The sequence below is a fragment of the Streptomyces sp. NPDC006450 genome (assembly GCF_040612195.1).
Lineage (GTDB): Bacteria > Actinomycetota > Actinomycetes > Streptomycetales > Streptomycetaceae > Streptomyces.
This window is the reverse complement of record NZ_JBEXPT010000010.1, coordinates 1-55,702: the sequence shown is the minus strand read 5'-3', so window position 1 is coordinate 55,702 and position 55,702 is coordinate 1. Positions and strand designations below refer to the sequence as shown.

Below are 55,702 nucleotides of genomic sequence, written 5' to 3'. Positions count from 1 at the left end.
GGTCGGTCTCGTGGACCGGGTCGCTGTACGCACCCGGGTACGGCAGATGGACCGGGCGGCCCGATGTCATCGCCCAGGCCCAGCCGAGGGCGTTGCTCGCGAAGGATCCGGGGCGCAGCAGGGTCGTGCGCAGCGGGGAGGCGAGGAGGGCACGTTCCACCGCGAGGTGGGAGGCGGCGAGGGGGCTGTCGGCGGCGTCGGGGGCGAGGACCGAGGAGGAGGACAGGAGGACGACGTGTTCGACTCCGGCGCTGGCGGCCTCCTTCACGAATGCATCGATGGCGGCAGCCTCGGCATAGAGGAATACCGAGCGGACGCCGGCAAGGGCTTCGGGGAAGGTCGCGGGGTCGGTGAGGTCGCAGTGGATGGTGCCTGGTGTGTCCGGCTCACGGGATGCGAGGCGGTGCGGGACGCCGCGGGCAGTGAGGAGGGACGAGAGACCCCGGGCGACGGCGCCTCGGCCACCGGTGACGAGGATCCTCGAGGTGCTCGAGGTGCTCGATGTGTTCGACGCGTGCGAGGTGTTCGACATGGCGGATTCCTGCTCTCCCTGTGTTCTAGACTGGATACGTGACACAGATTCTGCGTGCCGCAACCTCTGCGCCACACAGGTAAATTTGGAGCATGGAGAAGCCGATGTCAACCGATTACGCTCGTTCGAGTGGTGAGTGGTCCCGCGCCGAGCTGCTTGCGCGCATCGTCACCGAGAGCCAGCGGCACTACGCCGACTACTCGCTCTTCAACCAGGCCATGGCCGACCACGTCGGCCTGCACCCCACCGACATGCAGTGCGTCGCCCTCCTCGACATGGAGCCCGAACCGGTCAGCACGGGTGACATCGCCCGCCTCACCGGCCTGACCTCCGGCTCCGCCACCCGCCTCGTGGACCGCATGGTCAAGGCCGGCGTCGTCGAGCGGCACGCCGATCCCAACGACCGCCGCCGTTCCCTCGTCGCTCTCGCCCCCGCCGCCCGCGAACGGATCGGCGCCGCCTGGGAAACCCCGGGCCGTGCCTTCGGCGCCGTCCTGGCGAGCTACTCCGACGCCGAACTGGCCGTCATCGCCGACTACCTGCACCGCGCCGCCGAGGTCGGCCGCGCCCAGGCCAAGCGGCTGACCTCGGGCGACACCGGCGGACACCGCGAGACCGGCTGATACCGAGCGACGCCGCCCGAGATCGGCTGAGACCGGCTGCCACCTTCCGAACCGGCCGCTCCGGCGCTAGCGTCCGCCTCAACGGGCAAAGGCGCGCGCCGGAGAAACGGGAGGGTCGGCGTGCGGCTGGAGGTTGTCCATGCCCACGCCGTCCCCCCAGTCCACGCCCGCGCCCGCACCCGCGCCCGGGCCCACACCCCCACCCACCCCCGCCGGCTTCCGCGGCGTGTTCGCCCTCGGCGGCCGCGCCCTGCCCGTCCACGGTTTCCTCGCCCGGCTCCCCGCCGCACTGTGCCCCATCGGGACGCTGCTGCTCATCAACGAACGCGACGGCATCGGCGACGCCGGGACCATCGCCGCGGCCCTCTGGCTCGGCCAGGCCCTCGGCGGCCCGGTCATCGGCCGGCTCGCCGACCGGCGCGGCCACCGGCCCGTCCTGCTGGCCGCCTGCGCCGCGAACTCCGCCGTGCTCCTGGCCCTCGTCGCCGCCGTCCTCGGCGGGCTGCCGCTCGCCGCCCGCATCGCGCTCGCCGTCGCCGCCGGCCTCACGGCGGCGCAGATCGGGCCGCTGTCCCGGGCCCGGTGGGCGCGGCTGGCCGGAGAGGACGAGGCCCTGGTCGGGGCCGCGCTCTCCTTCGACACCACCCTCGACGAGGTCGGCTTCATGGTGGGGCCCGCGCTGGCCGGGATCCTCGCGGTGACCGTCCACCCCGCGTCGGCGCTGATCCTCGCGGCCGCCCTGGGCCTGGTGTTCGGGACGCTCTTCGCCCTGCATCCGACGGCGCCGGGCCCGACGGGACCGGGCCCGACGGGACCGGGCGCCGCCGCGCGGGGCGACGTACGACTGTGGTCTCCGGGGCTCGCGCTGCTGTTCGTCGTGGCCGTCCTGCAGGGCGCCGCGTGGAGCGGGGCCAATACCGGGGTCAACGCGCTCGCCGTGGCGGTCGGCTCCCCCGGGGCCGCCGGGCTCGTGTGGGCCGCCATGGCCGTGACCAGCTCGGTGGCCGGCTTCGTGACCGTGGCCCGGCCCGGGTCGGCCGGCCTGACCGTCCGGCTGCGCCGGACCATCGCCGCCCAGGCCCTGCTGACGCTTCCGCTGCTCGCCGTCTCCGGCCTGTGGGGGGCGGCCCTCGCCGTCTCCGGCATCGGCCTGGCCGTCGCCCCGCACCTGATCGCGCTGTTCGGCCTCGTGGAACGGGCCGGTCCCGCGCGGCGGATGGGCGAGGCCATGACCCTGGCCGGCAGCGGTCTGATCATCGGCCAGGCACTGGCCGCGGCGGCCTCCGGTCCGCTCGCCGCGGCCTACGGCCACCGGGCGGCCTTCGCCGTCTCGTGCACGGCCGCGGCCGCCTCCGCGGTGCTGGCGTGGGCGGCTGCCGACCGGGTGCTGGGGCCGGGGATCAGCTCGGCGAGGACTTCATCGCCGCCAGACCCTTCGCCAGGTCCTCGGCGTTCATCACCGGGCCGACCTCCAGCTCGGCGTTGAACTGCAGGAACATGTCCTCCACCAGGGAAGGCATCTGGGAGCTGTCCTGCAGGTCGAAGACCATCCAGCAGGACCGGACACCCTCGTGGAGGCCGAAGTAGGCGGCCTCCGGCTCCACCGTTTCCATGAGCTTCTTGATGGCCGCGGGAAGGGCGCCGCTCTTGATGCCCTCGTTCGTCGCCGCCGTGTCAAAGTGGGCCCTGAGCATGACTCTCATGCGCGGCTCCTTTCCTCACGGCCACCCTGGGCGCGGGCGCGGGGGGCGGCAACATCTCCGCCTCCGTCCGGGCGCGGGCTACTCCGTCCGGTTCGCGCCCTGGATGTGGAAGTTGAAGTCCGTGTGCCCGAGGGACCCCATCAGCCGGAGCCAGATGGGCAGCAGCATCTCCGTGCCGCGCGCCGTCTCGATGCCGCCCAGGTCGATGACGGTGTGCTCGCGCCAGTCGAAGGAGTACAGGAGCTCCCGTACGGCCTTCTTGGCCTCGGCGTCCTCACCCGACAGGAACACGGTGTGGTCGCCGGGGACCCTGGCCGGGTCGACCATGACCTGGCAGTTCATCGTGTTCAGCGTCTTGACCACGCGCAGCCCCGGGAAGGTCCGCTGGATCAGCTCGCCCAGACTGTCGCTGTCCACCGGTTCGAGGCCGGGCGGGAACCCGCGGGAGAAGTCCAGCGGGTTCGCGATGTCGATCAGGATCTTGCCGTCCAGGTCCGCGGCGTCGGCCTCCCTCAGGGCGGCCACGCTGACCTGCCCGCCCGTGGCGTTGACGAGCGTCTCGCCGACCCGCGCCGCCTCCGCGAAGGGGGCGAGGCCCGCCTCCGGATGGGCCTGCTGCCACCCGGCGTACTCGGTGCGTTCGAGGGTGGCCCCGGGGTTCCGGGTGCCGATGACGACCTCGTGGCCGAGGGAGAGCAACCGGGCGGCCACCGTACGGCCGACGATCCCGGTGCCGAGGACTGCGTAGCGCATGACGGCTTCCCATCGCATCGGAAGGAATCAGGGAACAGCGAACGAGCAGGGAACAAGGAACGGGGAACGGGGAGCAACGAACGGGGAATCCAAGAAATCGACGAGAGGAGAAGGGCGCACCCACTCAAGCAGGTCGTCCGGATTCCCGCGCGCGAGGCGTCGACTCCGCGCCAACCTCAACTAGTCCAGGATCCCCACGTCGTAGAAGAACTGATAGCGCGTCGGGTCGTCCGGCAGGAACCAGTGGAAGCCCTCCTCCAGGAACACGGCCACGACGTTCACGGCGATCACCAGCCCCAGGAACCACAGTGCGACCATCCCCGCGGTGCGGTACGGTCCCGGCTCCTGCGCCGGGACGGACCGGTCCGCGGTGGCGTGGGCGAAGGCCAGGACGATGCCGACGGCGACGACCGAGGCCTGGAAGAGGATCCACGCCCAGACGTAGAGGTGCAGGCCGAACACCTCGCTCCCGTACCCCTTGTCGCCCGGCAGGATGTGCAGCATCGTCTGCCGCCACGAGGCGAACGAGCCGGCGATCACGGCGACCAGGGACAGGCCCCAGCCCATCATGTAGTCGCGGCCGGTCACCGCCCCGCGCGACAGTGCCGTCCGGATGATGTGGGCCGCTCCCATCGCCGCCATCAGCATGAACATCCGCTGCACGATGCAGAGCGGGCAGGGGTACTCCCACATCCCGAACTGGTAGAAGAGCCCGCCGCACACCACCCCCGTCCAGCCGATCGCGAAGGCGCACGCGAACCAGAACTGGAACCGGCCCAGCAGGCCGCCCTCCAGCTGTGGCTCCGGGAGGAGGCTGGACATCGCGGCCACGGTCAGTAGCTCAAGGTGAGGGCGAGGCCGCTGGTGATGTGGTGCGCCATCAGCAGGATCACGGCGAGGAGCAAGAGCCACCAGGCGCCGAGCACGACGTACCGCGGGGAGTCCCGGTACATCGCGATCAGCGTGGCGAGGAGGCCGCCGAAGATGAGGGTGTCCATGGCGCGGACCGTACCGACAGGGGGACATACCGGACGCGCGGCGCGCCCCCGCCGGCCGCAGGGTTACCTCAGTTGCGTCGCCGCTTGCGGCGACCGCGTCCGGCGGCGCGGGCGGACCCTCCCCGCGCCCGCCCGTCCAGCGCGATCCACACCCGCACCTCGGTGCCGCCGAGCACGGAACGCCCCAGCCGCACGTCCCCGCCCGTCGACTCCGCGACCCGCCGGACGATGTCCAGTCCCAGGCCCGTGGACCCGTCGCGGCCGCCGTCGTTGCCGCGCCGCAGGGCCGCGTCCGGATCGGCGATGCCGCCTCCCGCGTCCGAGACGAGCACGATGACCGCGTCCCCGGCGTCGTGGACGTCCACCGCGAAGGGGGTGCCCTCGGGGGTGTGCCGGAACACGTTGCCCAGCATGGCGTCCAGCGCCGCGGCGAGCTCCGGCCGGGCCACGGGGATGCGTACCGGACGGTCGACCCCCGCGAGCCGTACCTCGCGGCCCTCGTCCTCCGCCAGCGCCGACCAGAACCCCATCCGGTCGCGGATCACCTCGGAGGCGTCGCAGCCGGCGCCCGGGCCCTGAGCGGCGGCCGGGCGCTGCTCGCGGGCCGTACGGATGATCGTGTCGACCTCCCGCTCCAGCTGCTCCACGGCCGCCCGGGTCTGCTCCGCGGCCGGGCCGTCGCCGAGCGAGGCCGCGTTGAGCCGCAGGACCGTCAGCGGGGTCCGCAGCCGGTGCGACAGGTCGGCGGCCAGCTCCCGCTCGTTGGCCAGGAGTTCCACCACCTGGTCGGCCATCGAGTTGAACGCCACGGCGGCCGACCGGAGTTCCTTGGGCCCCTCCTCCGGGACCCGCGCCCCGAGCCGCCCCTCGCCCAGCCGGTGCGCGGCGTCCGCGAGCCGCTCGGCCGGCCGCACCAGGCGGGCGCCGAGCCGGTCCGCGACCGCCACCGAGCCCACGACCAGGGCGAGGCCGACGCCCGCGAGGACCACCCAGGCGGTGGCGACACCGTTGCTGACCTCGCTCTCCGGAACGAGGATCTCCACGACGGCGATGTCCCCGGAGCCGAGCGCCACGGGCTGGAGCAGCGCGAAGCCGCCGCCCGCGGCCGGGACCGTCGCGGCCCGCCCGATCCGCCGGGTCTCGGAGACGGCCCGCTCCCCGGCCCAGCCCTCGCCGACGTCCACGCGCGGGTCGTCCCCGACGGCCGGCACGTGCACGGCCATCCGCCGGTCGGCGCCCATCTGCGTGGACTCCACGGCCTTCTGCAGCTGCACCGGGTCGGTGGTGATGGACAGCGTCGGCCCGATGGTGGCGGCCTGCCGCTCGGCGTTGGAGAACGCCCGGTCGCTGGCCATCTCCTGGACGACCAGCCCGAGCGGTACCGCGAAGGCCACGACCACCATCACGGTGACCGCGAGGCACACCTTGACGAGGGCCCACCTCATCGGCGCATCACTGCGGCGGCTCCAGCTTGACTCCGACACCCCGCAGCGTGTGCAGGTAGCGCGGGCTGGCGGCGGTCTCGCCGAGCTTGCGGCGCAGCCACGACAGGTGGACGTCGATGGTCTGGTCGTCGCCGTACGACTGCTGCCAGACCTCGGCGAGCAGCTCCCGGCGGGCCACGACCACGCCCGGCCGTCCCGCGAGGAAGGCCAGCAGGTCGAACTCCCGCCGCGTGAGGTCCAGGACGGCCCCGTCGAGCTCCGCCTGCCGGCGCAGCGGGTCGATGGCGAGGCCGCCGACGCGCAGCACGCGGGAGGGCGGTTCGGCCCCGGCGGAGGAGCGGGCACGGCGCAGGACCGCGGCCATCCGGGCGGACAGGTGTTCCACGGAGAACGGTTTCGTCAGGTAGTCGTCGGCGCCGTCGTTGAGCAGCCGGACGATCTCCGCCTCGTCGTCGCGGGCGGTCGCGATGATGACGGGCACGTCCGTGATCCCGCGCAGCATCTTGAGCGCCTCGGCCCCGTCCAGGTCGGGCAGTCCGAGGTCGAGGATCACCACGTCGAACCGGTTGTGGGCGACCTCGCGCAGCGCCTCCAGGGCAGTGCCGACGCTGCGCACGGTGTGCGAGGCCTCGGTCAGGTGCCGGATGAGGGCGGAACGTACGAACTGGTCGTCCTCGACCACGAGCACACTTGCCATGGCCCGCACCGTAGCCCATTCGGGGGACGCCGAGGGGTGCCGGGCCAGGTCTGGGACGGGTGGTGCAGTATGTCCCCCGATGCGACGAGGACATGTCGGTAGAGCAGTCGGCCATGCGGGCGCCTGGACCCTGGCGACCGGGGCGGCGGTGACGCTGTCGTGGTGGGGCGTGCACTCGGTCATGTCCGGTACCGCCTACGATCCGCCGCTCGCGGTGCCGCTGGCCACGCAGCCCCTCTCCTCGTCCACGCACCGGGCGCAGCCGCCGGAGCCGACGCCCTCCCCGACGCCCTCCCCGACTCCCTCTCCCTCTCCGTCCGCGTCCGCGTCCGCGGGGCCGACCTCCCCTGCCCCTTCCGCCAAGCCCTCCGCGTCGCGGCGGCAGGGGGCCCCGAGCGCGAACGTGAAGGCCTACAGCGTCTCGGGCGGCCGGGTCGTCTTCGATCTCGGCACCACCTCCGCCGAACTGGTCTCGGCGACCCCGCTGGCCGGCTGGCGGATGCAGGTCTGGAAGCAGCCGTTCTGGATCCGCGTCACCTTCACCCGTGACGGCCGCGAGGTGTCGGTGTTCTGCACCTGGCACGACCACCCGCCGCTGGTGGAGATCGTCGACCCCTAGGGCGCGGCGGTCCGACGCGGGCCGCCGGATACCGTGGGGCCATGAGCACCGGCGCGCGGTACGTCACCGATCTGATCGACGCCTGCGAGCGGTACGGCGACCGGCCCGCCTTCGGGTCCGGGTCCTGGGTCCTGCCCCACTCCGAGGTGCTCGCCTGGACGTACCGGCTGGCGGGCGCCCTGGCCGACCTGGGGATCCGGCGCGGCTCCGGGCTGGCGTGCGTATCGGCGGGCAATCCGCCCGAGACCCTGCTCGTACGGCTGGCCGCGCACGTGCTGGGGGCCCGGCTGACCCACGTGTGCGTCGCTCCCACGACCCACGGGCTCGACCACCTCCTACGGGACTGCGAGCCCGCGCTCGTGGTCCACGACACCCCGGTGCCGCCGGGCCCCGCGGCCCGCATCGGCCTGGCCGGACTCCTGGAGCTGGCCTCCGCCCGGGAGGCCCTGCCCGTCGCGGTGGCGGCGCGCGACGAGGACGTGGCCCGGGTGACCTACACGGGCGGTACGACGGGCCGGCCGAAGGGCGTGGCCTCGACCTTCGCGGCGATGGCGGCCCGTACGGCCACCCGCACCGACCCCCCGGGCTCCGACGGGTCCGACGGCTCCGCCCCGCTGGTGTTCGTATCGACCGACTCGCTCTCCCAGCGCTCCGGCGGCCGGTGCCTGGAGCAGTTGCGGACCGGCGGCCGCTCCGAGATCCTGCACCCCTTCGGCACCCGGGAGTTCGCCGAGGCGTGCCGGCGGCTCGGGCCCGCGGCCACCTACCTGACGCCTTCGATGCTGTACCGGCTGCTCGACGACCCGGAGACCGCCGACGGCGTGCCCGGGCTGGTACGGGTCTCCTACGGCGACTCCCCCGTCCACCCGGAGCGGCTGCGGCGGGCCCTGACCCGCTGGGGTCCGGGGGTGCGCTGGACCCAGGGCTACGGGATGAACGAGGCCGGGGTGCTCAGCCGGCTCTCCCCCGCCGACCACGACGCGGCGGCCACCGACCGCCCCCACCTGCTCGGCTCCGTCGGCCGCCCGGCGCCCGGCGTGGAGATCGAGGTGCGGGGCCCCGCGCCGGGGGCCACCGGGGAGGTGTGGGTGCGCTCCCCGATGGTGATGGCCGGCTACCGCAATCGGCCCGCGCTGACGGCCGAGGTCCTGCGCGACGGCTGGCTGCGCACGGGGGACGTCGGGCACGTCGACGCCGACGGGTACCTGTACCTCGACGACCGGGTCAAGGACGTGGTCATGGTGCACGGGGCGAACATCTACTGCGGTCCGATCGAGACGGCCCTGACCCGGCACCCCGCCGTGGCCCGGGCGGCCGTCGTGGGGCGGACGGACCCGCTCACCGGGGAAGCGGTGTGCGCCTTCCTCGTCGCGGCCCCCGGGCACGCGCCGACGGAGGGGGCCGCGGCCGAGGCGTGCGCGCTGGTCGCGGCGGAACTGGCGCCGGGGCAGCGGCCGGCGGCGGTGTTCTGGCTGTCGGCGCTCCCGCTGACGGACCGCGGCAAGCCGGACAAGCGCCGCCTGCGGGAGATCGCGGCGGCCTCGGCCGGGGAGTAGGCCGGGCAGCAGCCGGGCCTCAGCGGAAGACGGACGGCGGGGGCTCAGGCGAGGCCACCGCCGAGGCGTCCGAGACCGGGACGGCGCCGCCCGCGAAGTCGATGAGGGCGCGGCCGTGCTCGACCCGGCCGGGGTGCGGATCGCTCGCCACCCGGCGGGTGAACTCCGCGACCGGGAGCTCCCGGTCGGCGGCCACCAGCACGGCGTTGCCGAAGCGCTTGCCCCGCCACACCACGGGGTCGGCGGCCAGCGCCAGCTCCGCGAACCGGGACGCGGCCGTGGCGATCTGGCCCCGCAGATGGGACAGCGGCGGACCGTCGGCGAGGTTCGCCACGTACCAGCCGCCCGGCGCCAGGGCCCGGCGTACGTCGTCCAGGAACTCGGCGCTCGTCAGGTGCGCCGGGGTGCGGGCCCCGCTGAACACGTCGGCGATCACCAGGTCCGCCCAGCCGTCCGGGATCTTCGCCAGCCCGGCCCGGGCGTCGACCGCGCGGACCCGGACCCGGGCCTGCGGGTCCAGCGGCAGGTGTTCCCGTACGAAGGCCACGAGCCCGGCGTCGATCTCGACGACCTGCTGCGTCGAGCGGGGGCGGGCGGCGGCCGTGTAGCGCGCGAGGGTGAAGGCGCCGCCGCCGAGGTGGAGCACGTTCAGGGCCTGGCGGGCGGGGGCGAACAGGTCGATCAGGTGGCCGATCCTGCGCTGGTAGGCGAAGTCCAGGTGCCCGGGGTCGTCCAGGTCCACGTGCGACTGCGGGGCTCCGTCGATCAGCAGGGTCCAGGCGCGGGACCGCTCACGGTCGGGCTCCAGCGCGGCGTGGCCGCCGTCCACCGGTCCGGCCGGCGCCTCGGAGGCATCCCGGCCGCCGCGCCGCCTGTCGTTGCCGCTGCCCTTGTCACTGCGATTGCCCTTGCCTGCCACGCCTTCATTATGGCTGGTCAGGGCACGGATCGGCGCCCGGCGGCCTAGCGGCAGTTGTCGGCGGCCTCGATCAGCCGGGCCGCCTCGCCGAGTGCCGCCCGCAGCACCTCCGGGTCGGTGACCGGCCCGACGGCCTCCGGCGGCAGCAGCCAGCCGGTGTCGCCCGCGGTGGGCGAGGTGTCGCCGAAGCGCATGCCGCGCCCGTTGGTGTGCGTACAGGCACTGCCCGGGAGGTCCCAGGCGTCGGCGGTGCCGGGCGGGACGAGGAAGCCGAGGGTGCTGCCCGAACCGTCGTGCAGGACCGGGCCGACGCCGCCCGCGCGGCTGGCCTGGCCGGCGGCCCGCTGGATGATGTCGACGGCCTCGAGCCCCTGCCGGGTGGGCACGGTGACCAGGTCCGGGGCGCCCGTGACGAGGACCGCACCGGGCTCGGGTGCGGTGTTCGTATCCGTGCTCTCCATGCCGCCCTCCACCAAGGGAACCCCTCCTCGATCCGCGTACGAGCATCGCGGGAGCGGTCACCGGAAGCCGGCGGGCTTCCTCCCACTCCGCATGAGTTCAACGCACGGGAACGTCAACAGGTGCGGTGGCAAGACGCTGCAAAGGATGGCAGTTCATGGCGGATCGCGGGTGAGATATCCGTTTTGTAGCCAAACCCGGGGTGAACACCCCAGCCCCGGCGGTACTTTCATGCCGCCGGGGCTCACCCGTCATCGGGATGGTTCACAGCCAGAGAGGCCACGTCCGCGACTCCGCTCCCCCACCTGTGCGGTGGGGGGCTTTCAGCCCGAGGGCTGCGGTCCAGCCCGAACCGACCCCTTAGCGGGGCAGAGGGAAACTACCAGAGAGCAAGGGAACTGATGGCGGCGTCCCCCCACTCACCCAACACCCCCTTCCGGCGACTGCGCGGTCAGCACTCCCCGGCCGAGTTCGCCGCGTTGGTGCGCAGGGCCGCCAGGGAAATCGGAGAAACGGTTTCCTGCGACGCCCGTTACATCGGCCGGGTCGAGTCCGGCGAGATCCGCTGCCCCAACTACGCCTACGAGCGGGTCTTCCTCCACATGTTCCCCGGCCGGACCCTGGCCGACCTGGGATTCTCCCCGCGCGAGACGGTACGGGGCCGGCTCGCGCAGCGTGAACAGGCCACGCCCTTCTGCGACTTCGCGCATCACCCCCACCCCACCGGCCTCCCCGCCCCTTCGCGTTCCAAGGAGAGCGACGTGCTGCGTCGCGCGTTCATGGCAGGGGGCTCCGCGACCGTGGCGGCCGCGACCCTCGGCCTCACCCTGCTCGGCGACACCCGCCGGCTCCCCTCCCGCGCCGGAGAGTCCGAGGCGGCCGCCGTCGAGGACGCCGTACGCCAGATCCGGCTGCTGGACGACCGGCACGGGGCCGACGCCCTGTACCGGCGGGCCGCGGAACCCCTGCGCACCGCCTACGCGTTGCTCGACGCGGGGGCGACCCGGCAGTCCACCGAGGACCGGCTGCACGCGGGCGCGGGCGAACTGGCCATCTCGGTGGGCTGGCTCGCGCACGACTCGGGCCGGTTCGACGACGCCCGCTCGCACTACGCGGAGGCGCTCGCCACCGCCCGGGTCTCCGGGGACGCCGGCCTGGAGGCCCATGCCTTCAGCAACATGGCCTTCCTCGCCCGGGACTGCGGGCGACCCCGCGAATCGGTACGGGCGGCCCAGGCGGGCCGCCGCGCCGCCCGTTCGCTCGGTTCCCCGCGGCTCCTGTCGCTGCTCGCCCTGCGCGAGGCCGGCGGCTGGGCGGGACTGTCGGATCGCAAGGCCTGCGAGGAGGCGCTGACCCGGGCGCACACGGAGTTCGCGCGCGGTGAGGCGGGGGCGGACCCCGAGTGGATGTCCTTCTTCGGCGAGGCCGAGCTGGAGTCCCTGGAGTCCCGCTGCTGGGCCGCGCTCGGTGAGCACGCCCGGGCGGCCCGGCACGCCCGCCGGGCGGCGGACCTCCAGGATCCGCACTTCGCCCGCAACGTCGCGCTCTACACCGCGGAGCTGGCCGACAACCTGGCCCACGCGGGCGCCCCCGACGAGGCCGCCTGGGCGGGCGGCCGGGTGCTCGAGCTGCTGGAGGAGGTCCAGTCGACCCGGATCCAGTCCATGCTGGCGGCGACGGCCCGCACGCTGGTCCCGCACCAGCGCTCACCACGCGTGGGCGCGTTCCTGACGCGCCACACGCGCACCGAGGCGTAATTCAGCGATAAATGCAAACATGAAAAGCTCCCGCAGATCATCTGAATAACCCGCCGGAGAATGATTAATGCGGTCGAATCGCCGCTCGGAATAAACATCCGAAAGAATCCCTTCCGTGTGATATTTCTCATGCACAGCAACCGCCGCACGGCATTGTCGTGCGGTCGGTTCGCGCATTCAGAAGCGGCTGGCACCCTCGGGAGGACCCGCAGTGATGGAATCCGTGCACACACTCAGGCACACGGGTAGGCGACGCTCCAGCAGAGCGTCCGTAGGCATTCGAGTGGCGGCGGCAGCCGCAATGATCTCGGTGGGCCTGATTCCGGCCATCGCTTCGGCCCAGGCCCCGCCGCCCAGTCTGACGGGCAGCAACTTCGAGATCGACACTGACGCCAACCTGAGGGTGGACCGCCCCGATATCGCCGGGGAGCTCGACTGGGCGAACGTCACGCAGGTGAACAAGGCCGACACCCCGTCCGGAAACGCAACGGACAACTCGTTCAGCGGGGGCAGCAAGGAAGACGACGTCAATACCACCGTCGGCCTCGGCGGCGTCCCCGACAAGAGCGACCTGAAGAACTTCGGCGTGTTCCAGGAGGGCGGCGCCAACGGCGGCTTCCTCCACATGTACTGGACACGGGGCCAGGACAACGACACGGGCACCACGAATTACGACTTCGAGTTCAACAAGAGCCAGACGCCCGGCACCAACGGCGTCACCCCCCTGCGCACGGCCGGCGACCTGCTGATCAGCTACGACCTGTCCAGGGGCGGAACCCGTCCGGTCCTCCGCCTGCGGAGGTGGGTCGGCAACGCGACCTCCGGCTCCTGGGGCACACCCACCAACCTGACCGACGCGGGCCTGGCCACGGGTTCGATCAACACCACCGCCATCCCCGCCGCCCAGTCCGACGGCTTGGGCCTGCTCAACGCCCGCACCTTCGGCGAAGCCTCGATCGACCTGAGGGCGATCTTCGGCACGAACGGCTGCACCTCGCTCGGCTCGGCCTTCGTCAAGAGCCGCGCCTCGGACTCGTTCACGTCGACGATGAAGGACTTCATCGCGCCGGCGAACATCTCCATCAGCAACTGCGGCAGCGTCAAGATCATCAAGACCGATGACGCCGACCGGCCGCTCGCCGGTGCCGAGTTCACGCTCTACAGGGACGGCACTCCGGTCGGCGGAGTGCGCGGCCCCGCCTCCGAAGACCCCATCACCACGCTCAAGTGCACGACCGTCGCCGACGGAACCTGCACCATCACCGGCGTTCCCAAGGGCTTCTACTGGGTCGTCGAGACCGTCACCCCGCCGGGCCACAGCCCGGCGCCGGAGACGGCCATCGAGGTCGCGGCCAGCGAGACGGTCGAGGTCCCGCTCGTCAATCCCCGCCTGACGGGCGCGATCCTGGTCACCAAGAACAAGCTGCGCCACCCGGCTACGGGTGACCCGAAGACTTCCGAGCCCCACGCGGACGTCGAGTTCACGGTCAACGGCGTGACGAAGACGACCGACTCTCACGGCCAGGCCTGCTTCGACGGCCTGCTGTTCGGTGACTACCTGGTGACCGAGACGGTTCCCGCCAACTACAAGTCCGTGAGCAACGACGCCGACAACACGCTCACGGTGAACAACGCTGCGTCGTGCCCGGCGCCCAACGGCCCGATCAACGGCTTCGCGGGCGAGCGGATCACCTTCACGAACACGCCCCTGTCGCGGATCACGGTCAGCTTCGAATCCCAGGTGACCAACCCGGACGCCACCGCGGCCAAGATCAGCTGCACCGGACAGACGGCGGACGACGAGGACGGCACGCCGGACGCGTTCGACGACACCTCCGAGACGTTCTCGGACCTGGAGCCCGGTACGTACACGTGCACGGTGGTGGTCGACCCGTGAGCCGGACAACTCCGGTGAGCTGACCCACAGCCCGCAGCGCCCGACGCGAACCACGCGTCGGGCGCTGCCGTGTCGTCGCCCCGCCCGTCGGGTCAGCCGTCCAGGTGCCCCGTGTCGTTCCAGCGCTCCAGTGCGGGGGCCCCGTAGGCCCAGCCCAGGACCGACAGCGAGGTCGGCTCCAGCCGGATGCGGGCGCCGAAGGAGGCGTCGAAGCCGAGCCAGCGCGCGGCCAGGGTACGCAGGATGTGGCCGTGGGCGAAGACGAGGACGTCGCGTTCGGCCGAGCGGGCCCAGGTGACGACCTCGTCCGCGCGGGCCGAGACGTCCGCGACGGACTCGCCGCCCGGGACCCCGTCGCGCCAGATCAGCCAGCCGGGCCGGATCGCCTGGATCTCGGCCGGGGTCATGCCCTCGTAGTCGCCGTAGTCCCACTCCATCAGCGCGTCCCACGGCTCCGCCTGGACGCCGAAGCCGGCCAGGTCGCAGCTCTCGCTCGCCCGCACCAGGGGGCTGGTGCGGACCTCCAGCCCGCGCAGGCTCGCCCACGGGTCGCGGCCGAGGCGCTCGCCGAGCAGCTTCGCGCCCCGCTTCCCCTCCTCCAGCAAGGGCACGTCCGTGCGTCCGGTGTGCTTGCCGAGCTGGGACCACGCCGTCTGGCCGTGGCGGGCCAGGAGGATGCGGGGGGCCATGTGAGTTCTCCCGGTCGAGAGGGCTGGATGCTGGAGGGGCGGAGCACCGACGGCCCGACCATTCGCACTGCTTTGCGGGGGTTCCGTCGCTGCTCCATCATCCATGAGATGAACGCCGAGCAACCCTTGCGTCTTCACACACGTCATACGCCGTATGACTAATAGGCGGCAGCCTCCGAGATGGTGGGCCGAACTGCTGCTCCTGGGACTCGTCTACGCGGCGTACTCGGGTGGCAGACTCCTCGCCCGGGGTGACGTCGGGCTGGCCGTGGAGCACGGGCTCGCGATCCTGCGCCTGGAGGAGCTCCTGGCCATCGACATGGAGCGGCCGCTCAACCGGCTCTTCACCGGCCAGGCGGTGCTCGGCATACCCGCCGACTTCCTCTACGCGTCCCTGCACTACCTCGTCACCCCCGCGGTGCTGGTCTGGCTCTACCGGCGCCGCCCCCAGCAGTATCGATTCGCCCGCACCTGGCTGATGCTCTCCACCCTCCTCGGACTGGTCGGCTTCGCCCTCGTGCCCACCTGCCCGCCCCGGCTGCTCGACGCCTCGTACGGGTTCACCGACACGATGGCCCAGTACAGCGCCTACGGCTGGTGGGGCGGGGAGGCCAGCGCGCCGCGCGGGCTCGGCTCCTTCACCAACCAGTTCGCGGCCATGCCCAGCCTGCACGTGGGCTGGGCCCTGTGGTGCGGGGTGATGCTCTGGTGCTGTGCGCGCCGGCCACTGGTCCGGGCGCTCGGCGCCGCGTACCCCGCCGTCACCACCCTCGTGGTCATGGGCACGGCCAACCACTACTTCCTCGACGCCGTCGCCGGGGCCGCCGTGATGGGGGCCGGATACCTGGCGGCCCGCGCCCTGCCCGCCTGGACCTCCCCGCGTGGCACCCGAACAGCCGGTTTCCGCCGTAAGTCCACGATTGTCAGTGGCGGATGGGAGACTTCCGCGGGTGAGCTCCTACCCGTCCAGCGCCTCGCCGCCGCCGACCCCGCCGCGGTCCCCCGCGCCGACGGCGCAGCCGGCGGCATGGCAGGCCACGCAGCCGACGACGCCCCCGAAGACTCTGCGGCAAAGGCTCGCTGATCTGCGCGGCCCCGATGTCGCACCGCGCCCGCTCGACGCCCGCGCCCTGGCGGCCCTCGCCGCCAACCCCGGCTGCGGCAGACGCGCCCTGCTGGACGGCGCAGGCGTGGACAAGACCGTCCTCGCGGCGGCGCTCGGCTCCCCGGCGGCCTTCGGCCAGTCGCAGTTCGCCATCGTGCGCGGCAACTCCTTCGAGGCCAAGGTCAAGGGCGACGGCGGGGCCGAGCTCCTGCGGCTGGTGTACGAACACCTCGGCGCAGGGTCCGGCGGCGCGGCCGGACCGCCCGGACCGGACGCCCTCACGCCCGACCTCACCGCCGCCGGTCCCCAGGGCCGCGCCGCCCGGACCGCGCTCGCGCTGCGCGAGGCGACGGCCGCCGGGGCCTGGACCCTGCTCGACCACCCCATGCTCGCGCTGGAGGTGGCCGGCTCCCCCGCCTACCTGGAGCCGGACGCCGTCGTCGTGCACCCCGACGGGCGCTGGACCGTGGTGGAGATCAAGTCGTTCCCGATGATCGACGGGTCCGCCGACGCCGCGAAGGTGGGCGCCGCCGCCCGCCAGGCCGCCGTCTACGTCCTGGCCCTGGAGACGACCGCCGCGAAGGTGGCCGGCGCCGAGGTCGGGCACACCGTGCTGCTCGTCTGCCCCAAGGACTTCTCCAACCTCCCCACCGCGGCCCCCGTCGACATCCGCCGCGAGCGCTCCGTGACCCGGCGCCAGCTGGAGCGGCTCACCCGGGTCGAGGAGCTGGCCGGGGCCCTGCCCGACGGCCTCAGCTTCGATCCGGCGCGCTCCGCCGAGGAGCTGACCGAGGCCGTGTCGGCCGTGTCGGCCGCTTACGCCCCGGAGTGCCTGGCCGCCTGCGAGCTGGCCTTCCACTGCCGGGACCGGGCGCGCGCGGCCGACGAGGTGACCGCGCTCGGCCGCTCCGTACGGGGTGAGCTGGGCGGGCTGACCACGGTCGGGGCCGCCCTCGCGGCGGCCGCCGGCGGCACGCCGCTGGACGGCAGGGCCCTGGACGGCAGAGCCCTGGATGACACGGCCCGCGAGGGCACGGACCCCGAGGACCCCGCGGGCGCCGCGCTGCGCCGGGCCGCCCGGCTGCGCGCCGAGGCGCTGGAGCAGGCCCCCGCCCGCGTCCGCACGGAGGCCGCCGCATGTCCCTGCTGAACACCCTGGCCCGGCTGGAGGCCGTCCGCGCCGGGCGGGCCCAGCCGCTGGCGACCGTACGGCACCGGCACCTGAGCGATCGCCCGCTGGTCTTCGTACCGCTGACGACGGCGGGCGAGGCCGGGGCACCGCTCGGCGCGATGGTCGGCACCGATCCGGACCGGCCGCACGTCCTGGCCATAGCGCAGCCGCGCGACCGGGACCTGCGGTGGGAGTTCCTGGCGGAGCTGGCCGGGCACGTGGTCCCGTACGTCGAGGGCTACGCGGACGCCGTCGAGCCGGTGGAGCGCACCGAGACCGACCCGGAGACGGGCAAGCGGGTCAAGGTGGAGGCCGAGCTCTGCCTGGACGCGCCGCAGTTGATCGTGCCGAGCCGCGCGGGCATCGAGTACGTCCGGCTGCTGGGGCGGTCCATGCGGTTCCGGCGGACCGCCGAGGAAGATCCCGAGCACCCGTACCCGGCGCCCGCGCAGGTGCCGCTGCTGGGGCGCTGGTTCACGCACTTCGCCGAGCGCTCCCGGGTGCCCGGTTCCTCGATGCTGCTGTCGGCGACGGACCTGCTGTCGCGGCACTGGGCCACCGGCCAGAGCAATCTGGAGGACCAGCACCTGGCAGCGCTGCTGGCGTGGATCGACCCGCCGGAGGGCGAGTCCGGCGCCGAGCGGGCGCTGCGCGCGGAGCTCGGCCGGGACCCGCAGGGCCTGCTGCTGGTCCCGCCGGCCGGTCCGGCCACCGATCCGGCCTTCGACAACAAGCTGCTGGCCCCGGCGATCGCGAAGTTCGACGCGGCGCGGGCGGCTGCGGCCGCGACCGGGCACGGCGACGGCGACGGCGACGGACCTCGCGCGGCCGCCGAGCAGGCGGTCCGGCGGCTGGTCGTGGAGCAGATGGAGGGCACCTGGCGGGCGGTCTGGGAATCGATCGCCCTGCTGCGCGAACTGCCCGCCGGGCAGCGGACCGAGGACCGCTGGACCGGGGACCGCTGGTCGTACACCGCACACCGGGACCGGGTCCGGGCGGGCGAGGGCCCGCAGCCGCGCCGGGACGACGCGGTGACGGCCGCGCGCAAGCTCGCGACGCGGGAGACCGAGCAGGTGCGGCTCGACGCCCAGGAGGCCCTGGACGACCTGCTGGTGATGGCGGGTCGGCGGCTGGCGGGCGAGGCCTTCGCCGGGGAGGTCACCGAGGTGGTCATGGAGTGGACGGAGTCGAAGCGGCCGAGCCCGCGCCCGCTGGTGTGGGTGGCCACGGAGGACCGGCCACAGCTCACCGAGGACAGCGGCGGTGGCGCCGGCCCGAAGGTGTACCGCTCGCTGGACGGGCGCCCGCAGAGCGCGCAGTTCGTGCGCCGGGAAGAGGACGGCCGGCTCGTGCTGCGCGTCCTCGACAAGATGGGCCGCGGCAAGGACCCGGAGCCGGGCTCGGTGCCGGAGAAGGGCGACCGGGTGTGCTGGACGCTGTTCGAGCACGATGCGCGCGGCGGCCCGAAGCTGCCGGACGCCGAGCGGACTCCGTGGACCCACGGTGGTCCGCCCGCGCACCTGTCCGGTGACGCCCCCGTGCTGCCGCTGCCCGATCCCGTGACCGCCGAGGACCTCCTGTGAGCACCGTTTTCGATCCGGGTGCGGCCGCCGGCCGGGCCACCGACGCGATCCTGCGCGACACCCTGCACGGCGGGGCCCGGGGCGTGGTCGTCGACTCCCCGCCCGGGGCCGGGAAGTCCACCCTGGTGGTGCGGGCGGCCCTGGACCTGGCGGCGGCAGGGCGCCGGCTGATGGTGGTCGCGCAGACGAACGCCCAGGTCGACGACCTGGTGCTGCGGCTGCACGCGAAGGATCCGGAGCTGAAGGTCGGCCGGCTGCACAGCAGCGAGGGCGACGCCTACGATCCGGCCCTGCGCGAGCTGGACTCGGTGGTCCTCTCGGCGAAGCCGGGGGACCTCGCGGGGCTGCCGATCACGATCTCGACGGCGGCCAAGTGGGGTTACGTCAAGGACGTGGAGCCCTGGGAGCACGCCATCGTGGACGAGGCGTACCAGATGCGCTCGGACGCGCTGCTGGCCGTGGCCGGGCTGTTCGACCGGGCGCTGTTCGTCGGAGACCCGGGGCAGCTCGACCCCTTCAGCGTGGTCGGGGCCGAGCAGTGGGCGGGCCTGTCCTACGACCCTTCGGCGTCGGCGGTGTCCACGCTCCTCGCGCACAACCCGGACCTGCCGCAGCACCGGCTGCCCGTGTCCTGGCGCCTGCCGGCTTCGGCCGCGCCGCTGGTCTCCCGCGCGTTCTATCCGTACACGCAGTTCCGCAGCGGTACGGGCCCGGGCGAGCGGCGGATGTCCTACGGGGTGGCGGGCGACGGCTCGGGTCCCGACCGGGTGCTGGACGAGGCCGCCGAGTCGGGGTGGGGGCTGCTGGAGCTGCCGGCCCGGCACACCCCGCGCACCGACCCGGAGGCGGTCCGGGCGGTGGCCCTGGTGGTGCGCCGGGCGCTGGACCGCGGTGCGGTGACGGTGGACGAGCAGGCGGGCGGCCCGTCCCCGCTGACGGCGGACCGGATCGCGGTGGGCACCGCCCACCGGGACCAGGCGGCGGCGGTCCGGTCGGCGCTGTCCGCGCTCGGGGTCACGGGGGTCACCGTGGACACGGCCAACCGGCTCCAGGGCCGCGAGTACGACCTCACGGTGGTCCTGCATCCCCTGTCGGGCCGCCCGGACGCGACCGCCTTCCACCTGGAGACGGGCCGGCTCTGCGTCCTGGCCTCGCGGCACCGGCACGCCTGCGTGGTGGTGGCCAGGGCGGGGATAGCGGAACTCCTGGACGCCCACCCGTCCTCGGAGCCGGTGCAGTTGGGCGTGACGGTGAAGTTCCCGGACGGCTGGGAGGCCAACCATTCGGTGCTGGCCCACCTGGCCGAACACCGGGTGGCCTGGCGGCCCTGATCGGTCTGGCGGCCCTGATCCACCGGGCCCGGCTCAGCGGGTCTTGCGCTCCACGCCGAGGCGGGTGCGGAGCAGTTCGCCCACCTCGGCGAAGGTGCGCAGCTGTTCCGGGGTCAGGATGTCGATCAGGTGGCGGCGCACGGATTCCACGTGGAGCGGGGCGGCCGTCATGATCGTGGTGACGCCCTGCTCGGTGAGCACCACTTCGGCGCCGCGCCCGTCGTCGGCCACCTCTTCGCGGCGGACGATGCCCCGCTGCTCCATCCGGGTGAGCTGGTGGGAGAGCCGGCTGCGGGACCACTGCATGAGGACGGCGAGGGCGCTGATGCGCATGCGGTGGCCGTCGGTGGAGCCGAGGACGGACAGGACGTCGTAGTCGGCTTCGGAGAGCCCGCTGTCCTGGGTCAGATCGCGCGCGATATCGGCGTTGACCAGCGGGAACATCCGCCGCCAGGCGTACCAGGCCTGCTGTTCGGCCTCGCTGAGCCAGCGCGGCGCGCTCCCGCTGCCGCTCGTGGTCCCGCTCTCGTGCTCGGTCATGGTCGAAGTCTAGCTCGGTACGTGACATGTCATCTACCTAGTTGACATGTCACCCACTCCTGCGCTCTCATGGCCGTGACGCCATAGGTGACACGTCAACAAAATTGCCCGGCCGTGAGGAGCCCGCCATGAACCCCCGCCCGATCCGCCTGCACGTCGTCTCCGCCTCCGTCCGTCCCACCTCCGCCGCGCGCCCCCTGTCCCGTTGGGCGGCCGGGGTGGCACGCGAGCAGGGACGGGAACGCTTCGAGGTCACCCCCGTCGACCTCGCCGAGATCGCCCTGCCCTTCCTGGACGAGCCCGCATACGCCTCCACCGGGATCTACACCCATCCCCACACCCGTGCGTGGAGCGCCCTGGTCGACTCCGCGGACGCCTTCCTCTTCGTCCTGCCGATGTACAACGGCGGCTTCACCGCACCCTTCAAGAACGCCATCGACTTCCTCTACCGCGAATGGCAGGGCAAGCCCGCCGGGCTGCTCTCCTACAGCGCGGGCGGCTCCGGCGGCGCCCCGGCCGGCCGGATGCTGCGGCCCGTGCTGGAGGCCGTCGGCATGGTGCCCGCCGAGGCCTCGGTGGCCGTCCCGGGCATCACCGGGCTGGTCACGGCGGAGGGGTTCCAGGCCCCGGAGGGCCTCGCGGGCGAGCTCGCGGCCGTACTGGACGAGCTCGCCGCCCTGGCGGGGACTCCGGTCAGCGCGTGACGAGCACCCCGGTCAGGTGGTCGTACGCGGCGTGCGCGTGCAGCCGTACGCCCGTGATCAGGGTGGCGTCGTCGGCGTAGAAGGCGGGGTGGTGGTTGCCCGCCAGGCCCCTGCCGCCGGGGACGGCCACGGGTTCACCGCTCCCCGGGTCCAGGGCGGTGTCCTGGACGCCGAGCATCACGTACAGCCCGCCGAAGCGGGTGATGAACTCGGAGACGTCGTCGTAGCCGAGCGTGCCGCCGACCTCCACCACCCGGTCCGCGCCCGCGACCCGGCGCAGGGTGGGCAGCGCGGCCTCGATCCAGGCCTCCTCGTTGCGCACGGCGGGCACGTCCTGGAGCAGCTCGACGGCCGCGGAGGCCCCGTAGGCCTCGGCCGTGTGCTCGGCCAGCACCGTCAGCCGGCGTTTGACCTCGGCCATGTCCCGCTCCTCGGCGCAGCGGATCGTGCCCCACAGCGTGACCGTTTCACCGATGACGTTGTACCGGCCGACGTCCTCGATGTGGCCGATGGAGACCGTGACCGGGGAGAACGCCGACACCTGCCGGTAGAGCTGGCCGATCCCGGTCAGCAGCGCCCCGACGGCGGGCATCGGGTCGATGCCGTACCAGGGCGACGAGGCGTGGGCCTGCCGGCCGGTGACGGTGACGCGCACCAGGCAGGAGGCCCCGTACATGGGGCCGGACTTGTAGCCCACCCAGCCCTTGGGGTGCGGGGTGACGTGCATGCCGAAGGCCATCGTGGGGACGGGATCGGCGAAGGCTCCCTCGGCCACCATCAGACGCGCCCCGCCCTCCTCGCCGACCGGCGGGCCCTCCTCGGCCGGCTGGAACACGAACAGCACGGTTCCGGGCAGCCGCTCCCGTACCCGTACGTCGGCCAGTGCGCGCGCCGCTCCGAGGAGCATCGCGGTGTGGCAGTCGTGGCCGCAGGCGTGCGAGGCCCCGCCGGTGGCTGCGAAGTCCGCGCCGCAGCGGTCGGGGACCGGCAGCGCGTCCATGTCGGCCCGCAGCGCCGCCACCCGGTCCCCGGGCCGGCCGCCGCGCAGCACCCCGACCACTCCGTGCCCGGCGATGCCGGTCCGCACCTCGTCCAGTCCGAACCCGGTGAGCTCCCGCGCCACGAGCCGCGCGGTGGCGGCCTCGCGGTTGGGCAGCTCCGGATTGCGGTGAAGATGACGGCGCCAGCCGATCACCTGCTCGATGCCCTCGTCGCAGAGCTTGTCCAGCTCCTCGTGCACACCATCGGTCATACGCACGTTCTAGCCCATGCGCCGGGACCCTCGGGCGCTCTTGCGCGAAGCTGGACAATGGACGGTGGCCCGGAAGCTTTTCGGTCCGGAAGCTTTCCCACGTCCAGCAGGAGGACACGCATGGCAGAGCCCGAGCGGACCGAGCGGAGGCTGCGGCCCGCGCAGTTGCTCTTCGAGCCGTCGGAGACCGTCACGGACCCGGAGCACTTCTTCGGCCTCGAATCGATCGACGACCCGCGGGAGCTGCTGGCCCGGGCGACGGAACTGACCCTGGCGTTCCGTGCCGCGCAGGAGCGGGCGGTGGAGTTCCAGGCGGTGGCGGCGGCGCAGCTCGCGGATCCCGGGCGGTTCGACCGGTTGTCGGCGGCCGCGATCGCGGAGCAGGCGGAGTGGACCGAGGACTACGCCCGCAAGATGATCGAGTTCGGCGAGTCCCTGCAGCGCGGCGCCGCTCCCGAGGGCACCTGAGGGCGCGCCCGCCGCGACCCCTGGCATATGCGGGGGCAACATACCCCAGTCCCACCCGGCCTGTCCCGGTTTCCCGTAACTCCCGGAGATCGGTCCGCTACCCCGGGTAGATCTGGAGCATGACGACCCTGACCGGCTGCCCCGCGCTCGACCTGCGGACGACGACCGCCTCCGCGACCCACGTCACCCCGGCCGGCGCCGCCTGGCTGGCCTCGGCCTCGGCGCGGCCCGGCAGCACGCTGGCCGCCTGGCAGGCCCGGCCCACCGCGCCCGCCGTGCTGCCCTGCGGGACCGCCTTCGACGTCGTCAACGTCCCCCTCGTCCTCGGACGCCGGATGCTCGACCTGCTCTGGGCCGAAGGCCCCGGGTCCGGGCCGGCCGCCGTGCACCGCGGGCGGACCCTGCTCTTCGCCGCCCCCGGCACCGCCCACCGGCTCCCGGCCCTGCTGGCCTGGGAGGAGTGGAGCACCCCCGTGCCCGCCCCGCTCTGCCACGGCCGCGGCGACGCCGTCACCGTGCCCCCGCTGGTCGCCGACGGAGGACCCTCGCGCTGGCTCGTGGCGCCCGATGCGCGGCTGCCCTGGCTGCCCGGGCCGGAGGCGCTGCTGTGGGCGTTCGTCCGTGCCACCCGAGCTGCGGATATCGATTTTTCCGATCGCCGCTCGGGGTGCTAATGTCTTCCTCGTCACCAAGCGCCGCTAGCTCAGTTGGTTAGAGCAGCTGACTCTTAATCAGCGGGTCCGGGGTTCGAGTCCCTGGCGGCGCACAGACGGAGAAGGGCCCCCACGAAAGTGGGGGCCCTTTTCGCGTCCGGGATCCCGCGCCCCACCAACCGGTGCCCGACCTCAGCCCTTGACCTCAACCTTGGTTGATGTACGAGAGTCGTGTCATCGAACGGCGAGACGGCGAGACGGGGAGATTCCGATGACACAGCCCATGATTCTGGTGACCGGCGCGACCGGGAAGGTCGGCGGCGCGGTGGTGGCCCAACTGCACGCGGCGGGCCTGCCCGTGCGGGCGCTGGTGCGAGGGGAGTCGGACCTTCCGGAGGGTGTACGGGCGGTGCGCGGCGATCTCGGTGATCCCGCGTCGCTGGGCGCGGCTCTGGAGGGCGTCGACGCGGTCTTCCTGGTGTGGCCCTTCCTGAGCGCCGAGGGTGCGTCGGACGTGATCGACGCGATCGGGAAGCACGCCCGACGGGTGGTGTACCTGTCGTCCGCCGGGGTGGGGAACGAGCAGGAGGAGCCGGGCGAGGCGATCACCCTGTTCCACACGGAGCTGGAGCAGCTGGTCGAGGCATCGGGGCTGGAGTGGACGGCGCTGCGGCCCACCGGGTTCGCGAGCAACACGCTGGGCTGGGCGGAGGAGGTCCGCACCACCGGGGCGGTACGGGCGCCGCTGGCAGCGCTCGCCCGTCCGCTGATCCACGAGGCGGACATCGCCGCGGTCGCCGTCCGGGCGCTGACGACCGATGCCCTGCTCGGCGCCCGCCCCCTGATCACCGGCCCCGAACTGATCACCCAGGAGCAGCAGGCGGCCCTGATCGGCGAGGCGATCGGGCGACCGGTGCGGTTCGAGGAGATCACGCTGGACGAGGCCGCCGAGCAGATGAGGGCCACGGGTTATCCGGCACAGCTGGTGGAGGCCGTGCTGCCGGGCCAGGCGCGGCTGCTCGACGATCCGGAGCCGGTCAACGGCGAAGTGGAGCGCATCACGGGCGCCCCGGCCCGGTCCTTCCGCGAGTGGGCGGTGGACCACGCGGCAGACTTCGACAGCACTTCCGGCATCCGCCCCGGCGCTCCTACCGCGTGATCTTCACCGTGTACGCGCCCGACTGCGTGCGGTCCGCCACCTCCACGGTGATCCCCTCACCCGGGACCGTGAAGGTCTCCCCCACCTCCAGCGGGGCGTCCGCCAGCGGCGGGTACACCGAGCGGTCCCAGCAGGCCTCGGTGTCGGGGTGGGCGTCCACGACCTCGATCGGCCCGCCGCCCGAGGCCGCCTCGTTGCGGACCCGGTAGATGAGGACCCCCTCGGTGCAGGTGTCCCCGTCGTTGCCGGCGGAGCCCCGCGCCTCGACGGCGATCGCGCTGCCGGGTCCCGTACGGACCACCGCGAGCCGGGTGCCGCCCGAGGCGCCCGGGCGCGGGGCCTCGGACAGCGGCTGGAGGGTGTGCAGGGAGGAGCCGGATCCCACGCAGTCGACCTGGGAGGCGTCCAGCCAGCCGAGCTTCCACTTCTGCCAGGCGAAGAGGTCGGGGGACATGCCGAACTGGCTGCCCATGACGTCCCAGTCCCCGACGTAGGTGTCCCAGTCGCCCTTGCCGTCCGAGGGCCGGTGGTAGAGGTCCGGCAGGTCGAAGACGTGCCCGGTCTCGTGGGCCAGCACGTTGCGGTCCGGCGGGTGCTTCTCGAAGACCGTGACGATGCGGCGCAGGTCGGTGCCGTCCGCCCGGATCGGCTGCTCGAAGTTGACGACCTTGGTGGCATCGGAGTCGACGCCGGGCGCGTCCGGATCGGCGACGAAGTAGACGACGTCGTACCGGCCGAAGTCCACCGACGGATCGGCTCCGGCCACCGCGTCGCGCAGGTAGGCGGCCCGGTCCGCGGGGGCCCAGTCGCGCTGTATGCCGTAGGCGGCGGACGGCTTGGGCATCCGGATCCACTGCTCCTGCGGGTGCGGGACCAGCCGGAAGCGTCCGTAGGAGGCCCGCTCGAAGAATTCGCTGGTCGCCGGGAAGTGGTCGGCGGTCAGCTCCTCGGTGGTCAGGGTGGGGCGGTGGTCGGGGAAGGAGAGGAAGACCATGACCGCGTTGAGGGTGCGCTCGGGCTTGGGATAGGCGCCGTTCCAGCTGTCCAGGCCCAGGGAGTGGTGGGCCGCGGTACGGGTCAGCGCGCAGGGCCCGGCCCCGGGGGCGGCGACCGCGGGTCCCGCGACGAGCGACATGGCGGCGAGCGCCGTCAGGGAAGTGAGCGCCGCCGCCGTGGTGCGCATGCGGGAGCGGTCCACTCCCCCGGGTGTCTGCTGTCGCGGCACATCGACCTCCGGTGGTGGATTAGTACCTCTTCATCCACCTTGGGGCGATTGTCTTACCAATGCCCTGTTCCGCTGCCCCACACGAGTGAGCACTAGGGCAAGCCGGTGACGCCGGGTTTCGCACATGCGCCTACGGAAAGTCACGACCGGTCAGGTCGGGTCAACGGTGGGCGCCGGATGCTCACAGGCGTGCGGAAACGATCATTCGCCGTCAGGCCGACGAACCGTCATCACGCCGAACTCCCGCGCCCCACACGGCGTCGCCGCTGGATAGGGCCGTCCGGGAGCCTCTATGATCGGCACACTTTCCTGCACGGACACTCACACGCACTGCGGGAGCCAACGGTGAGCGGAACCCCAGATGGAACCGGTTCGGCGGCCGACAGCATCCGACCGGCCATGACGCAGCGTCACTCAGAGCTGGCGACGACGGCACCCCCGGCTCGCACCGACCACCAGGCCGCGTACGGGCCCGGCCACCCGGCGGATCACCAGGCCGGCCACCGGGCCGACTACCGGGCCGCCTTCAACGCGGCCCACCTCCCCATGGCCGTCGTCGACCGCACCGGCCACATCGCCGACGCGAACCAGGCCCTCGCCGAGCTCCTGGGCTCCGAGGCACACGTGCTCGCCGGGCAGTGTGCCGCCGACCTGGTGGACCTGGCCTCCGAGGCCCGGACCTGGCAGGCCTACCAGGAGGTGCTGCGCGGCCGGCAGGCCCGGCTCCGCTGCACCCGCCGCCTCAAGCACCCCGACGGGCACTCCCTGTGGACCGAGATCACCCTCGGCCCCGTACCCGGGAGCGACACCGGTGACGTACTGCTGTCCGTGGCCGACATCAGCGACCGGCGCGACCTCCAGGCTCGGCTGCGCCACCTCCAGATGCACGATCCGGTGACCCGGCTGCCCAACCGGGCGCTGTTCTTCGAGCGGCTCTCCGCCGCCCTGGAGGCGTCCTCGTACGGGCAGAGCGGCACGGGCCGCATCGGGCTGTGCTACCTGGACCTCGACGGCTTCAAGGCCGTCAACGACACCCTGGGCCACCGGGTCGGCGACCGGCTGCTGACCGCCGTCGCCGGGCGGCTCACCCAGTGCGCAGACCAGTCCGGCTACGGACGCACCGGCGGCCACCTGGTGGCGCGGCTCGGCGGCGACGAGTTCGCCCTGCTGGTCGAGGAGTCCACCGGCACCGAGCAGCTCGCGGACCTGGCGCGCAGCGTCCTGGCCGCCGTACAGGAGCCCTTCGACCTGGCGGGTCAGCGGCTGTCGGTCTCCGCGTCGATCGGCGTGGTGGAGCGGATGGCCGCGGGGACCTCGGCGACCGGGCTGATGCAGGCCGCGGACACCACGCTGTACTGGGCCAAGGCGGACGGCAAGGCCCGCTGGACCCTCTTCGACCCCGAGCGCAACGCGCACCGCATGACCCGCCAGGCCCTGTCCTCGACGCTGCGGCCGGCCGTGGAGCGCGGCGAGTTCAACGTGGAGTACCAGCCGCTGGTGGACCTGGAGAGCGGGGCGGTGCGCGGGGTGGAGGCCCTGGTGCGCTGGAACCACCCGCAGTTCGGCACGCTGACGCCGAATCGGTTCATCGGAATTGCCGAAGAGGACGGATCCATCGTCCAGTTGGGCCGCTGGGTGCTGCGGACCGCCTGCCGGCAGGCCCGGCGCTGGCAGATCGAGCAGCCCAGCGACTCCCCCGTCTTCGTCTCCGTCAACGTGGCCGTCCGCCAGGTCTGGGACTCCGACCTGGTCGGCGACGTCGCCGAGATCCTGGCGGAGACCGGACTGGCACCCCAGCTCCTCCAGCTCGAACTGACGGAGTCCGCCGTCATGGGATCGGCGGGCCGCCCGCTCCAGGCCCTCCAGGCCCTGAGCGACATGGGGGTGCGGATCGCCATCGACGACTTCGGCACCGGGTACTCGAACCTGGCCTACCTCAGCCGCCTGCCCGTCTCCGTCCTCAAACTGGACGGCTCCTTCGTCCGCGGCTTCCGCTACGAGGAGGGCTCCCACCCGAACCCGGCCGACGAGACCATCGTCGAGGCCCTGGTGCAGCTCGCACACCGGCTGGGCCTGACGGTGACCGCCGAATGCGTGGAGACCGCCGGCCAGGCGGCCCGGCTGAAGCGCGTCGGCTGCGACACCGGCCAGGGCTGGCTGTACTCCCGGGCGGTGGCCCCGGAGGCGATCGCCGCGATCATCAGCCGCCAGGTCGCGGAGGCGGCGGGCCCGGGCTCCGGCCAGCCGGAGGGGCCCGCGCCACATCCCCAGGTCTGAGTCAGAGACTCCGTACGAAGGCTCCGAACGCCTCGGGGGCAACCGTGAAAGCGGGGCCGTCGGGGCGCTTGGAGTCCCGGACGGCTACGCGGCAGGGCTGGGCGGCGACCTCGACGCACTCGCCGCCGCTGGATCCGCTGTACGAGGCCTTGCGCCAGGCGGCGGTGCCGAGGGGGGCGCACTCGACGCACTCGCCGCCGGTGGTCCCGCTGTACGACGACTTACGCCACAGCGCGCCCGCCAGGTTCTGGTTGCTTCCCATAGCGTTCCTCCATTAGCCGAGTGATCAGCTCCGCCGAGCGTTCCGGTGAGAACGCCTCGGCTTGCAGCCGAGCGTATCCGACCGAACGCTCCCTGATCACTGGCGGATTGGCGGTCATGTAACCCTGCGCGTAACCCTCTTCGTAGATCAGATCCGGGTCGCCGTCGAAGCGGAGAAGGGTGAACGACCCCTGCATCCCCGTGTGCGCTCCGGCCGAGAAGGGCAGCACTTGGATCTGCACCCAGGACCGGTTGACGAAGCCCAACAGGTGGGCGAGTTGGTCGCGCATGACCTCGCGGCCACCGACCTCTTGGTGCAGCACGGCCTCGCCGAGCACCACCCACAGCGCAGGTGGCTGCTCGCGCTCCAGGATGAGCTGCCTCTCCATGCGGGCCGCCACCAGTTCGTCGATCTGATCGGGTCGGTCCACGCCGATCAGGGCGCGGGCGTACGACTCCGTCTGAAGGAGCCCGTAGACCAACTGGCACTGGAACGTGCTGATGTACTCGGCTCGGGCCTCCATCTCCGCGTACGGCTGAAACCAGTGCGGCAACTGGCTCCGCAGGACCAACCCCACCAGCCGGGAGAAGTGCCCGTCCGTGCCCAGCGCGGCGTCGAGCCGTTCCGAGAAGTCGCGGGTCGGGACCCGTTTCGTGTTCTCGATCATGCCGATCAGCGAGCCCGAGCAGTAGATGATGTCGCCCAACTGGCCCTGTTTCAGCCCGGCCGCCTCCCTCAGGCGGCAGAGCTCGTACGCGTAGTAGTCCAGCGGCGAGGCGCTGGGATCGAGAGCGCGGATGTTGACCATGGGCGGTCACCCCCATGAGGACGCGTGCGGCGGATCCAACTCATCGCCGAGCGTAATGACTTCGGCACGCACCGGTACGGGGAATCCCGCAACCATGTCACACGGCAGCCCCCGCACCCTGGGAGGAGGGTGCGGGGGCTGCCGGCCGCTCGGCGCGGGGTGGGGGGATCAGCAGGCGCCGAGGTCCTTCCAGACACCCCATTCACCGGTGGTGCCGGGCACCTCGTTCTGCGTCCACCACTGGGCCTTGTACTTGCGGCCGTTGTACGAGACCTCGCTGCCGCCGGTGTAGACGGTGCCGTGGACGTAGGCCGCCGCGCCGCAGCCCGTGGTGGGCGTCGCGGTCGGGGTTGCCGTCGGCGTGGCGGTCGGCGTGGCCGTCGGGGTCGCGGTGGGCGTGGCAGTCGGGGTGACCGGAGGCTGCGTGGTGCCGCCCAGGGAGTCCGAGATCTGGTTCAGCAGGGTCGCGTTGGCGTCCAGGCCGAGCAGGGAGTACATCATCGCGCCGGCCAGGCCGCGCTGCTTGCCGTAATCGACCCGGGCCTGGATGGACTTCTGGTTGAGGCCGGTGAAGAACTCGCCGTCCTTGTAGAAGTACGAGGCCTTGGCCTTGTCGTCCCAGAAGGTGGTCGCCGGGTTGTCGACGATGCCGCCGAGCTCCTTGTAGAGCGCGATGCCGGCCTGCTGGCTGGTCGGACGGGCGGCGGAGGCCAGGGTGGCGGGCTGGGCGAGACCGTTGGTGGTGCCGGGCTGCACGCCCTTCCAGCCGCGGTAGTAGAACTCGTAGCCCAGGACCAGCTTGTTGGCGGGGAAGCCGCCGGTGATGCCGTAGGCCGCGTTGCCGTCGATCCAGGAGTCGATGGCGTTCTTGATGCTGTACTTCTCGGTGCCCGGGGCGATCACGTCGGTCGGGTCGGACGACGAGGGCAGCAGCGGGGACTGGTGGTACGTCGGACCGTCCGAGTCCCAGGCGCCGTGCATGTCGTACGTCATGATGTTCGCGTAGTCGAGGTACGCGCCGATCTTGTCCGTCTCGATGTACTTGATCTTGTCCTGGCCGGCCGGGAGGGCCGAGGTCAGCAGGTACTTCTTGCCGCCGTTGGCCGCGCCGTGGGCGTCGAGCTGCTCGCGGAACTCCTTGAGCAGGAGGGTGAAGTTCTGCTTGTCCTCGGGGGCGTAGTGGTTGCCGAGGTGGCCGCCCGACGAGCCCGGGTACTCCCAGTCGATGTCGATGCCGTCGAAGATGCCGGCCGCGCTGCCCGCGCCGCCGTAGCCGCCCTCGACGGGCAGGTTGCCCTTGATGTACTGGTCGATGCAGGAGGAGACGAGCTTCTTGCGGGAAGCGTCGGTCTTGGCCGCGTCGCTGAAGTACTTCGAGTAAGTCCAGCCGCCGAGCGAGATGTTGATCTTCAGGTTCGGGTACTTCGCCTTGAGCTGCTTGAACTGGTTGAACACGCCGACGATCGGCTGGTCCCACTTGTCGGCGACGCCGCTGACGCTGTCGGCCGCGCTGAAGGACTTCTGGTAGTCGGCGTACGAGTCGCCCGCACCGTCACCGGCGTTGGGGTTGTTGTCGTCGCCCGCCGCCTTGTTCGCCTCGAAACAGGTGAGGTTGGTGGGGTGGATGTTGCCGAACGAGTAGTTGATGACGTCCAGCTTGCTCGCTATGCCACGGGTGTCGAGGTGCTTGGGATAGAAGGCGTTCCCGTACACGCTCCACTGGTCGTAGTAAGCGATCTTGACGTTGCCGGCCGCCGCGGTGGTCCCGGCTTCGGCGGCCGAAGCGGTGGTGAGTCCCGCGAAGGCGGCCAGCGTCCCGCCGGCCAGCGCGGCCGTGGCGGCGGCCGCGATGAGGGATTTACGGATGTGCATGAACTGCCTCCGGGGAAGTGGGAGGGGAAGGCAAGACTTCAGGTGGGAGTAGTGATAGCGATCACTCCGGTCCCGAGTCAATGGTTTGGACCAAAGAAGGACTAGACCAGTCGACACCCAGAAGCCCACGTCAGGGGCGTGGGACCCCACCAAAAATCGCCCGCCACCCACGATGACGAGCGACTTAAGGCTGCCTTCATTCACCCTCCGGCAAGGTTTCGGCAACAAACCAGCCAAACTCCGGATGTCAGGTCGTGCGGGGCCCTCCGGGTTCACTCGGGGCTCGTGTACACCCGTGCAAGTCGCAACTGGGCTTCGCTGCGGACCTCGGGATCCCTGTCCGTCGCCGGCGTCCGAAGCTGCATGATCAGCTCGTCGCCGTCCTGTCCGGTTGCCCGGCGTGGGTAGCGTCCAGCAACAGACGGTGCAGGACACCGGCGACGCTCTCGATCTGCGGTGCTGCCGCCAGATGCCGTCCTGCGGCGGCCCGCTCGGACCAGGCCGGTGATCGCGCTGCGGCGATCGCGTCGCGAAGCCCTTGGTTGCTGAAGTCGTCCACGTCACCGGGGTGGCGGAGGGATGTCTCGATCGCGCTTCTTCGAGGAGCAGCTCCGGACCGGGTGGGTGGCCGCCACCGTCCCGGAACCGCGCCGCGGCCCGCACCGTGCGGCGGGCCGGGGCGGCCGGATCAGGCGTCGAGGACCGGCATGCCGTACGCGTCCGCGACGAGGGCGTACGAGCGCAGACGGGCCTCGCCGGCGTGGGCGTTGGCGGTCAGCATCAGTTCGTCCGCGCCCGTGCGCTTCGCGAGGTCGTCCAGGCCCGCGGTGACCTCGTCGGGGGTGCCGTGGACCACGCTCGCGAGCCGGTCGTCCACGAACTCCCGCTCCAGCGGCGTGTACGGGTACGCGGCCGCCTCCTCGGGCGTCGGGACCAGACCGGGGCGCCCGCTGCGCAGCCGGAGCATCGCCAGCGCGCCGGTCAGCACCTGCGCGCGGGCCTCCGCGGCCGTGTCGGCGGCGAGGGCCGCGACTCCGATGACGGCGTACGGGGCGTCCAGGACGGCCGAGGGGCGGAACGACTGCCGGTAGAGGTCGAGGGCGGGCAGGGTCCCGGCCGGGGAGAAGTGGTGCGCGTAGGCGAAGGGCAGCCCGAGTCCGCCGGCGAGGCGGGCGCTGAAGCCGGAGGAGCCGAGCAGCCACACCGGCGGCCGCCCGGCGGGGCCCTGCACGGGGCCCGGCACGGCGTGCACGCGGGCGTACGGGTGCCCGTCGGGGAAGTCGTCGTCGAGGAAGCGGATCAGCTCCGCGAGCTGCCGCGGGAACTCGTCGACGGCCTCGTCGCGCCGCCCGGGCCCGCGCAGCGCGGCGGCCGTCTGCCCGTCGGTGCCGGGCGCACGGCCGAGGCCGAGGTCGATCCGGCCCGGGGCCAGCGCCTCCAGGGTGCCGAACTGCTCGGCGATGGCGAGCGGGGCGTGGTTGGGCAGCATGACCCCGCCCGAGCCGAGCCGGATCCGGGAGGTGTGGGCCGCGAGGTGGGCCAGGATCACGGCCGGGGAGGAGCTGGCGACCCCGGGCATGGAGTGGTGTTCGGCGACCCAGTGGCGGTGGTAGCCGCGGGACTCGGCGAGCCGGGCGATGTCGACGCTGGTGCGCAGGGAGGCGTGGGCGGTGCTGCCGGAGCCGACGGTGACGAGGTCGAGCACCGAGAGCGGCACCGGCGCCCGGCCGGGGGCCGCGCCCCGGATCTCGTGGGCTCCCCGGGCTCCGTGGGCCGCGTGGACCCCCTGTGCTCCGATGCCCGAATCGTCCCCCGAACGGTCCTCTCCCCGTCGTCCAGCGTCTCCCGCGCCTCCGGTGTCACTCATCGTCTCTCCCGCTCCGCTCGCCCGTCCGTCCCGTCCGTACGAAGAACCCGAACCGCGCGGCCGGGCCGGGCATTCCCGGCACTCCGGGACACCGGTCATGACCTTGGCATATGCCAGCGGAGTAGATCCAGGCAGACCGGTGTGATTGAGCCATCAATCTCATCAACAGGCGCTCCACACGGGCCTCTTGATGGCTATCGTGTGAGAGCAAGCGGTAACAACCTGCTAGGGGGAAACCGTGGCGCTGAAGCCCGAGCCGACCGCGCCGTTCCATTCGGTGCAGTACGCCCTGCGCGTACTCGAAACGGTCGCCCGCCATACCGGCGGCGTGACCGATGTACAGATCGCGCGTGAGACCGGCCTGCCCGCGGTCCATCTCGCCCCCATGCTCCTCATGCTGCGCCGCGAGGGGTACGTACTGCAGGTGTCCGACGGCGCCTACGCCATCGGGGACTCCCTCGTCCTTCTGGGCTCCGGCGCCGATCGCCAGCAGGCTTTGCAGGACAAGCTCCAGGACACCCTGGACCGGCTGCGGGACTCCGTCGGCGCCGCGGTCTACATCAGCCGGTACGTGGACGGCGAGGTCCGGATCACGCAGTTCGCGGACAGCCCGCGCACCCCCAAGGTCCACGAGTGGGTCGACTTCCGCTCGGCCGCGCACGCCAGCGCGGTCGGCAAGTGCCTGCTGACCCAGCTCGACCTCGACGGCAGGCGCGACCACCTGTCCCGGCACAAGATCGCCCGGCTGACGTCGAAGACCATCGTGAACGAGCGGATCCTCTTCTCGAAGCTGGACAGCCAGCCGGCCACGGTACCCACGCTCGACCTGCAGGAGTACGCCGTCGGCACGGTCTGCGCGGCCGTCCCGATCACGGCGGGAGCCTCGGTGGGCTGCCTGGCCCTGTCCCTGCCCGTGGAGCACGCCCACCGGCTGCGGGCCGCGGCCGACGTGCTGAACCGCAAGGCCGCGCCGCTGCTGCTCTCGCTCACCCTCTGAGCGCTCCTGACCGAAGGGGGCCTTGCACGACAGGCCCCCGGCCTCCGGGCCCGGACCGGAGCGACCCGCTCAGGCCCGGAAAACACTTCGGGCGGTTCCCGGTGAAACCGGAAACCGCCCGAAGGACAGGTGCGCCGCCAGGGACTCGAACCCCGGACCCGCTGATTAAGAGTCAGCTGCTCTAACCAACTGAGCTAGCGGCGCCTGCTGACAGAGAAAATACTACCTGCTCCTCCGGAGTGCTCAAAACCGCTTCCGGAGCCGCCGTCTGCGACCCCGCCGGCGGCGCCCTCCGTGCCCCGCCGGTGACCCCTTCAGCGCCCCAGCAGATCCGCCCGCCCCTGGGCCTCGTAGGCGGCCAGGAGCCCCGCGAGGTCCTCCGCTTCCAGCCGCCGGTACGCGTCCTCGCCCGGTGGCCGCCACCACACCGGGTCGGTGGTCCGGAAGGCCGCGCGGCGCAGGGAGACCCGGTGGACCTTGTTGGTCGCCGTGGTCGGCATGGCCTCGACGACGCGCACGTAGCGCGGGGCCATCTTGGTGCCGAGGTCGGGCTGGGCGGCGAGGAAGGACGCGAACCCCTGCGGGGAGAAGACGGCTCCCGCGCGCAGGGCCACGGCGGCCATGACCTGGTCGCCCGCCACCTCGTCCGGTACGGCGTACACGGCCACGGCGGCCGCCCGGGTCCAGCGGGCGAGGATGTTCTCGATCACCGCCGCGGCCAGGTTCTCGCTGTCGACGCGCAGCCGGTCGTCGGTGCGGCCGGCGAAGTAGAGGAAGCCGTCGGGGTCGCGGAAGAAGAGGTCCCCGGTCCAGTACCAGCCGTCGCGGGTGCGGGCGGCCTCCGCGTCGGGGTTGCGCCAGTAGCCCTCGAAGAGGCTGCGGCCCCTGTTGACCAGCTCGCCGATGGCCTCGGCTCCGTTGAGGAGCCGGCCCCGCGGGTCGAGTACGGCGGGCGGGCACTCCAGGCCCGTCTCCGGGTCGATGACGGCCAGGTCGTCGCCCGCGCCCGCGCGACCCAGGGCGCCCGGCGGGGTGTCGGGGGTGCGTTGGACGGAGGCGCCGCCCTCGGTGGCCCCGTAGCCCTCGACGAGGCGGACCCCGAAGCGCTCGGCGAAGCGTGCCGCGTCGACCGCGCCCGCCTCGGTGCCGAAGCCGAGGCGCAGGGTGTGCGCGCGGTCGTCGGGGCGGGGCGGGGTGGCGAGGAGGTACTGGACGGCGCGGCCCACGTAGGTGAAGTACGTCGCCTCGTAGGCCCGTACGTCGTCCAGGAACGCGGAGGCCGAGAAGCGGCGGCGCAGGGCCACGGCGGCCCCGCCGACGAGGGCGGGGAGCCAGTCGGCGATGACGGCGTTGCCGTGGAAGAGGGGCATGCAGATGTAGTGGACGTCGTCCGGGGTGACTGAAAAGTGCCGTGCGAGCGAGGCGCCGGCGGCGGCCAGGCGGCCCTGGGTGCAGATGGCCGCCTTGGGGGCGCCGGTGGAGCCGGAGGTGAAGTAGAGGAGCAGCCGGGAGGAGGGGCCGGGACCGGACCCCAGGACGGCGTCGCCGGGCTTCGCGCCGGAGTACGGGGCGAGCAGCGCCTCGTACTCCGGCGTGCCCGTGACCAGGAGTCGTACGCCGGGCAGGTCGAGGCCGCGCAGGAGGGGCAGGTGGGCCGGCTCCGTCACCAGGATCCGGCAGTCGGTGTGCAGGATGTCGCGGGCCAGTTCGGGGCCGCGCCGGGTGGGGTTGATCCCGGCGACGGCGGCCCCCGCGAGGGCCGCCGCGCCGAGCCAGAACGGGAACTCCGGGGTGTTGTCGAGCAGCACCCCGATGTGCGGCTCCGCCCCCGGCGGCAGCAGATCGACGAGGAGCGCGGCGCGCGCCACGGCCTCCCGGGCGGTCCGGTGGTGGCTGAGGACGCCGTCGGCGTACTTCAGACCGGGCCGGTGGTCGCCCCATTGGCTCGCGATGAGCTCCGCGACGGTTTCGGGTGTCGTCGTCCGCATGCCGCCGGAGGATAGCTGACGTTCCGTCAGAAATGAACGTCGTGCGGGGAGCCGGCGGTCAGAACCGGACGTCGGAGCAGGCGTAGAAGGCCATCGGGGTGTCGTTGACGGTCCACACGGCGAGGATCATGTGCCGGCCGGTCTTGCCGCTCGGCATGGTGCCCTGGTGGACGGTGGTCATGGCGGGGCGGGCGCCGTTGTAGGCGACCGTCAGGAAGGGCTGCGGGTCGAGGGCGGCGCGGGTGAGCGGCTTGGTGGGGTCCCAGCCGTTCTTGGTGACGTAGTACCGGAAGTCGGTGGTGGAGTGGTTCGCGGTGAACTGCCAGCGGAAGCCGTAGCTCTGCCCGCTGGTCACCGAGGTCGCCGGCCAGGTGCCGCCGCGCGGGTCGTCGAGCTGGGCGAACTCCGGGTGGTTGCCCGCACATATGCGGCCGTCGGCGGGACCGGCGGCGGGGAACCCCTTGAGGCCCTCGACGCTCTGGGGCTCCCACTGGATGGGGCCGCAGTCGGACACGGTCTTGTTGGCGCAGAGCTTCTGGCGGCTGATCGGGGTGTCGGTGTACCCGTGGCTGCTGGCCGTGGGGGCCGTGACGAGCGCGAGGGCGGCGACGACGCCGAGGCCGACGGTGGTGGCGGTGGCCGTGGCGGCGGCCCGCTTGGTTCTGGGCATGCGGAAGGAACGCATGATGCTGATGCTCCTTGAACGTGGGGGGATGTCCGGAGAGAGCGTGCGCACGCGTGGGGATGGGCCGTACCGGTGTCGGCGGCACGGCCCGTTCACGAGCTCTGGATTTAGGTCTAGACCAAGTCCCACAGTATTGACGGGAGTTGGACATGTCCAGACCAACGGAAGAACGGGTGGTCCGGTCCAACCGGATTCCACCCGTTCTCCCGTCGGCCCGGCGTCGGCGGGCCGTCGGCCCCGCGTCGGCCGCTGAGGGTTACTCGGCGCGGCCCGTGTAGAAGGCGACGGTCAGGTCCTTCACGAGGGCCTTGCGCTCGTAGTCGTCGAGCTCGACGAGCCCGCGCGAGGTGAGGCGGTGGACGGTGTCGTCCACCGCGTCGACCACCGAGGTCAGGACGGTGTCCCGGTGCTTGGCGTCGATCGCCGCGACCCGGCGCCGCCGCATGGCGTCCGCGACCTCGGGGGCGTACTCGATGCGGGTGGGCTGCGCCGAGAACACCTCCACGCCGACCGCCTCGGTCTCCGCCGCCAGCATCCGGGTCAGCGCGTCACCGACGGCCTCGGCGTCGCGCAGGGTCGGAGCGGCATCGTGGAAGGCGTCGGCGGGGAGTTGGGACAGCACCCGGGCCATGGCCGATTCGACCTGCTCGGCGAGGTAGTCCACGTGGTCGGCGACGGCCAGGGTGGCGCGGGCGGTGTCCTTGACCTGCCAGACCACCTGGACGACGACCTGGAGGGCGAGCCCACCGGAGTCCACGGCGGGCATCGGGTCGCTGCGCCAGTGCCGCAGCCGGACGTCGACCCGGCGGCGCAGCAGCAGGGGGCTGATCCAGGTCAGCCCGGAGCGGCGGACGGTGCCGCGGTAGCGGCCGAAGAGGGTGAGCACCCAGGCGTGGCCGGCCCGGCCGCGGCCCAGCCCGCCGAGGGCGAGGAGCGCGACGACCCCGAGGAAGGCGAGCGGCGGCCAGAAGCGTGCCTGCAGTCCCCGGTAGGGGCGGGACTCCGCGCCGAACGCCGCCGCGAGGGAGTCGGGGACGGCCCCGGCCCGCCAGAGCACGACCGCGCAGCCGGCGAGCGCGATCCCGCCGACGGCCACCGCGATCCAGCCGGGCAGCACCGGGCCGTGATGCTCGTGGAGCCGGTCGTCGCCACGGGGCACGCGGCGTCCGGGGGCGGAGCGGGGCGTGGTGGCGGCCTGGGCCTTCGGCGTCTTCGGGTCGGGGTTCGGGTTCGGCTGCTGGGGCTGTGGCTGCTGGGGCTGCTGGGGCTGCTGGGGCTGCGGCTGAACGCCGCCGCGGAACGGAAGGTGCACCGGCACCTCGGTCACCGCGACCCCGCGCACGGCGGGGACCACGGGCAGGTCCTGCGTGTCGTCCTCCGCGATCCGCGCCACGGCCCGCGCGACGACCTCGACCACCTCGGCCGCAGCGGGCCCGGGTACGACGCCGCCGCCGGTCGCGGGCTGCGGGGCGGTGGCGGCCTCGCCGTCCGCGTCCTTCCGTCCGGGGCCGTCGTCACCGGCCGGCGGCTCGAAGGCGGCCCCGGCGCCGGCCCGGGCGTCGGCCTGGGACTCGGCCTGGGACTCGGCGTCGGCCTCGGACTCGGCGCCGGCCTCGGACCCGGCCCGTCCGGGGCCGCCGTCACCGGAAACGGCCGGAGCGGGCACGGACCAGGTCACCTCCCGCCCCTGGGCCGGGGCGGCCTGGTCGGCGCCTCCCGGCCCGTCCGGGTCCGGTACGGGGTACGGATCCGCGTACTCGGCCTCCGGCGCGGCGGGACCCGGGGCCGCGTGCTGCCGAGCAGAGCCCCCCTCGGCGGACGAACCGCCCTGTCCGGGAAGGTCCCAGGCGGCGGGTGCACCCGCGTGCCGTGGAGCGTGGTCCACCGCGGCGTACGAGCCCGCGCCGCCGGGCGCGGTGCGCAGCGCGGCGCGGGACCCGCCGTGGGCGGGCGCGGCGGCCAGGGGCCAGGCCTCGTCCTGCGGGTGCGGGCGGGCGGCTTCGGTGTCGGGGTTCCGCAGCCGGAGCGTTGCCGCACCGGCGTGGGCCGCCTCGTCCTGGGGGTGCGGGATGTCCACCCCGGGCTCGGCCTGGGCCCGCGCCGCCGGTACGTCACTGCGCGCGCCCTCCCCCGACCGCCCGGCGGGCCCGTGCGGGGCGACGGCCGTGGCCTGCGCGGCCGCACCCGCGGCGACGAGCCCGTCCGTGTCCCGGTCGGAGTCGGCGGGAGCCGGACGGGGGGCGGCTTCGGCGCGGGCGGGTCCGGACTGCTCGCCCGCCAGGGCCCAACCGGTGGGCGCGGCCCACTCGGTCACCGCCGCGGCGGGCACGGACGGCGCGGGCGCGGACGACACCGCGCCGGACGGCATGGCCCGGGAGGCCCCGGCCCACCCGGCGCCGGCGGCAACCGGCACGGCTGCGGCGGGCACGGGCGCCGCCCGGTCGGGCTGGGCCGACGGGTCCGAGCCCCACTCGGTGCCTACGTCGGCCGGGGCCCGCCCTGGCGCGTCCGAGACGGCCGCGGCCGGCGCGTATGCCGCCCGGTCGTGCCCGGTCGGCAGGTCCGAGGCGCGCTCGGCGCAGGCCTCGGCCGGGGCCGCCGGCCCTGCGGCGACGGGCACCGGCACCGGCACCGGCACGGACTGGTCGGGCGCGGCCGACCGGTGTGCACCCCGCTCGGCGTCGGCCTCGGCCGCCGCCCACACCGCCGCGACCGGCACCGCTGCCGTCGGCACGGACGCGGCGGGCACCGGAACGGACCGGTCGGGCTCGGCCGGAACGACCCACCGGGGCGCGGCACCTGTCGGCGCGGCACCTGCCGGGGCAGCTCCGCCCGGCGCGGCACCGCCCTGCGTCGCTCCGGCCGGGGCGGCTCCGGGCTGAATGTCCGCGGCCCGTTCCGCTTCGGCCGGGGTCGGGGTGGCGGGGGCCTGGGTCGTCGGTCGGGGGGTGGGGTGCGGGGGGATCTCGAAGGTGCCTGTGGTCGACGTCGTGCGCGTGGGGTACATCGTTGCCTCCGTCATGCGAACAGCCGGCGCCAGGTTTCCGGGCCCGGGTAGCCGTTTGCCTCGGCGCCGCGCCAGCCCAGGGCTCGCTGGAACGCCTCGACGTTGCGGCGGTCGGCCTCGCCCCAGCGGGGGCCCGGTCCGGCCGTGTAGTACTTGCCGAAGCCCTTCTTCACCAGCTGGCGTCCAAGGGCGGTGATGGACGGGTGGGACGTGCCCGGCCGGAAGACCGACGCCCCGGGGAAGGCGGGCTTGCCCGCCGGGCCCGGTGCGCCGCCCGTGAGCGGCGGGATGTCCTTGCCCCGGTGCTGGGCGAGCAGCCGCCAGGTCTGCGCGCCCGGGAGGCCGTCGGCGTCCGCGCCCGTCCAGCCCTGGGCGCGCTGGAAGGCCGCGGTCGCCTGCCGGTCGGCGTCGGACCACTTGGTGCTGACGCCCTTCGGGTAGAAGCGCAGCCCGCCGCGGTCGGACAGCATCCGGCCGAGCTGGGCGACGTGGGCGTTGTCCGCGCCCGGCCCGAATTTCGACGCGCCGGGGAAGGCGGCCGGGACGGCCGGCGTGCCGCCCGGCGCGGGCGGCTCGCCCGTGACCGGGGGCTCGGGGACGGCTGCGCCCGCCACCCCGTTGAACCGGTACGGGATGTACTTCTCCGTGTTCTTCCAGTAGCCGTACGGCGTGGCCAGCTTCCGCGTCGTCGGCCGGGTCTGCTCGTAGGCGACGTAGTGCATGCGCGTCTCGTCCACCCACCCGCCGAAGAGCACGACGTGCGAGCCCTTGTTGGGGTCGGCCGGGTTGTGGAAGAGCAGCATGTCTCCGGGGAGCAGCTCCTCCTTCGTGATCCGTGTCGCGAACTTGTCGAGGCTGCCGGTCCATTCGTTCGTGCCGAGGTTCCAGGCCATCGAGACGTACCCGGAGCAGTCCTGCCGGTACCCGTCCGACCAGTACTCGGACATGCTGTACGGGACCTGCGCGGCCAGCCACAGCTTCGCCCGGTTGATGATCGTCGCCCGGTCGGTCCGCTTCACCGCGGAGGGCGCTCCCGGCTGCCCGGCCGGCTTCGCCGGTTTGCCCTGGGCGGCCTTCGGCCCGTGCAGCGGGGCCCGGTCGCCCTGCGGGGAGCCGGGGTCGTCCAGGGCCACCCGGCCTCCGGGGCCCGGCGCGGCCGTGGCCACTGCCGCTCCCCCGCCGCCGAGGACCACTCCCGCGGCGGTGGCCAGGACCAGCGCGCGGCGGGCTCCGCGCGCTGCGGGGTGTCCGCCGTCGCGCAGCGGTATGGCCCGGGCGCGCGCGAGCGTGCGACGGCGCCGGGCGCAGCCTTGGCACGGGCAGTCGCCCGCGGGTTCGTACTCCTCGAAGGACGGCAGTGGCATCGGCGGCAGCGCCTCGGCCATCGGCGTCAGTTCGTACACATGCGTCGGAGGCTGCATCGTCATGCGGTTCCGTCCACTCCCCTGCTCGTCACTGGTCGGCCGGGACCGCATCTGGCGGGGCATCAGATTCGGCGGGCTCAGACATATCGTGCACGACAAAACCCGCAAACATGGGTTAATCGGACAGCACGGGCGCGGCCTGTCACGAGCACCCGCAGCGGTGCGGTAGAGTTTTACCTGTCACCAAGCGCCGCTAGCTCAGTTGGTTAGAGCAGCTGACTCTTAATCAGCGGGTCCGGGGTTCGAGTCCCTGGCGGCGCACAGACACGAAGAAGCCCCTCGCAGTGAGAACTGCGAGGGGCTTCTTCGTTTCCGCCCGGCCGGTTCAGGCCGCCGTTCCGGGGCGGACTCCTACGCCCGTCAGGTACGCCGACACCACCACGTTCGCCGAGTACTCCTTGGCCGCCTTGTCGTAGGTGCCGCCGCAGGTCACCAGCCGCAGTTCCGCCCGGCCGCGGACCTTGGGGCCGTAGACCTTCGCGGGATCGAAGTCCGCGCGCTCGTGGACGCGTACGTCCTCGATCGTGAACTCCGCCACCGAGCCGTCGGCCCGCAGCACGCGCACCTTGTCGCCCGCCTTCGCCGAGCTCAGGCCGTAGAACACCGCGGGCTTCGACCGCGTGTCCACGTGCCCGACCAGCAGCGCGGTCCCGGGCGTGCCGGGCTGGGCGCCGCCGCGCCACCAGCCGACCGTGCCCGGATTCTCGTACGGGGGCGGTTCGATCGCCCCCTTCGCGTCGAGGTCCCGGACCATCACCGGGGCCTGGACGCCGAGGGACGGTACGTCGACCCGCGCGGGCGCGGCCGGGCCCAGCGGGGTGTGCGCCGCGGGCAGGCCCGGGGCGGCCGGTCCGCCGGCCTGGCCGGGCAGGGGTATCGCCACGCCGGTGATCTCGCGGCCCCACAGCCACAGGCCGAGGACCAGCACCGACCAGGCGGCGAAGGTCAGCAGCCGGGTACCGCCGGAGCTCCTCGGCTCGCCACTCACCCGATCACCCGGTCACTCGCCGCTGCGGCGGCGGCGCAGGGTCAGCGCCCGGCCGGCGACCGCGAGGGTGGCCACGGCGGCGAGCACGGCGCCGATCACCGTGTGCGGCAGGCCCGGGCCGTCGGCGTCGTGGCCCTTCTTCGCCGCCGCGGCGAGCTGCGCGGAGTCGGCGGCCCGGGCGGCCTCCGCCGCGCCCCCGGCCTTCGACTTCGCGGCGATCTCCTCGGACATGCCGCCGCCGCCCGCGTGGACCGGCCAGACGGGTGTGTGGTGGGGGTGGGGGCGGTGCTCGCGGCGGCGCTCGATCTCGATCGTGCCCCATTCGCGTTCGCCGCCGCGGCCGCCGCACTTGATCTTGATGTCGTGGCGGCCGGGCTCGGCCCAGGAGCGGATCATCGCGTCGCCCCACAGGGTGCGGCGGTCGTCGCGGCCGGTGGACAGGCGGACCTCGGAGACGAAGACCACGGACTGGGCGACGGCCCAGTCGTCCTCACAGCCGCGGACGCGCAGTTTGACCTGCGCCCCCGGTTCCGCGGGATTGGGGTCGGCCGAGACGCTGCCGCGGTCACGGTTCCAGTCCTCCTCCGCGAAGGCGAAGGGGGCGGTCACGGCGGACAGGGCCGTCAGGGCGACGGCCACCCCGGTGACACGGAGAGCGAACACATCACTGCGCATGGTGAACCTCCTCAACAAGGAGATTCACGCGCGGCGCGCCGCTCCGCATCCGGAGCGGCGCCCTCTTGGCCCGTACGTGTCAGCCGTACGCGCTAAACCAGATCGACCAGATCGGCGATGGAGTCGAACGTGTGGGTCGGGCGGTACGGGAACTTCTCGGTGTCCTCGACCGACGTCAGACCGGTCAGCACGAGGAAGGTCTGCATGCCCGCCTCCAGCCCGGCGAGGATGTCGGTGTCCATCCGGTCGCCGATCATCGCGCTGCTGTGGGAGTGCGCGCCGATGGCGTTCAGCCCGGTCCGCATCATCAGCGGGTTGGGCTTGCCGGCGAAGTACGGCTTCTTGCCCGTCGCCTTGGTGATCAGCGCGGCGACCGCGCCCGTGGCGGGCAGCGGGCCCTCGGCGGAGGGGCCGGTCTCGTCCGGGTTGGTGCAGATGAAGCGCGCGCCCGCGTTGATCAGGCGGACGGCCTTGGTCATGGCCTCGAAGCTGTACGTCCGGGTCTCGCCGAGGACCACGTAGTCCGGCTCGTGGTCGGTCAGGACGTAGCCGATGTCGTGCAGGGCGGTGGTCAGGCCGGCCTCGCCGATGACGTAGGCGGTGCCGCCCGGACGCTGGTCGTCGAGGAACTTCGCGGTGGCCAGGGCCGAGGTCCAGATGTTCTCCACCGGGACCACCAGGCCCATCCGGCTCAACCGGGCCTGGAGGTCGCGCGGGGTGTAGATGGAGTTGTTGGTCAGCACCAGGAAGGGCTTGCCGGACTCGCGCAGGCGGTTGATGAAGGCGTCGGCACCGGGAATCGGGATGCCCTCGTGGACGAGGACCCCGTCCATGTCGGTGAGCCAGGATTCGATCGGCTTGCGCTCTGCCACTGGACTGTTCTCCGCTCTCGGTGGCGTCTGACCTCTGTGACCTCTGGTCTCTACCACCCTATCCGGGCCGGACCGCGGACGCGTGGGGCGTCCACGGCCCGGACGGTACGGCGGAACGGGACGGCCTCGAAGGCCCGTCAGGACCCCGCGGAAGGTCCCCGTCCCCGTGCCGCCGTCAGGACTTCCGTCAGCCGAGCTTGACGTTGTCCACGGTCCAGTACCAGTTGTTGCTGCCGGCGTAGCGGAAGCGGACCTGGACGTCGGTGGCGCCGGCCGGGACCTGGAGCGCGATCGACTCGGACCGGGCGACGGCGTCGGCGGTGTAGCTCTTGACGAGCGCCGGGGTGCCGCCGTCGTAGGAGACCAGGACCTGGGCGGTCTGGCCGGCCTCGTGGTGGTAGTGGGTCTGGAAGGTCAGATGCGCGGACGAACCCGTGGTGCCGCCGGTGACCGCCCACTTGGGGGTGATGAGGGTGGAGTCGTAGGAGCCGGTGTGGCTCTTGTCGTCCCATTCGTCGGAGTCGGCGACGGCGAACACGTCACGGGAGCGGACGTTCAGCTCGCGCCACTGATCGCGCTGCGCCTGGCTCCAGAACTCGTCGGTCGCGAAGGCCCACCCGGCCCACTCGGTGACACCGCCCGTGCCCATCTTGGAGTTGTCGACGGACCAGCCGGCCGGCGGGGTGTGCGTGAAGCCCTTGGTGGCGACCGGGATGCCCGTCTCGTCCACGCGCGCCTGGAGGTTCGGGCGCAGGGCGTCGAAGGCGTCGCCGTCGTCCGGGGCGCCCAGAGGGATGCCGTCGACGGCGGAGCCGGGGGTGACCCCGACCTGGGCGAGGGCGGTCGCCGCGACGTCGACGAGCTTCACGTCATTGCGTACCGAACCGGCCGGGATGCCGGGGCCCTTGGCGAGGACGAAGGTGCCGCGCTCCTGGATGGTGGAGCCGCCGTGACCGCCGGTGTTGGTGTGGCCGTGGTCGGTGGTGACCAGGACCTTCCAGTTCTCCTGGGCGTAGGTCGGGCGGTTCTGGACGGCGGTGAGGAGCTGGCCGACCAGGACGTCGACGCGGGCGATGGTGTCCAGGTACTGCTGGCTGGCGGCGCCGTAGGAGTGGCCGGCCGCGTCGATCTCGCCGAGGTAGACGAAGGCGGCGTCCGGGTTCTGCCCCTGCAGTTCGGCGGCGGCCGCGGCGGCGATCTTCGGGTCCTCGTTGCGGTAGCCGTCGCGGTCGCCCTTGAGGGAGAGGCGCTTGTCGACCTTGGCCGAGAAGATCGGGCCGTTCTGGTCGGTGGAGGTGATGGGCTCCCAGTCGGCGGCCGCGTACGTGTTGAGCGCCGGGTTGGCGTTCTCGATGCGGGTCAGGAAGTCCGGGTGGGCCGTGTAGTTCTTGCCGGTGAAGGAGTTGTCCTTCACACCGTGCTTGTCGGGCCAGACGCCGGTGGCGATGGTGGACCAGCCGGGGCCCGAGGAGGTGGCGGCCATCGGGTTCGCGTACAGGGTGCTGCGGGCGGTCAGGCCCTGGGCCATCAGGCCGTTCAGGTGCGGGGCGTTGGCGGCCTTGACGCGGTCCAGGACCGCGCCGTCGATGCCGATGACGAGCACCTTGTTCGCGGAAAGGGCCGCGGCGTCGGCCGCTCCGGTGGAGCCGCTGCTTGCGGCGGGGGCTTCCCCGGTGGTCGCGGCGGTCGCGGCGTGGGCGGCGAGGCAGGTGGCGAGCAGAGCGGTGGCGGTGGCCGCCACGGCGAGGGTCCGTCCGGACAGGACAGTGGGCACGTACTCCTCCGGGAGTAATCGTGGGGAAGGCGCAGGGGACGTACGGGGCGTGCGGCGTACGGGCGTGCGGCCGCACGAGCGTACGCGGGGCCGGGACCGAAGACGAGAGTCGGTCCAGACCCGTTATCCATGTGTCACTGTCCCGGGCGTGGGTGACCGGGAGGCGACGGGTCAGCTTCCGGTGGCCGACTTCCACGCGTCGACGTAGCCGGCGAGGTTCTTGTCGATGTCGGCCCAGTCCGGCTCGAAGATCTCGACTCCGGTCATGAGCTGGGTGAGCTCGACCGCGTTGGCGTCGGTGGGCTTGACGTCCGTGCGGGCCGGGAAGCCGCCGCCGACACCGCTGACCAGCTTCTGGGCGTCCTCGCTGAGCAGGTGGTCGAGGAGCTTCCTGCCGTTCTCGGTGTGCGGGGCCTTGTCGACGAGGCCGGCCGCGTACGGGAGGGAGAAGGTGGTGGGCTTGCCGCCGTCCTTGGCGGGGAACCAGATGCCGAGGTTGGGCATGGACTTGGACTGCGCGAAGTTCATCTGGACGTCGCCGTTGGCGACGAGCAGCTCGCCCTTGTCGGTCTTCGGCGCGAGCTTGCTGGTGGAGGAGGACGGGCCGACGTTGTTGGCCTGGAGCTTCTTCAGGTACGCGTTCGCCGGCTCCTTGCCGCCGAAGTCGTGCATCGCCTTGATGAGTACGGCGGTGCCGTCGCCCGCGACGCCGGGGGTGGAGTACTGGAGCTTGCCCTTGTACTTGGGGTCCAGCAGCTCCTCCCAGGTCTTGGGGGCGGCGGCGAGCTCCTTCTTGTTGTAGATGAAGCCGAAGTAGTTGTTGACGACCGAGGTCCACTTGCCGTCGGAGGACTTGTTCGCTCCGTTGACCTTGTCGGCGCCCTGCGGGGTGTAGGCCTGGAGGAGACCCTTGCCGTCGGCCTGCTGGATGAACGGGGGCAGCGTGATCAGCACGTCGGCCTGCGTGTTGGTCTTCTCGCGGACGGCGCGCTGCACCATCTCGCCCGAGCCGCCCTCCACGTACTTGACCTCGATGCCGGTCTTCTTCGTGAAGTCGGCGAAGACCTTGTCGTACCAGCCGTCGCCCTTGTCACTCTTGAGGCCGTCGGCGCTGTAGACGGTGACGACCTTCTCGCCGCCGCCCTTGCCTCCGGCGGAGTCGGCGGATCCGGCCGGGGAGGAACCTCCGCAGGCGGTGAGGCCGGCGGCGAGGGCGAGGCTGCCGGTGACGGCGGCGGTGATCCGGAGGTATCTGTTGCTGGGCATGGAACTTCCTTACGGGGAAAGGGAGTCGGCAGGGGAAGCAGCGGGATCCGAGCGGTCGGGCAGCGGGATCTAGCGGTACGCGGCCTTGGTGCGGACACGCGAGACGGCCAGCAGGACCAGCAGGGTGGTGGCCATCAGGACCACGGCGACGGCGGAGCCGCTGAAGAGCGAACCGCGGTCGGTGGCGGTGAAGATGCGGACGGGCAGGGGCATCCAGTCCGGCGGGTAGAGCATCATCGTGGCGCTCAGCTCGCCCATGGACAGGGCGAAGCAGAGGCCGGCCGCCGCGGTGAGCGACGGCAGCAGGAGGGGGAGCTTGACCCGCCACAGCACGTACGCGGGGCGGGCGCCCAGGCAGGACGCCGCCTGCTCGTAGGCGGGGTCGAGACGTACGAGGGCAGCCGAAACCGACTGGTAGGCGAACGCCGTGACAAGAATCGTGTGCGCGAGGATCACGATCGAGCTGGTGCCGTTGAGGAGCAGCGGCGGCTTGCTGAACGCGACGAGCACGGCGAGGCCGACGACCACGGACGGAACGGCGACCGGCAGCATGAACAGCGCGTCCAGGGAGCTCTTTCCGCGCCTGCGCAGTCCGGCGGCGGCGAGCGCGGCCCAGGTGCCGACGGTGAGCGCGATCAGGCTGGCGGCCAGGGCGGTGAGCAGCGAGGTGGTCAGCGCCTGGAGGGATTCGCCCCGAACGGCCGCGGCGTAGTTCTCGGTGGTGGGGCCGGAGGGGAAGGCCCCGGACCAGTGCGTCGAGAAGGACGCGGCCACCACGACGAGCAGCGGCAGGGCGAAGAGGGGCAGGAAGAGGAGGCCGAAGAGGCTCCAGGCGGCCCAGCGGCCGCTCTTGCTATGCACCAGCACGCTTGCTCACCACCCGGTAGAGGCCGAACAGGCCGACGGAGATCACGATGTTGACGACGGCGACCACGCAGGCGGCGGCGTAGTCGGATTCGAGGATCGCCTTGCCGTAGATGAGCATCGGGAGCGTGGTGACGTCCTTGGCTCCGGTGAACAGGACGATCCCGAACTCGTTGAGGCACATGACCAGGACGAGGCTGCCGCCGGCGGCGAGGGCCGGGAGGGCCTCGGGGAGGATCACCCGGCGGATGACGCAGCCGGGCTTCGCGCCGAGCGACGAGGCCACTTCCAGCTGGGCGGTGTCGAGTTGGGAGAAGGCGGCGAGCAGGGGGCGCATCACGAAGGGCGTGAAGTAGGTGATCTCCGCGAGGAGGACGCCCCACGGGGTGGTCAGGAAGTGGAAGGGTCCTTCCGCGACGCCGAAGGTGTCGGTCCACAGGCCGTTGGCCATGCCGACCGTGCCGTAGACGAAGAGGAGGGCGAGGGTGATGAGGAAGGAGGGGAAGGAGAGGAAGACGTCGATGAACTTGGCCACGGCGCGTGCCCCGGGGAACGGGACGAAGGCGATGACCAGGGCGAGCGCGAAGCCGAGGACCAGGCAGCCGGCGGTGGCTCCGACCGCCAGCCAGACCGTGGTGCCGAGGGCCTCGCGGAAGGAGTGCGAGGCGAAGACCGAGGCGTAGGCGTCGAAGGCGCCGCCCCCGTTCTCGGGGGACAGGGACTGCTGGACGACCAGCGCGAGGGGGTAGAGGAAGACCACGGCGAGCACGGCGACGGGAGGCACGGTCCACAGCCAGCCGGGCACGCTACGGGGCGCACGTGCGGCCTTCTCCGCGAAGCCGTCGGGGGCTCCGGCCGGGCTTTCGGGCGTGCCCGGGGCAGGGCTTCGTACGGGCTGGTGGGGAAGGAACGCGGTCTCGGGGGCGGCCGCCGGGCCGGCTGCGCGCCGGTCCGTGGCCTCAGCCATCGGAGACCCCCGCGGACAGGAGCACCGCGTCGCGGGGCTCGAAGTGCAGGGTGACGTGGTCGCCCAGCGCCGGGGTTTCGCGCAGTTCGGGCAGGTCCGCCTTGACCCGGTGGCCCTCGATGTCCACGTAGAGCCGGTGGGTCGAACCGCGCCACTGCACCTCGGTGATGGTCCCGCTCAGCTCGTTGGGGCCGGTGCCCAGGCCGAGCAGGTGCGGGCGTACGCACAGGGTGGCGCCGGCGCCGACGGACGCGCGGCCGGGGTCGAGGGTGAGGGGGTGCCCGGCGAAGAGCGCGCCCCCGTCGGCGACGGTGACGGGGAGCAGGTTGGCGTTGCCGACGAAGGAGGCGGTGAACTCGGTGCGCGGGGCCCGGTACAGCTCCTGCGGGGTGCCGCAGTCCTGGAGGCGGGCCCGGTCCATGACGGCGATCCGGTCGGCCAGGGTCAGCGCCTCGACCTGGTCGTGGGTGACGTAGAGGATGGAGACGTCGGGCAGTTCGCGGTGCAGCCGGGCCAGTTCGGCGAGCATCCCGGAGCGCAGCTGCGCGTCGAGCGCGGACAGCGGCTCGTCCAGGAGGAGGACCCCGGGGCGGATCGCGAGGGCGCGGGCGATGGCCACGCGCTGCTGCTGACCGCCGGAGAGCTCGCGGGGGTAGCGCCCGGCGTAGGCCGCCATCCCGGTCATCTCCAGGACCTCGGCCACCCGGCCGGGGATGTCCGCCTTGGGCGCCTTCTGCGCCCGCAGGCCGAAGGCGACGTTGTCCGCGACGCGCATGTGCGGGAAGAGCGCGTACTGCTGGACGACCATGCCGATGCCGCGCTTGTGCGGCGGGAGCGCGGTGACGTCCCGGCCCCCGATCAGGATCCGGCCCGAGGCGGGCCGGACGAAGCCCGCGACCGCGCGCAGGGCCGTGGTCTTGCCGGAGCCGGAGGGGCCGAGGAGCGCCATCACCTCGCCGGGCTCGACGGTCAGGTCGAGGGAGTCCAGGACGGTGTTGCCGCCGTAGGCGACCGAGACGGAGTCGAAGCGGATGCCGCTCACGCGCCGGGCTCCCCGGCCAGGAGTGCGGGCAGTTCGGCGATGGAGGCCAGGACGTGGGTGGCGCCGTGCCCGGTCAGGGCCGCGCGGTCGTGGGCGCCGGTGAGGACGCCCGCCACGATCCCGGCGCCGGAGCGGACACCGCTGAGCATGTCGTACGACGTGTCGCCGGCGACCACGGTGTCGCGTACGTCGGCCACGGCGCCGGTGCGCAGGAAGGCGGCCAGCACCATGTCCGGGTAGGGCCGGCCGCGGCCGCCCGCGTCGGCGGGGCACAGGGTGAGGTCGGCCAGGTCCTGCCAGCCGAGGGCGTCGAGGATGGCGTCCTGGGTGACGCGGGCGAAGCCGGTGGTCAGAGCCACGGTGCGGCCGTCGGCGCGGAGCTTCTCGATGGTCTCGCGGGCGCCGGGGACCGGGGCGATGAGGCCGCCGTCCACGAGCGATCCGTAGGCCTCCTCGAAGGCGGAGTTGGCGCGCCGGGCGAGGTCCTCGGCGCCGAAGAGGTGGCGGAAGACCGAGATCTTCGACTCGCCCATGGTGTCGCGGACGTAACGGAGCTTGGTGGCGTGATCGGCGCTGCCCGGCTCGACGCCGAGGCGCTCGGCGGCCCGTTCGAAGGCGCGCTCGACGAGGCCGCCGTCGGCGACGGTGGTGCCGGCCATGTCGAGGACGATCAGGCCGTGCGTGCGCGTCGTGCGGGGGGTGTTGTCGGTCATGGTGCTTACCAGCCCAGTTCGTTCGCGGTGGTTTCGGCTATGGCGGGCGAGCAGGTCATGCCGCGGCCGCCGGGCCCGGTCACCAGCCAGACGCCGTCGGCCACCTGCTGGCGGTGGACGACGCGGGTGGTGTCGGTGCACTGCGCGTACACGCCCGCCCAGCGGCGCCGGATCTGCGGCAACGGGCGGCCCAGGAAGGACTCGACGACCTCGGTGAGGTGCGTGTACGGGTCTTCGAGGGTGTCGAACGCGAAGGGGTGCTCGTACTCGTGGGTGTCGCCGATGGTCAGCCCGCCGTCCTGCCGCTGCACCATCAGGAGCTGCATCTTGTGCGCGGCGGCGATCGGCGCCTGGGCCTGCCCGGCGTTGAGCTCGTCGAGGGCCCGGCTCGTGTAGGCGGGGTAGTAGCGGAAGCTGTCGGCGTCGGCGACCGAGGTCGTCAGGGCCTCTCCGAGCGGGGCGGTCTGCATCATCTGCAGCCGGACGCGCCGCACGGGCAGGTCGGGGACCAGCTCGCGGACCAGTCCGGAGAGCCAGGCTCCGGTGGCCAGGACGACGGCGTCGCCCTGGTGGACGTCGCCGTGGTCGTCGCGGACGGCGGCGGGGCCGGCGCCGTTGTCGAGGACCTCGCGGACCTCGCGTCCGGGGAGGAAGGCGTAGCGGCCGGAGGCCTTGAGGGCCTCGCGCAGGTGGAGTTGGGCGGTGCGCGGCTCCACGGCCGCGTCCCGCTCGCACCACAGGGCGGCTTCGAAGGCGCCGCGCAGCGCGGGGTTGATCTTCCTGGCCTCCTCGGCGGTGACCAGCCGGTAGCCGCGTGCGGCAGCGTCGGGGCGGGCCGCGGCGGCCTCGGCGACGGCGCGCTCGCGGGAGTTGCGTACCGGGGTCAGGGAGCCGATGGCGCGGAAGCCCAGGCCGGGCACCCGCTCACCGATCGCCTCCCAGAGCTCGCGGGCCCGCAGGGCGGTGTCGAGCTCCTCGCCCCCGGCCCGTCCACTGACCCAGATCTGGCCGAAATTGCGCAACGACGCGCCGCGGGCCTCCGCCTCTCGCTCGATCTGGACGACCTCGTGGCCGCGTTCCACTGCTTGCCAGGCGTGCATGGTGCCTACCACGCCGCCTCCGACGACTATGACTCTCACGTGCTCCAAGGTGGCGGCGACCCGTGACCCGGGAGGATCCCCCGGGCGACGCTCCGGTGAACAGCCTCCAACGCTTGGACTAGACCCGTTACCGTTCCGTGATGAGAGTTCGTCCTCTTTCGGGGCCTACGGGGGCTTCGGGTGGGACTATTCGGGCCGCAGGTGGGTCGTGAAGCTGAACCGGTCACCACGGTAGAGAGAACGCACCCGCTCCAGCGGCCTGCCGTCCCGGTCCCGGGAGAAACGGTGGATGAGCAGCATCGGGAGCGCGGGCGGGGTGCCGATCAGCAGGGCTTCGCGGGGCGTGGCGAGGACCGTTTCCAGCTTCTCGTCGGCGTCGCCGAAGGAGATGCCGAGGCTGTCGTGGAGGTATCCGTAGAAGGAGGAGTCCGGCTGGAAATCGATGTCGAGGCGGGGTGCGCGGGCGACCCGGACGTACGTGCTCTCCAGTCCGACCCGCTCCTCGTCGGCGAGCAGCACCCGCTCCAGGTGCCAGACCGGCTCCCCGGGCTCGGCGCCGATGCCGGGGGCCACGGACGCCGGGCAGGGAAAGCGTTCCAGGCCGATCAGGCGGCGGCCCGGGGTGCGGCCCTGGCGGCGTACGCCCTCGGTGTAACTCGCCAGCGACAGCGGCTGTTCGAGCTTCGGCCCGGCGGCGACGGTGCCGCGGCCGGAGCGGCGCAGCCGGCCCTCCAGCAGCAGCTCGCGCAGGGCCTGGCGGACGGTCTCGCGGGAGACCTCGTACTGCTCGGCGAGATCGCGCTCCGTGGGGAGGAGACCCCCCTCGCCGAGCTCGTCGAGCAGCACGGCGATGCGGGCCTTGACGGCGTAGTACTTGGGGATGCGGCCGTGCTCGGGGATGCCGGAGCGGACGGGCAGGCCGGGCTGGTGGTGGTGCGCGTAGGCGGTCGGTTCTTCCACCCTCGGACTCTACGTGGACGCCTCCGCGCGGACGGCGCCTCTGCGGACTGCGCCCGTGGACCTACGCGGACGGCGCGCCTACGTGGACGGTGCCTACGTGGACGGTGCCTACGTGGACTGCGGGCCGGGCCCCTTGCGCAGCCGGCGGGCCCCGAGCAGGAGTCCGCCGCCGCCGACCAGGGCGGCCGCGGCGCCGGCCCCGTACGCCCAGGCTCCCGTGGCGCGGCCGGTTTCGGCCAGCGCTCCGGCCTCGCCGGCCTCCGCGTCGGGACCCTGGATCTCGAACCGGTAGCCGCCCGCCTCGCCGATCCAGTCGCCGTCGTCACCCTTGCGCTGCACCAGCGCGGCGTCGGCTACGGCTTCGCCGCGCGGGGCGTCGGGGGCGAAGGCGAGCCGGACGGTGACGGTCACGGAACCGCCGGGGCCGACGGTGAAGCCGGCGAAGGCGTCGCCCCCGTCGAAGACGGCGACGATCTCGTCCCGGTCGGTGCGCTCCAGGCTGACGGGGAAGGTGGTGCCGAGGCCGTCGAACTCCATGCGGAAATGGGCGGGCCGCAGGGCGCGGGCCGAGTCGGTGAAGACGACGACGGGATGGATGGCCGTGCACCGGGCGGCGGTGGTGTTGGTGAGGTCGAGGTACCAGGTCTGCGCCGCGCCGCCGGTCCGGTACACGGCCGGTCCACCGCGAATGCGGGCGCCGATCGGAAACTGCGTGCTCTTCCCGTCACCGCAGATGGCCTCCACCCGCGAGGGCAACGCGGGCGCGGGACGGGCTCCACCACCGGTACCGATGTCCGCGAACGCGGCGGGGGCGGCGGTGGCGGTGGTGGCGGCCGTGGCCGCGAGGACGGCTGCGAGGGCAAGGGCTTTGCGCAGTCGCATGAAGAACCCCTACTCGCCGACGACGGAACGATGACCGGTGAAGCGATTGCCGGACAAGCCGACAATCACTCCGGTGCCCGCACCCTCCCACGCACGCCCGACCCCATGTCCAGCACCACGCCCGGATTCTTCCCGTTTCCGCCCATTCGGCGGACATGCCGCGGAGTCACTCACCTCACACCCCGCGCCCGAACAACGGGCCCAGCACCAGCTCCGCCGCCCCCTCGGCCACACCCCCCTCGGCGAGTTCGACCCTCACCGCACCCCCCACGAAGGCCCGCACCCCCAGAACCCCCCGCACCCCCGCCAGGAACACCCCCGGGGCGGCCGCCACCACCCGCCCCCCGAGCAACACCCTGTCCACATCCAGCAGCGCGACCAGGTTCGCCGCCGCCTCCCCCACGATCCGCGCCGCCTCCTCCAGCCGGCCCCCGGCCACCGCGTCGAGACACAACACCTCCGCGCACCCGCGCCCCCCGCACCGGCAGGCCGGCCCGTCCAGCCGCAGCACCTGGTGTCCGAACTCGCCCGCCGCCGAGCGCCGCCCCCGGTAGACCTCTCCACCGCCGGCCAGCCGGAGCCCCGCTCCCAGTCCGGTGCCGACGTGCACGTACGCCACTGCCTCCCCGAAGGCGGCTTCTCCGAAGCCGGCCCCCGCCGCGACCCCCGCGTTGGTGTCCTTGTCCACCCGCACGGGAACCCCCAACCGCCCCTCCAGCACCTCCCGCAACGGGAACCCCTCCCATTCCGGGAACCCCGTCACCCGCCCCAACACCCCGGTCCGCCAGTCCAGCGGCCCCGGCGCCGCCACGCCGACACCAAGGACCGGCCGACCCCCGTCACCGCTCCCACTACCGCCGTCGCCACCGCCATCGCCATCGCCACCGCACACCCGCTCGACAGCCCGTACGGCCTCCTCGACCACCACGTCCGGACCGGCCCCGAAGTCCAGCGGGGCCCGCCCTTCGGCGACGACGCGGCCCGCCAGGTCGACCCGTACCGCCGTGAGCTCGTCGCGGTCCAGGTGCACGCCGACCGCGTACCGCGCCTCCGGCACCAGCCTGAGCAGCGTGCGCGGCTTGCCGCCCGTGGAGGCCTCGCGTCCCGCGTCGGCCACCAGGCCCTCGCCCCGGAGCCGCGCCGCGATCTTGCTGACGGCCTGCGGGGTGAGTCCCGTCCGCGCGGCGAGGTCGCCGCGGCCGAGCCCGGCGGGGCCGGCGCCGCGCAGGAGGTCCAGTACCAGCGCGTCGTTGTGCCCGCGCAGCACCGGCAGGTTCACACCGCTGCCGCCGCTCGTGTCGCCCCTGCCACCCCTGCTACCCCTGTCCACCTGCCCATTGTCCACCCTCCTTGCACTTAAGCAACACTGTTGCCAAAGTGGTCACCATGAACGCCACCGCCCCCGCCTCCCCCCTCCGCGTCGGACTCGTCGGCTACGGACTGGCCGGTTCCGTCTTCCACGCCCCGCTCGTCTCCGCGACCGAGGGCCTGGTCCTGGACACCGTCGTCACCTCCGATCCGGGCCGCGCCGCCCAGGCCAGCGAGGCCTACCCCGACGTCCGGATCGTCGCCACCGCCACCGAGCTGCTCGCCCAGAGCCCCGCCCCGGACCTCATCGTCATCGCCTCCCCGAACAAGACGCACGTCCCGCTCGCCACCGCCGCCCTCACCGCGGGCATCCCGGTGGTCGTGGACAAGCCGCTCGCCGCCACCGCCGCGGAAGCCCGCGAGCTGGCCGCGCTCGCCGACCGGACCGGGACCTTCCTGTCGGTCTTCCAGAACCGCCGCTGGGACAACGACTTCCTCACCCTGCGCCGCCTCGTCGCCGACGGCGAGCTGGGCGAGATCCAGCGCTTCGAGTCCCGCTACGAGCGCTGGCGTCCGCAGCTCAAGGGCGGCTGGCGCGAGTCCGGCGCCCCCGAGGAGGTCGGCGGCCTGCTGTACGACCTCGGCAGCCACGTGGTGGACCAGGCGCTGGTGCTCTTCGGCCCGGCCGTACGGGTCTACGCGGAGACCGACGTGCGCCGGCCGGGCGCCGCGACGGACGACGACACCTTCATCGCCCTCACCCACGCGAGCGGGGTCCGCTCCCACCTCTACGTCAGCGCGACCACGGCCCAGCTGGGCCCGCGCTTCCGCGTCCTGGGCTCCCGCGCGGGCTACGTCAAGTACGGCCTGGACCCCCAGGAGGGGGCGCTGCGCGAGGGCCTGCGCCCCGGCGACCCCGACCACGCCTGGGGCGAGGAGCCCGAGCACCTGTGGGGCCGGCTGGGCTCCGGGGAATCACCGCTGACCGGCGGGGGCACGCCGGTGCGGACGGCCCCGGGCGACTACCCCGCGTACTACGCGGCCGTGGCGGCGGCCTTGCGCGACGGCGGCCCGGCCCCCGTCACGGCCTTGGAGGCGGCGCACTGCCTGGACGTGCTGGAGGCGGCCCGCAGGTCGTCGCTGGACGGGTGCACGGTGAAGGTCTGACCGGTCGGGCCCCGTTCGAGCTCCGACCGGAGAACGCAAGAGGGGCGGGGGGGGGGGGGGGGGTGGGCCCCCCGCGCCGCGCGCGGGGGCGCGCGCCGC

50 protein-coding genes, 3 tRNA genes and 2 pseudogenes (1 of these 55 cut by a window edge) are annotated in these 55,702 nt (G+C 73.0%); 19 read left to right on the top strand and 36 right to left on the bottom strand.

Annotated elements, in window-relative coordinates:
• On the bottom strand, window positions 1-532 hold the 5' portion of the coding sequence (locus tag ABZY57_RS06535) for an NAD(P)H-binding protein (RefSeq protein ID WP_356508765.1). Its footprint begins 338 nt before the window's first position; only the first 532 of its 870 coding nucleotides appear in the window; the start codon lies at window positions 530-532; the stop codon falls past the left edge of the window.
• Window positions 533-636: 104 nt separating this feature from the next.
• On the opposite strand from ABZY57_RS06535, the gene ABZY57_RS06530 reads away from it, so the two are divergent.
• Together ABZY57_RS06530 and ABZY57_RS06525 are read left to right on the top strand one after the other, a co-directional pair.
• The gene (locus tag ABZY57_RS06530; protein ID WP_356508763.1) at window positions 637-1,155 is read left to right on the top strand and encodes a MarR family transcriptional regulator; all 519 of its coding nucleotides are present in this window, start codon (window positions 637-639) and stop codon (window positions 1,153-1,155) included.
• Between the two features lie 139 nt (window positions 1,156-1,294).
• Window positions 1,295-2,641: an MFS transporter gene (locus tag ABZY57_RS06525; protein WP_356508761.1), complete on the top strand. Its 1,347-nt coding sequence runs from the start codon at window positions 1,295-1,297 to the stop codon at window positions 2,639-2,641.
• Here ABZY57_RS06525 and ABZY57_RS06520 read toward each other — a convergent pair.
• The 6 genes from ABZY57_RS06520 to ABZY57_RS06495 form a co-directional block, all read right to left on the bottom strand.
• Entirely contained in the window at window positions 2,556-2,858 is a 303-nt protein-coding gene (locus tag ABZY57_RS06520; protein ID WP_356508759.1) for a hypothetical protein, read from the bottom strand. The genes ABZY57_RS06525 and ABZY57_RS06520 overlap by 86 nt on opposite strands.
• 78 nt (window positions 2,859-2,936) lie before the next feature.
• Window positions 2,937-3,611, bottom strand: coding sequence for an NAD(P)-binding domain-containing protein (locus tag ABZY57_RS06515; protein WP_356508757.1), 675 nt, complete (start codon window positions 3,609-3,611; stop codon window positions 2,937-2,939).
• A gap of 180 nt (window positions 3,612-3,791) precedes the next feature.
• Window positions 3,792-4,433: a disulfide bond formation protein B gene (locus tag ABZY57_RS06510; RefSeq protein ID WP_356508755.1), complete on the bottom strand. Its 642-nt coding sequence runs from the start codon at window positions 4,431-4,433 to the stop codon at window positions 3,792-3,794.
• 11 nt (window positions 4,434-4,444) lie between these two features.
• A complete protein-coding gene (locus ABZY57_RS06505; RefSeq protein ID WP_356508753.1) occupies window positions 4,445-4,609 on the bottom strand; it encodes a DUF5993 family protein in 165 nt (54 codons plus the stop codon).
• Window positions 4,610-4,677: 68 nt separating this feature from the next.
• Window positions 4,678-6,054 (bottom strand): HAMP domain-containing sensor histidine kinase, encoded by a 1,377-nt coding sequence (locus tag ABZY57_RS06500; RefSeq protein WP_356508751.1) that lies wholly within the window; start codon window positions 6,052-6,054, stop codon window positions 4,678-4,680.
• A 7-nt stretch (window positions 6,055-6,061) separates the two neighbouring features.
• A complete protein-coding gene (locus ABZY57_RS06495; protein ID WP_356508749.1) occupies window positions 6,062-6,751 on the bottom strand; it encodes a response regulator transcription factor in 690 nt (229 codons plus the stop codon).
• A 79-nt stretch (window positions 6,752-6,830) separates the two neighbouring features.
• Here ABZY57_RS06495 and ABZY57_RS06490 point away from each other — a divergent pair, with 79 nt between their 5' ends.
• Both ABZY57_RS06490 and ABZY57_RS06485 read left to right on the top strand, forming a co-directional pair.
• Window positions 6,831-7,370, top strand: coding sequence for a hypothetical protein (locus tag ABZY57_RS06490; protein ID WP_356508748.1), 540 nt, complete (start codon window positions 6,831-6,833; stop codon window positions 7,368-7,370).
• 41 nt (window positions 7,371-7,411) lie between these two features.
• Window positions 7,412-8,926: an AMP-binding protein gene (locus ABZY57_RS06485; RefSeq protein WP_356508746.1), complete on the top strand. Its 1,515-nt coding sequence runs from the start codon at window positions 7,412-7,414 to the stop codon at window positions 8,924-8,926.
• A 19-nt stretch (window positions 8,927-8,945) separates the two neighbouring features.
• Here ABZY57_RS06485 and ABZY57_RS06480 read toward each other — a convergent pair whose 3' ends face one another.
• Window positions 8,946-9,845 (bottom strand): fused MFS/spermidine synthase, encoded by a 900-nt coding sequence (locus ABZY57_RS06480; RefSeq protein ID WP_356508744.1) that lies wholly within the window; start codon window positions 9,843-9,845, stop codon window positions 8,946-8,948.
• 44 nt (window positions 9,846-9,889) lie between these two features.
• Entirely contained in the window at window positions 9,890-10,306 is a 417-nt protein-coding gene (locus ABZY57_RS06475; RefSeq protein ID WP_356508742.1) for a hypothetical protein, read from the bottom strand.
• Between the two features lie 399 nt (window positions 10,307-10,705).
• Between ABZY57_RS06475 and ABZY57_RS06470 the strand changes: the two genes are divergently transcribed.
• Together ABZY57_RS06470 and ABZY57_RS06465 are read left to right on the top strand one after the other, a co-directional pair.
• On the top strand, window positions 10,706-12,061 hold the full coding sequence (locus ABZY57_RS06470; RefSeq protein WP_356508740.1) for a tetratricopeptide repeat protein: 1,356 nt from the start codon (window positions 10,706-10,708) through the stop codon (window positions 12,059-12,061).
• Window positions 12,062-12,371: 310 nt separating this feature from the next.
• Window positions 12,372-13,958 (top strand): prealbumin-like fold domain-containing protein, encoded by a 1,587-nt coding sequence (locus ABZY57_RS06465; RefSeq protein WP_356508738.1) that lies wholly within the window; start codon window positions 12,372-12,374, stop codon window positions 13,956-13,958.
• A 92-nt stretch (window positions 13,959-14,050) separates the two neighbouring features.
• Here ABZY57_RS06465 and ABZY57_RS06460 read toward each other — a convergent pair whose 3' ends face one another.
• On the bottom strand, window positions 14,051-14,647 hold the full coding sequence (locus ABZY57_RS06460) for a histidine phosphatase family protein (protein ID WP_356508736.1): 597 nt from the start codon (window positions 14,645-14,647) through the stop codon (window positions 14,051-14,053).
• Between the two features lie 154 nt (window positions 14,648-14,801).
• Between ABZY57_RS06460 and ABZY57_RS06455 the strand changes: the two are divergent.
• The 4 genes and pseudogenes from ABZY57_RS06455 to ABZY57_RS06440 all read left to right on the top strand — a co-directional run.
• Window positions 14,802-15,638, top strand: a pseudogene (locus ABZY57_RS06455) (phosphatase PAP2 family protein); the annotation flags it as partial.
• Window positions 15,598-16,902, top strand: a complete 1,305-nt coding sequence (locus tag ABZY57_RS06450) for a hypothetical protein (RefSeq protein ID WP_356508734.1) — start codon at window positions 15,598-15,600, stop codon at window positions 16,900-16,902. The pseudogene ABZY57_RS06455 and the gene ABZY57_RS06450, both read left to right, overlap by 41 nt.
• Window positions 16,890-18,506, top strand: coding sequence for a hypothetical protein (locus tag ABZY57_RS06445; RefSeq protein ID WP_356508732.1), 1,617 nt, complete (start codon window positions 16,890-16,892; stop codon window positions 18,504-18,506). The genes ABZY57_RS06450 and ABZY57_RS06445 overlap by 13 nt, the downstream gene beginning before the upstream one ends.
• Window positions 18,503-19,837 (top strand): AAA domain-containing protein, encoded by a 1,335-nt coding sequence (locus ABZY57_RS06440; protein ID WP_356508730.1) that lies wholly within the window; start codon window positions 18,503-18,505, stop codon window positions 19,835-19,837. The genes ABZY57_RS06445 and ABZY57_RS06440 overlap by 4 nt, the downstream gene beginning before the upstream one ends.
• Before the next feature lie 33 nt (window positions 19,838-19,870).
• Here ABZY57_RS06440 and ABZY57_RS06435 read toward each other — a convergent pair whose 3' ends face one another.
• Window positions 19,871-20,377 carry a MarR family transcriptional regulator gene (locus tag ABZY57_RS06435; RefSeq protein WP_356508728.1) on the bottom strand — a complete coding sequence of 169 codons (507 nt, stop codon included), beginning with the start codon at window positions 20,375-20,377 and terminating at the stop codon, window positions 19,871-19,873.
• Between the two features lie 128 nt (window positions 20,378-20,505).
• Here ABZY57_RS06435 and ABZY57_RS06430 point away from each other — a divergent pair, with 128 nt between their 5' ends.
• Window positions 20,506-21,081, top strand: coding sequence for an NAD(P)H-dependent oxidoreductase (locus tag ABZY57_RS06430; protein ID WP_356508727.1), 576 nt, complete (start codon window positions 20,506-20,508; stop codon window positions 21,079-21,081).
• Here ABZY57_RS06430 and ABZY57_RS06425 read toward each other — a convergent pair.
• A complete protein-coding gene (locus tag ABZY57_RS06425; protein ID WP_356508725.1) occupies window positions 21,071-22,333 on the bottom strand; it encodes an amidohydrolase in 1,263 nt (420 codons plus the stop codon). The genes ABZY57_RS06430 and ABZY57_RS06425 overlap by 11 nt on opposite strands.
• 120 nt (window positions 22,334-22,453) lie before the next feature.
• Between ABZY57_RS06425 and ABZY57_RS06420 the strand changes: the two genes are divergently transcribed.
• The 4 genes and pseudogenes from ABZY57_RS06420 to ABZY57_RS06405 all read left to right on the top strand — a co-directional run bounded on the left by ABZY57_RS06420 (window position 22,454) and on the right by ABZY57_RS06405 (window position 24,613).
• Window positions 22,454-22,801, top strand: coding sequence for a hypothetical protein (locus tag ABZY57_RS06420; protein ID WP_356508724.1), 348 nt, complete (start codon window positions 22,454-22,456; stop codon window positions 22,799-22,801).
• 119 nt (window positions 22,802-22,920) lie between these two features.
• Window positions 22,921-23,503: pseudogene (locus tag ABZY57_RS06415) on the top strand (bifunctional DNA primase/polymerase).
• Window positions 23,494-23,567 (top strand) — tRNA-Lys (locus tag ABZY57_RS06410). The pseudogene ABZY57_RS06415 and the gene ABZY57_RS06410 overlap by 10 nt, the downstream one beginning before the upstream one ends.
• A 158-nt stretch (window positions 23,568-23,725) precedes the next feature.
• Window positions 23,726-24,613 (top strand): NAD(P)H-binding protein, encoded by an 888-nt coding sequence (locus ABZY57_RS06405; protein WP_356508722.1) that lies wholly within the window; start codon window positions 23,726-23,728, stop codon window positions 24,611-24,613.
• Here ABZY57_RS06405 and ABZY57_RS06400 read toward each other — a convergent pair.
• Window positions 24,603-25,838, bottom strand: coding sequence for a M6 family metalloprotease domain-containing protein (locus ABZY57_RS06400; protein ID WP_356508720.1), 1,236 nt, complete (start codon window positions 25,836-25,838; stop codon window positions 24,603-24,605). The genes ABZY57_RS06405 and ABZY57_RS06400 overlap by 11 nt on opposite strands.
• Window positions 25,839-26,237: 399 nt before the next feature.
• Here ABZY57_RS06400 and ABZY57_RS06395 point away from each other — a divergent pair, with 399 nt between their 5' ends.
• Window positions 26,238-28,115, top strand: coding sequence for an EAL domain-containing protein (locus ABZY57_RS06395; RefSeq protein ID WP_356508718.1), 1,878 nt, complete (start codon window positions 26,238-26,240; stop codon window positions 28,113-28,115).
• Between the two features lies 1 nt (window position 28,116).
• On the opposite strand, the gene ABZY57_RS06390 is transcribed toward ABZY57_RS06395, so the two are convergent.
• The 5 genes from ABZY57_RS06390 to ABZY57_RS06370 all read right to left on the bottom strand — a co-directional run bounded on the left by ABZY57_RS06390 (window position 28,117) and on the right by ABZY57_RS06370 (window position 32,924).
• The gene (locus ABZY57_RS06390; RefSeq protein WP_356508716.1) at window positions 28,117-28,377 is read right to left on the bottom strand and encodes a DUF397 domain-containing protein; all 261 of its coding nucleotides are present in this window, start codon (window positions 28,375-28,377) and stop codon (window positions 28,117-28,119) included.
• Window positions 28,337-29,185, bottom strand: a complete 849-nt coding sequence (locus ABZY57_RS06385; RefSeq protein ID WP_356508714.1) for a helix-turn-helix transcriptional regulator — start codon at window positions 29,183-29,185, stop codon at window positions 28,337-28,339. The genes ABZY57_RS06390 and ABZY57_RS06385 overlap by 41 nt, the downstream gene beginning before the upstream one ends.
• Window positions 29,186-29,353: 168 nt before the next feature.
• Entirely contained in the window at window positions 29,354-31,057 is a 1,704-nt protein-coding gene (locus ABZY57_RS06380; protein ID WP_356508712.1) for a glycosyl hydrolase family 18 protein, read from the bottom strand.
• 367 nt (window positions 31,058-31,424) lie between these two features.
• The gene (locus tag ABZY57_RS06375; RefSeq protein WP_356508710.1) at window positions 31,425-31,616 is read right to left on the bottom strand and encodes a hypothetical protein; all 192 of its coding nucleotides are present in this window, start codon (window positions 31,614-31,616) and stop codon (window positions 31,425-31,427) included.
• A gap of 129 nt (window positions 31,617-31,745) precedes the next feature.
• Window positions 31,746-32,924: an LLM class flavin-dependent oxidoreductase gene (locus ABZY57_RS06370; RefSeq protein WP_356508708.1), complete on the bottom strand. Its 1,179-nt coding sequence runs from the start codon at window positions 32,922-32,924 to the stop codon at window positions 31,746-31,748.
• 238 nt (window positions 32,925-33,162) lie between these two features.
• On the opposite strand from ABZY57_RS06370, the gene ABZY57_RS06365 reads away from it, so the two are divergent.
• Entirely contained in the window at window positions 33,163-33,921 is a 759-nt protein-coding gene (locus tag ABZY57_RS06365; RefSeq protein ID WP_356508706.1) for an IclR family transcriptional regulator C-terminal domain-containing protein, read from the top strand.
• Between the two features lie 130 nt (window positions 33,922-34,051).
• Here ABZY57_RS06365 and ABZY57_RS06360 read toward each other — a convergent pair.
• The 5 genes from ABZY57_RS06360 to ABZY57_RS06340 form a co-directional block, all read right to left on the bottom strand.
• Window positions 34,052-34,125: transfer RNA gene (locus ABZY57_RS06360), tRNA-Lys, on the bottom strand.
• A gap of 110 nt (window positions 34,126-34,235) precedes the next feature.
• Window positions 34,236-35,909, bottom strand: a complete 1,674-nt coding sequence (locus tag ABZY57_RS06355; RefSeq protein WP_356508704.1) for an AMP-binding protein — start codon at window positions 35,907-35,909, stop codon at window positions 34,236-34,238.
• A 58-nt stretch (window positions 35,910-35,967) separates the two neighbouring features.
• Window positions 35,968-36,579 (bottom strand): lytic polysaccharide monooxygenase, encoded by a 612-nt coding sequence (locus tag ABZY57_RS06350; RefSeq protein WP_356508702.1) that lies wholly within the window; start codon window positions 36,577-36,579, stop codon window positions 35,968-35,970.
• Window positions 36,580-36,850: 271 nt separating this feature from the next.
• Window positions 36,851-39,601 carry an SPFH domain-containing protein gene (locus ABZY57_RS06345; RefSeq protein ID WP_356508700.1) on the bottom strand — a complete coding sequence of 917 codons (2,751 nt, stop codon included), beginning with the start codon at window positions 39,599-39,601 and terminating at the stop codon, window positions 36,851-36,853.
• Between the two features lie 11 nt (window positions 39,602-39,612).
• On the bottom strand, window positions 39,613-40,965 hold the full coding sequence (locus ABZY57_RS06340; RefSeq protein ID WP_356508838.1) for a peptidoglycan-binding protein: 1,353 nt from the start codon (window positions 40,963-40,965) through the stop codon (window positions 39,613-39,615).
• Window positions 40,966-41,212: 247 nt separating this feature from the next.
• Between ABZY57_RS06340 and ABZY57_RS06335 the strand changes: the two genes are divergently transcribed.
• Window positions 41,213-41,286 (top strand) — tRNA-Lys (locus tag ABZY57_RS06335).
• Between the two features lie 64 nt (window positions 41,287-41,350).
• Here ABZY57_RS06335 and ABZY57_RS06330 read toward each other — a convergent pair.
• The 13 genes from ABZY57_RS06330 to ABZY57_RS06270 form a co-directional block, all read right to left on the bottom strand.
• Window positions 41,351-42,013: a class F sortase gene (locus tag ABZY57_RS06330; RefSeq protein WP_356508699.1), complete on the bottom strand. Its 663-nt coding sequence runs from the start codon at window positions 42,011-42,013 to the stop codon at window positions 41,351-41,353.
• A gap of 12 nt (window positions 42,014-42,025) precedes the next feature.
• Window positions 42,026-42,688 (bottom strand): hypothetical protein, encoded by a 663-nt coding sequence (locus ABZY57_RS06325; RefSeq protein WP_356508698.1) that lies wholly within the window; start codon window positions 42,686-42,688, stop codon window positions 42,026-42,028.
• A 92-nt stretch (window positions 42,689-42,780) separates the two neighbouring features.
• Window positions 42,781-43,560, bottom strand: coding sequence for an HAD-IIA family hydrolase (locus tag ABZY57_RS06320; RefSeq protein WP_356508696.1), 780 nt, complete (start codon window positions 43,558-43,560; stop codon window positions 42,781-42,783).
• 187 nt (window positions 43,561-43,747) lie between these two features.
• A complete protein-coding gene (locus ABZY57_RS06315; RefSeq protein WP_356508695.1) occupies window positions 43,748-45,334 on the bottom strand; it encodes an alkaline phosphatase family protein in 1,587 nt (528 codons plus the stop codon).
• Window positions 45,335-45,505: 171 nt separating this feature from the next.
• Window positions 45,506-46,600 (bottom strand): 2-aminoethylphosphonate ABC transporter substrate-binding protein, encoded by a 1,095-nt coding sequence (locus ABZY57_RS06310; protein ID WP_356508694.1) that lies wholly within the window; start codon window positions 46,598-46,600, stop codon window positions 45,506-45,508.
• A gap of 69 nt (window positions 46,601-46,669) precedes the next feature.
• Window positions 46,670-47,467, bottom strand: a complete 798-nt coding sequence (locus ABZY57_RS06305; protein ID WP_356508692.1) for an ABC transporter permease subunit — start codon at window positions 47,465-47,467, stop codon at window positions 46,670-46,672.
• Window positions 47,454-48,431, bottom strand: a complete 978-nt coding sequence (locus ABZY57_RS06300; protein WP_356508691.1) for a 2-aminoethylphosphonate ABC transporter permease subunit — start codon at window positions 48,429-48,431, stop codon at window positions 47,454-47,456. The genes ABZY57_RS06305 and ABZY57_RS06300 overlap by 14 nt, the downstream gene beginning before the upstream one ends.
• The gene (locus ABZY57_RS06295) at window positions 48,424-49,473 is read right to left on the bottom strand and encodes an ABC transporter ATP-binding protein (protein ID WP_356508689.1); all 1,050 of its coding nucleotides are present in this window, start codon (window positions 49,471-49,473) and stop codon (window positions 48,424-48,426) included. The genes ABZY57_RS06300 and ABZY57_RS06295 overlap by 8 nt, the downstream gene beginning before the upstream one ends.
• Entirely contained in the window at window positions 49,470-50,186 is a 717-nt protein-coding gene (locus ABZY57_RS06290; protein WP_356508688.1) for a phosphonatase-like hydrolase, read from the bottom strand. The genes ABZY57_RS06295 and ABZY57_RS06290 overlap by 4 nt, the downstream gene beginning before the upstream one ends.
• A gap of 5 nt (window positions 50,187-50,191) precedes the next feature.
• On the bottom strand, window positions 50,192-51,325 hold the full coding sequence (locus ABZY57_RS06285; protein WP_356508686.1) for a TIGR03364 family FAD-dependent oxidoreductase: 1,134 nt from the start codon (window positions 51,323-51,325) through the stop codon (window positions 50,192-50,194).
• Window positions 51,326-51,472: 147 nt separating this feature from the next.
• Window positions 51,473-52,246, bottom strand: coding sequence for a GntR family transcriptional regulator (locus tag ABZY57_RS06280; RefSeq protein ID WP_356508685.1), 774 nt, complete (start codon window positions 52,244-52,246; stop codon window positions 51,473-51,475).
• Window positions 52,247-52,354: 108 nt separating this feature from the next.
• Window positions 52,355-53,128, bottom strand: coding sequence for a hypothetical protein (locus tag ABZY57_RS06275; RefSeq protein WP_356508684.1), 774 nt, complete (start codon window positions 53,126-53,128; stop codon window positions 52,355-52,357).
• Between the two features lie 175 nt (window positions 53,129-53,303).
• Entirely contained in the window at window positions 53,304-54,458 is a 1,155-nt protein-coding gene (locus ABZY57_RS06270; protein ID WP_356508683.1) for an ROK family transcriptional regulator, read from the bottom strand.
• Window positions 54,459-54,514: 56 nt separating this feature from the next.
• Between ABZY57_RS06270 and ABZY57_RS06265 the strand changes: the two genes are divergently transcribed.
• On the top strand, window positions 54,515-55,603 hold the full coding sequence (locus ABZY57_RS06265) for a Gfo/Idh/MocA family oxidoreductase (protein ID WP_356508681.1): 1,089 nt from the start codon (window positions 54,515-54,517) through the stop codon (window positions 55,601-55,603).
• Window positions 55,604-55,702: the final 99 nt, after the last annotated feature.

Coding starts and splice junctions, on each gene's coding strand:
- ABZY57_RS06470 (WP_356508740.1), top strand. CDS start 10,706: ATGGCGGCGTCCCCCCACTCACCCAACACCCCCTTCCGGCGACTGCGC.
- ABZY57_RS06380 (WP_356508712.1), bottom strand. CDS start 31,057: ATGCACATCCGTAAATCCCTCATCGCGGCCGCCGCCACGGCCGCGCTG.
- ABZY57_RS06310 (WP_356508694.1), bottom strand. CDS start 46,600: ATGCCCAGCAACAGATACCTCCGGATCACCGCCGCCGTCACCGGCAGC.
- ABZY57_RS06530 (WP_356508763.1), top strand. CDS start 637: ATGTCAACCGATTACGCTCGTTCGAGTGGTGAGTGGTCCCGCGCCGAG.
- ABZY57_RS06485 (WP_356508746.1), top strand. CDS start 7,412: ATGAGCACCGGCGCGCGGTACGTCACCGATCTGATCGACGCCTGCGAG.
- ABZY57_RS06370 (WP_356508708.1), bottom strand. CDS start 32,924: ATGAGTGACACCGGAGGCGCGGGAGACGCTGGACGACGGGGAGAGGAC.
- ABZY57_RS06515 (WP_356508757.1), bottom strand. CDS start 3,611: ATGCGCTACGCAGTCCTCGGCACCGGGATCGTCGGCCGTACGGTGGCC.
- ABZY57_RS06435 (WP_356508728.1), bottom strand. CDS start 20,377: ATGACCGAGCACGAGAGCGGGACCACGAGCGGCAGCGGGAGCGCGCCG.
- ABZY57_RS06445 (WP_356508732.1), top strand. CDS start 16,890: ATGTCCCTGCTGAACACCCTGGCCCGGCTGGAGGCCGTCCGCGCCGGG.
- ABZY57_RS06510 (WP_356508755.1), bottom strand. CDS start 4,433: ATGTCCAGCCTCCTCCCGGAGCCACAGCTGGAGGGCGGCCTGCTGGGC.
- ABZY57_RS06420 (WP_356508724.1), top strand. CDS start 22,454: ATGGCAGAGCCCGAGCGGACCGAGCGGAGGCTGCGGCCCGCGCAGTTG.
- ABZY57_RS06290 (WP_356508688.1), bottom strand. CDS start 50,186: ATGACCGACAACACCCCCCGCACGACGCGCACGCACGGCCTGATCGTC.
- ABZY57_RS06475 (WP_356508742.1), bottom strand. CDS start 10,306: ATGGAGAGCACGGATACGAACACCGCACCCGAGCCCGGTGCGGTCCTC.
- ABZY57_RS06425 (WP_356508725.1), bottom strand. CDS start 22,333: ATGACCGATGGTGTGCACGAGGAGCTGGACAAGCTCTGCGACGAGGGC.
- ABZY57_RS06325 (WP_356508698.1), bottom strand. CDS start 42,688: ATGCGCAGTGATGTGTTCGCTCTCCGTGTCACCGGGGTGGCCGTCGCC.
- ABZY57_RS06350 (WP_356508702.1), bottom strand. CDS start 36,579: ATGCCCAGAACCAAGCGGGCCGCCGCCACGGCCACCGCCACCACCGTC.
- ABZY57_RS06265 (WP_356508681.1), top strand. CDS start 54,515: ATGAACGCCACCGCCCCCGCCTCCCCCCTCCGCGTCGGACTCGTCGGC.
- ABZY57_RS06355 (WP_356508704.1), bottom strand. CDS start 35,909: ATGCGGACGACGACACCCGAAACCGTCGCGGAGCTCATCGCGAGCCAA.
- ABZY57_RS06390 (WP_356508716.1), bottom strand. CDS start 28,377: ATGGGAAGCAACCAGAACCTGGCGGGCGCGCTGTGGCGTAAGTCGTCG.
- ABZY57_RS06460 (WP_356508736.1), bottom strand. CDS start 14,647: ATGGCCCCCCGCATCCTCCTGGCCCGCCACGGCCAGACGGCGTGGTCC.
- ABZY57_RS06385 (WP_356508714.1), bottom strand. CDS start 29,185: ATGGTCAACATCCGCGCTCTCGATCCCAGCGCCTCGCCGCTGGACTAC.
- ABZY57_RS06500 (WP_356508751.1), bottom strand. CDS start 6,054: ATGAGGTGGGCCCTCGTCAAGGTGTGCCTCGCGGTCACCGTGATGGTG.
- ABZY57_RS06405 (WP_356508722.1), top strand. CDS start 23,726: ATGACACAGCCCATGATTCTGGTGACCGGCGCGACCGGGAAGGTCGGC.
- ABZY57_RS06345 (WP_356508700.1), bottom strand. CDS start 39,601: ATGTACCCCACGCGCACGACGTCGACCACAGGCACCTTCGAGATCCCC.
- ABZY57_RS06340 (WP_356508838.1), bottom strand. CDS start 40,965: ATGCCACTGCCGTCCTTCGAGGAGTACGAACCCGCGGGCGACTGCCCG.
- ABZY57_RS06300 (WP_356508691.1), bottom strand. CDS start 48,431: ATGGCTGAGGCCACGGACCGGCGCGCAGCCGGCCCGGCGGCCGCCCCC.
- ABZY57_RS06395 (WP_356508718.1), top strand. CDS start 26,238: ATGACGCAGCGTCACTCAGAGCTGGCGACGACGGCACCCCCGGCTCGC.
- ABZY57_RS06275 (WP_356508684.1), bottom strand. CDS start 53,128: ATGCGACTGCGCAAAGCCCTTGCCCTCGCAGCCGTCCTCGCGGCCACG.
- ABZY57_RS06505 (WP_356508753.1), bottom strand. CDS start 4,609: ATGGACACCCTCATCTTCGGCGGCCTCCTCGCCACGCTGATCGCGATG.
- ABZY57_RS06490 (WP_356508748.1), top strand. CDS start 6,831: ATGCGACGAGGACATGTCGGTAGAGCAGTCGGCCATGCGGGCGCCTGG.
- ABZY57_RS06520 (WP_356508759.1), bottom strand. CDS start 2,858: ATGAGAGTCATGCTCAGGGCCCACTTTGACACGGCGGCGACGAACGAG.
- ABZY57_RS06495 (WP_356508749.1), bottom strand. CDS start 6,751: ATGGCAAGTGTGCTCGTGGTCGAGGACGACCAGTTCGTACGTTCCGCC.
- ABZY57_RS06430 (WP_356508727.1), top strand. CDS start 20,506: ATGAACCCCCGCCCGATCCGCCTGCACGTCGTCTCCGCCTCCGTCCGT.
- ABZY57_RS06525 (WP_356508761.1), top strand. CDS start 1,295: ATGCCCACGCCGTCCCCCCAGTCCACGCCCGCGCCCGCACCCGCGCCC.